This is a genomic window from Streptomyces sp. NPDC090499 (assembly GCF_044769305.1).
Classification (GTDB): domain Bacteria; phylum Actinomycetota; class Actinomycetes; order Streptomycetales; family Streptomycetaceae; genus Streptomyces.
The window spans coordinates 412,339-468,428 of sequence record NZ_JBIVXP010000006.1 but is presented as its reverse complement, the minus strand read 5'-3'; the positions used below and the strand labels follow the sequence as shown (position 1 = coordinate 468,428).

Sequence of the window (56,090 nt, the reverse complement as noted above, 5' to 3'; positions counted from 1 at the left end):
ACGCCGAAACCGACGGGGACACCGGTCTCGACGGCGACCTGGGTGAGGCCCTGGGTGACGCCCTGGCACACGTACTCGAAGTGCGGGGTACCGCCGCGGATGACGACGCCGAGGGCGACCACCGCGTCGTAGCCACGGCCGGCGAGCACCTTGGCGGCGACCGACAGCTCCCAGGTGCCGGGGACCCGGAGCAGGGTCGGCTCGTCGATCCCCAGGTCGCGCAGGGCGCGCAGGGCGCCGTCCACCAGTCCGTCCATCACCTTCTCGTGCCACTGGGACGCGATGACCGCGACCCGCAGGTCGCTGACATTGCGTACGGACAGTTCAGGTGCACCCTTGCCGCTCACGTCTCTCCTCAGTGCTGTTTCTCTGCTGGTGGCCGCTGGTGGCCACGGTCTACTGGTTGCCGCAGGTGGACAGCGCCGGGGGCGTGTCCAGCCAGGGCAGGTCGTGGCCCATCCGGTCCCGCTTGGTGCGCAGGTACCGGAGATTGTGCTCGCCCGCCTGTACGGGCATCGGCTCGCGTCCGCTGAGCTTGAGGCCGTGGCTCAGCAGCGCGTCGCTCTTGTCGGGGTTGTTGGTCATCAGGCGGACGCTGCGCACCCCGAGGTCGGCCAGGATCTGGGCACCGGCGCCGTAGTCGCGGGCGTCGGCGGGCAGGCCGAGTTCGAGGTTGGCGTCGAGGGTGTCGCGGCCGCGCTCCTGGAGCTCGTAGGCGCGCAGCTTGGACAGCAGGCCGATGCCGCGCCCCTCGTGGCCGCGGAGGTAGACGACGACGCCCCGGCCCTCCTCCTGGATGCGGTCCAGGGCGGCGTCGAGCTGGGGGCCGCAGTCGCAGCGGGCGGAGCCGAAGACGTCCCCGGTGAGGCACTCGGAGTGGACGCGGACCAGGACGTCCTCGCCGTCGCCGATCTCGCCGTGGACGAGGGCGACGTGCTCGACGCCGTCGGTGGTGGAGCGGTAGCCGTAGGCGGTGAAGGTGCCGTGCTTGGTGGGCAGGTTGACCTCGGCCTCGCGGCGCACGGTGGGTTCGGCGGCCCGGCGGTGGGCGACCAGGTCCGCGATGGAGATGATCGTCAGGCCGTGCTTGCGGGCGAACGGGATCAGCTCGGGCAGGCGGAGCATCCGGCCGTCCTCGCCGGCGATCTCCACGATGGCGCCGGCCGGGCGCAGGCCCGCGAGACGGGCGAGGTCGACGGCGGCCTCGGTGTGGCCGTTGCGGACCAGGACGCCGCCGGGGCGGGCACGCAGCGGGAAGATGTGGCCGGGGCGGACGAGGTCCGCCGGTTCGGCGGCGCCGCTCGCCAGCAGCCGGAGCGTGGTGGCGCGGTCGGCGGCCGAGATGCCGGTGGTGACGCCGTGTGCGGCGGAGGCGTCCACGGAGACGGTGAACGCGGTCTTCATGGACTCGGTGTTGTCGCCGACCATCTGCGGCAGTTCGAGCCGGTCCAGTTCCTCGCCCTCCATGGGGGCGCAGATCAGGCCGCGGCACTCGCTCATCATGAAGGCGACGATCTCGGGGGTGATCTTCTCGGCGGCGATGACGAGGTCGCCCTCGTTCTCGCGGTCCTCGTCGTCGACGACCACGATCGGGCGGCCGGCCGCGATGTCGGCGATGGCCTGCTCGACCGGGTCGAGCGTGAGGTCCTCGGCGCCTTCGGTGCTGTAGAGGATGGGTGCCGCAGTCATGCGGGTGCTCCTTCCAGAGCGGGCCGCGTGCCCTGGCGGGAGCGCAGCCACCAGTCGCGCAGGCCCCACAGGACGAGCGCGCCGTAGATGACGTAGACGAAGCCGGAGAAGGCGTAGCCGTTGGTGAAGTTGAGGGGGACGCCGACCGCGTCGACCAGGAGCCAGGCGATCCAGAACTCGACCATGCCGCGCGCCTGGGCGTACATGGCGACGACGGTGCCGACGAAGATGTAGGCGTCCGGCCAGGGGTCCCAGGACAGGGACGGGTAGGCCTTGAAGAGCAGGGCGACGGCGACGGTGCCGACGGCCGCGGCGGCGACCATGGCGCCGCGCTCCTGCCAGCTGGCGAAGCGCGGGACGATGTGGCCGTCACCGGACTCGCCCTTGTTGCGGTTCCACTGCCACCAGCCGTACAGGGCGACCACCATGACGACGACCTGCTTGCCCGCGCTGCCGGCCAGATGGCCGTAGAACGCGCTGAACAGGACCAGGCCGGAGAGGAACTGCACCGGCCAGGTGAGCAGCGAGCGGCGCCAGCCGAGGGCGAGGGTGATCAGGCCGAGGATGTTGCCGATCATGTCGGACCAGATGATGTGCTGGCCGAGGAGGGTGAAGGCCTCGGAGTTCAGCCAGTTCACCGGTCCGCTCCCTGCGTGTCGGCGGGCCGCGTGTTCGCGAGCAGGCGCTCCACGTACTTGGCGACGACGTCGACCTCCAGGTTGACCGGGTCGCCGGGCTGCTTGTGGCCGAGGGTGGTGAGGTCGAGGGTGGTCGGGATCAGGCTGACCGTGAAGTAGTCGGAGCCGGCCTCGACGACGGTGAGGCTGATGCCGTCGACCGTGATCGAGCCCTTCTCGACGACGTAGCGGGCGAGGTCGGCCGGGAGGGAGACCTTGACGATCTCCCAGTGCTCGGAGGGGGTGCGGGCCAGGACCTGGCCGGTGCCGTCGACGTGGCCCTGCACGATATGGCCGCCGAGGCGGGAGCCGACCGCGGTGGGGCGCTCCAGGTTGACGCGGGAGCCGACGTCCAGGGCGCCGAGGGAGGATCGCTTGAGGGTCTCCGCCATGACGTCGGCGGTGAACTCGTCGCCCTCGTGCTCCACGACGGTCAGACAGACGCCGTTCACGGCGATGGAGTCGCCGTGCTGCGCGCCCTCGGTCACTACGGGGCCACGGAGCCGGAAACGGGACGCGTCGCCGAGGTTCTCGACGGCGGTGATCTCACCCAGCTCTTCGACGATTCCGGTGAACACTTCCCGGGTCCTCCTGCCTCAACGGGGCACGGACTCCGGGGCCTGTCGACGGACGACAGAATGGACGGACGATCACACCGAGAGCGACGCCGAAAAGGCCCCGCCCACGAGGGGCGAGACCAGATACGGCGGCGCGCACACGTACATGCTCGCCCGCCGCGCACTGCCTCCCATCCGGACTTTAACCGTCGGTCCAGGAATTTCACCTGGTCAACCGGCCGCTGGAAGCGGACGGGTCGCGGACTGTAACCGCCGGTTCGGACTTTCACCGACCCCGGAGTGCGCTGCTTCTGGTACACGGCCAGTGTGCCACGCCCGATCGTGGTCCATACAGGGGAACCGTGTGGGGTGCCTCACAGCGCGTGCCGCTGGACTTCCCAGACGGACCGTCGTGTGCCCAACCGGCGCCCGGACCAGGACTCTTGACCGTTGTTCACATCTATTGACCCCACTGGTCTAGTCCTTTTAGGGTTCGAGCGGACCCGGTGGCGGTGACGACGGCCCTTGCCCGTCGCCGGGCCCGCCCAATCCGGGCTGCCCGTTCCGGCAGGCGGCGCGGGGTCAGCGGTCGGGTGCCGCAAAGAGTTCGTCCTGGGCGCGCTCGCGGGCGGTGAGCAGGGCGCCGCGCAGGACGGCCGCGCCGCCCAGCATGCCGGCGCGCACTTCGGTGGCCAGCGGGGACATGCGGCGGAGCCGCGCCTCGACGCGCGTGGCGAGCGTCGCGCCGCCGGCGGGGCCGATCTCGCCGCCGAGGACCACGCAGCCGGGGTCCAGGACGGCGACGACGGCGGCGACGCCGAGGGCGATGCGGTCGGCGAGGGCATCGAGGAAACGGGCGTGTGCCGGGTCCGGTCGAGGGGCGGGCGCGGCGCCGTCGTGGCTGGTCGCGCAGTTCCCCGCGCCCCTTTGGGGCGCGTCCGGGGCGCCGCCCGCCGAAAGGCCCACCGCCTCCTCGACCACACGGTCGGCGGACAGCTCCCCCGGCCCCACGCCGTACTCACGCGCCAGTTCCACGATCGCCGCCGCTCCCACCAGGGAGTGGTAACCCCCTGAGCAGTCCGTCGCCGTCGGCAGTCCGGTCGTGCCCGGTACCGGCAGGAAGCCGATCTCGCCCGTGCCGCCGGAGGCGCCCCGGCGCAGGCTGCCGTCCAGGACGACGGCGGCGCCGCAGCTGTTGCCCAGCCAGAGCAGGACGAAGGTGTCGCGGTCCCGGGCCGCGCCCTCCCGCTGTTCGGCGAGGGCCGCCAGGTTGGTCTCGTTCTCGACGCCGACCCGGGCCTGCGGGAACCGCTCCTGGAGGGCGGCGACGAGCCTGCGGTGCCAGGCGGGCAGGCCGGCCGAGTCGCGGAGTTCACCGGTGGCCGGGTCGACGAGGCCGGGCGCCCCGATGCCCACGGTGTGCAGTCGCCCCGCGTCCCCGGACGTCCCCGCCTCCTTGGCCGCGCGCTCCACCAGCTCCACCGCCTGCTCCACGGCCGCGGCCTCCCCCTCCTCCGGGGCGACCGGGACCGACCCTTCCGCCAGCACCCGCCCCACCAGGTCGGAGACCAGGACCGAGACGCTCTCGGTGCGTACGTCGAGGGCGGCCAGGTACGCCCGGTCGGCCACGATGCCGTACAGCCGGGCGTTCGGCCCCCGGCGCTGCTCGCCCGACTCGCCGACCACCGCGATCAGGCCGGACGCGGTGAGTCGTTCGACGAGGTCGGCGACGGTCGGCCGGGACAGTCCGGTCAGCTGCTTCAACTGCCCTGCCGTCAGCGGGCCTTCCTGCTGGAGCAGGCTCAGCGCGAGCCGGTCGTTGATGGCCCGGGCGGTGCTCGGTGATGCGGGCATGACGGGCATCCTCCCAGATCCCTGCGGCCCAGGACGGCCACATGACGCCCTATCTATCAGGCAGGGTCCCTGATAGTTTACGGCGGGCAGCGAGGCCAGCGGGGCGGCACCCACCCGGGGAGGGGCAGGACCATGAAAGACGTGGGTTACGAGCGGCACGGGGTGAAACGGGCGCGATACGCCGTCGCGGCCGTGTTCACCGTGCACGGTGCCGTCACCGGCTCGTTCGCGACCCGGGTGCCATGGGTCCAGGACCATGCCTCGCTCAGCGCCGGGCAGTTGGGCTTCGCGCTCGCGTTCACGGCGTTCGGCGCCTCGTGCTCGATGCCGCTGGCGGGGCGGATCAGCCACCGCTTCGGCAGCCGCAACGCACTGCGCGGGCTGATCGCGATGTGGACGCTGGCACTGATCCTGCCGTCGCTCGCCACCAACCTGTACCTGCTGTGCCTGGCGATGTTCGTGTACGGCGCGAGCGCCGGCATGGCGGACGTGGTGATGAACGCGCTCGGCGTGGAGATCGAGCGGGTGCTCGACAGGTCGATCATGTCGGGGCTGCACGGCATGTGGAGCGCGGGCACCCTGGTCGGCTCGGCGGCCGGCACCGTCGCCGCGCATCTGGGCACGGACGCGCGCGTGCACTTCGCCCTGGCCTCGGCCGTTCTCACCGTGCTGGGCGTGCTGGCGGCCGGCTTCGTCCTGGACGTCAGGCCCGGCGAGGACGAGGAGCCACCGCCGCGGTTCACACTGCCGCCCCGGTCGGCGCTGCTCATCGGCACGGTGGGCTTCTGCGCGGTGTTCGCGGAGGGGGCGAGCCTGGACTGGTCGGCGGTGTTCCTGCGGGACCGGATGGACAGCTCGGCCGGGCTGGCGGCGGCCACCACCACCGGGTTCATGCTGGCCATGGCGGTGGCCCGGATCAGCGGGGACGCGGTGGTCAACCGTTTCGGCGCGGTCCGTACCGTGCGCGCCGGGGGTGTGCTCTCCGCGATCGGCGGGCTGCTGGTGGTCCTCGCCGGGCAGCCGGCGGTGGCGATGACCGGGTTCGCGCTGATGGGCCTCGGCATCGCGGTCGTCGTACCGCTGTGCTTCGCGGCGGCCGGACACGCCGGGCCGAACCCGAGCCAGGCCATCGCGGGCGTGGCGACGATCACCTACACCTCGGGCCTGGTCGCGCCCAGTCTGATCGGCGGTATCGCCCAGGCGACCAGTCTGGTGGTCTCGTTCTGCGTGGTGACGGCGCTGACCCTGGGTCTTGTGGTGTTCGCGGGCGTGCTGCGGGCCGGGACGCGGGGCTCCCGTACGGAGGTCAGCCCCGAGGCCGCAGCAGTTCCCGGCCCACGGCCCTGAACGCCTCGCTCCAGGGCGCGGGGCGCAGGGTGGCCGCGTCCAGCCGGACGAGCACCCGGGTGCCCCGCGCGTAGGTGGTCGCGCCGTCCGGCGAGCAGAAGCGGAAGCCGTAGGTCAGGCCGGTGGTGCCGAGCCGTTCCAGCCAGAGGTGGACGGCGTAGGTGCCGGACCTGGTGACCGGCACCTCGTAGCTGATCAGCAGTTCCCTGACCACGTTGCAGGCGTCCCCGGCGGCGGCCCAGTCGCCGTCGAAGCGGATGCCGTGCTCCTGCCACAGCTCGGTCCAGGCGCGCTCGACCAGCAGCGGGTAGCGGGCGTTGTGCAGCATCCCGAGTGCGTCGAGGTCGTCGAAGTGGACGCTGACCGGCAGCAGCCGGCCGTGGGAGAGGGTGGGGGCGGGCAGGGCTTCGGCGGTCACGGGTGGGGCTCCTGGGCACTGGACGAAGCGGTGGGGACACTCCATCCTAAGCGGACGCTCAGGAGCCCCGGTCGGGAAGGTGCTGGTCAGCCCGCGATGGAGTCCAGCTGCTCGGCGGCCGGCCGCAGCGCCCAGAGGTCACCGCCGGGCGGTGTCTCCAGCCGCCGAACCGCCTGCCGGGCCGTCTTGTCGCCCGCGTCGGCCGCCGCGTGCACGACGTCGCTCGCCGCGTACCGGTGGAACTCCAGCTCGGGGTAGGGCCAGGCGGCCGCTCCGGTCGCGGCCGGCAGCAGGTAGTCCACGGCCTTGAACAGGCTCTGCCCGTCCGGCCCCCGGTAGCTCCAGAGGTTCACGCCGACGTGCCGGCCGATGGCCGCGAGCCGGGTGTAGGCGACCAGGTCGAAGGTGGAGTAGTGCCAGCTCCTGGTGCGGGCCAGTTCCTGCGGCTGGCTGCCGTCCCCGGCGACCTGCGGGTCTATCCGCTTCGCCCGCGCGTCCAGCACGGTCTTCCTGGCCAGCGCCTTGTCGCCGGTCGCGTAGGCGAGGGCGGCGAGCTGCATGTCGTAGAAGGTGCCGTGGTTGTTGGCGGCGGCCCCCTCCTCCTTGCCGAAGGCGCTGTTCTTCAGCCAGCCGAGGAAGTCGGTGTTCCAGCTCCGCATCCCCGCCTTGTCCCCCGCGCTCCAGCCGGGTGCCCCGGTGCCGAGGATCGCCAGCGCGTCGACCACGCTCGTGTACGACTGGGAGAAGTCGATGATGCCGATGGCCCGGCCGTCGTACCTGCACGGGATGAACTGGGCGTGGTTCAGGTTCGGGTTCATCCGGGTCGCCGGGTCGAGGAACCAGGTGCGCAGGACCTGTCCGGCCTTCTCGGCGTACTCCCGCCTGCCGGTGTAGTACCAGGCCAGGGAGAGGTCGTACGTCGAGTCGAAGACCTTCTCGACGTCCTGGCGGTCGGTGCCGCTGTCGACCTCGGGATTGCGCTGCCCGTCACGCTGGACGTAGGGGCAGCCCCAGGGGTTGTCGGCGGTGGGGGTGGTGGTGGGCCACCAGTAGGGGGCCTGGCTGAGGTAGTCGTGGACGTCGCCGCCCGGGGCGGGCCTGGGCTTGTCGACGACGGTCCAGGGGCCCTGGTCCAGCCAGGTGTCGGCGCGGGTGGTCAGGTCGTGCAGGGCGTGCCGCAGCCGCGGGTCGCCGTCGCGCAGTTCGGCCCTGGTGTGCTGGAGCCGGGCGCCGTCGAGGACGGCGGTGTCCGGGGCCTTGGCCGCGGCGTGCGCGGAGGGGACGAGGACCGCTCCGAACGCCACCAGGGTGGTCAGCAGTACGGCCGCGCGGGATCTTCCACTCATCGAGTACTCCGATCAACCTGAAATCAGATATATGAACTCAGTTCATGAGTAGGACCGTGCGAGCGTAGAACCGCGTGGTAGCCGTGACAATGGTGCGGACCGTATTCACGTACAAGGAAAGCGAAGCCCACCATGGATCTCGGCGTGCGCTGGAAACTGCACGGCGACGGGCGCACGCCCGCGCCCGGAGCGGTGGTACGCCCCGACGAACGGCTCTCCTGGCCGCGGACGGTCGGGCTCGGCGCCCAGCACGTGGTCGCCATGTTCGGCGCGTCCTTTGTCGCTCCGGTTCTGATGGGCCTGAACCCCAACCTCGCGATCATGATGTCCGGCGTCGCGACCGTGCTCTTCCTGCTGGCGACACGCGGCCGGGTGCCCAGCTACCTGGGCTGTTCGCTGTCCTTCGTCGGGGTCGCCGCCGTCATCCGCGCACAGGGCGGCACCAGCGCCACGGTGACCGGCGCGGTCTTCGTGGTCGGCGCCGTGCTGTTCCTGATCGGGCTGGCCGTCCAGCGCTTCGGTGCCCGGATCATCCACGCCGCGATGCCGCCGATCGTCACCGGCGCGGTCGTGATGCTGATCGGCTTCAACCTCGCGCCGGTCACCGCCTCCACCTACTGGCCGCAGGACCAGTGGACCGCCCTGCTGGTGATGGCGTTCACCGGTCTGGCCGTCGTCTGTCTGCGTGGTTTCTGGTCACGCATCGCGATCTTCCTCGGCCTGGTCTTCGGGTACGCCCTCTCCTGGGCCCTCGACCGGATCTTCGGCCGGATCCACTCCACGGGCCCGAGCGGCAAGGTCACCGACCACTGGCGCCTGGACCTCTCCGGTGTCGGCAAGGCCGACTGGATCGGGCTGCCGTCCTTCCACGGCCCGTCCTTCCAGTGGTCCGCGATCCTCGTCGCCCTGCCCGTCGTCATCGCCCTGGTCGCCGAGAACACCGGGCACGTCAAGGCGGTCGGCGAGATGACCGGCGACCCGCTCGACGACAGGCTCGGCACGGCGATCTCCGCCGACGGCGTCGCCTCGATGCTCTCCACCGCCGTGGGCGGCCCGCCCAACACCACCTACTCCGAGAACATCGGCGTGATGGCCGCGACCCGCGTCTACTCCACCGCCGCCTACTGGGCCGCCGCCGGCTTCGCGCTGCTCTTCGGCGTCTGCCCCAAGTTCGGCGCGATCGTGGCCGCGATCCCGGGCGGGGTCCTCGGCGGCATCACGGTCATCCTCTACGGCATGATCGGCCTGCTCGGCGCCCAGATCTGGCTGCACGCCAAGGTCGATCTGCGCAATCCGCTGAACCTGGTCCCGGCGGCGGCCGGCATCATCATCGGCGTCGGCAACGTCAGCATGAGGTTCACCGACACCTTCTCCCTCAGCGGCATCGCCCTCGGCACCCTGGTGGTCATCGTCGGCTACCACGTCCTGCGCGCCCTGGCCCCGGCCCACCTCAAGGGAGCCGAGCCGCTCCTCGACGAGGGCACCAGTTCCTACGACGACACCCGGCCGTAGGCGCCGCCCGGCGGGCCCGTTCCCCCGTTCCGGGGAAGCGCCGGGCCCGTCGGCACGCGCGCCGGGCCGGAACTGGGACCCTTCCCCCATGGCGCAGTTGCACCACCTCACCGCCCCGGTCGGCTCCGTCGTCGCCCGGATGCGCGCCCTGGACACGACCCTGCCCGAACGGGACGGGATCGCGGTCTTCAACCGTGTCTACCTCACCGTCACGGAGGAGGTCGAACGGCGCTTGGACGCGGGCCGGTTCGCGGACCCCCGGGCCGCGGCAACCCTGGACGTACGGTTCGCCGAGCGCTACCTGGCCGCCGTGGACGCGGAGGCGGCGGGCCGCCGACCCCCGGCCTGCTGGCGGCCGTTGTTCCAGTTCCGCCGCCATCCCGGGGTCCGCCCGCTGCAGTTCGCGCTGGCCGGCATCAACGCGCACATCGGGCACGACCTGGCGGTGGCCGTCGTCGACGCCTGCCACGCGCTGCGCTGTGAACCGGCCGACCTGGAGGACGAGTTCGACCGCGTCGGCGACCTGCTCGTCTCGCTGGAGGAGCGCGTCCGCGAGGACCTGATGCCGGGTCCCGACCTGCTCCAGATCGCCGACCCGCTGACCCATCTGCTCGGTTCCTGGAGCCTGGAGCGGGCCCGGGACGCGACCTGGGCGGCGGCACGGGCGCTGTGGGCGCTGCGCGGAGTCGAGGATCTGGCCGAGGAGTTCACCGAGCGGCTGGACGCGGCCGTGGGCCTGGCGGGCCGGATGCTGCTCACGCCGCTGTGCGACTGAGGTGGCCTGATCCGCCCGGCCGTGCGTCCGCCCCGGAATCCCCGGACCTCCCCCGTACGTTGACGGCAGGCACTCGACTGCAAAGGAGCACCGGCATGACCACCCGGCTCGGCTTCGGCCTTCCCCAGATGCGGCAGTACTCCCTCGGCACCGACATCCCCGACGTGGCACGCGCCGCCGAACAGATCGGCTACGACAGCCTGTGGGTCTTCGAGCGGGCCCTGTTCCCGGAGCCCGCCACCCAGGGCCTCTACAACGTCCCGGGCCTCCCCTGGCCCGACGAGTACCGGAGCGTGGCCGAGCCCCTGGTCACGCTGGCCCTGGCCGCCGGGGCCACCGAGCGGGTGCGGCTGGGCAGCAGCGTCCTGGTGGCGCCGCTGCACAACCCCTTCCAACTGGCGAGGTCCCTGGCGACGCTGGACGCGGCGAGCGGCGGCCGGGTGCTGGCGGGCTTCGGCACGGGCTGGTCCCTCGACGAGTACGCGGCCGCCGGAATCCGGCCGTTCGAGGAGCGTGGCAAGGTGCTCGACGAGCTCATCGACGTGTGCCGGGCGGTGTGGGGCCCGGACCCGGTGCGTCACGACGGTGAGCTCACGAAGATCGCCTCGGCGGTGGTCGGCCCCAAGCCCGCGCGGCCGATCCCGATCCTGCTGGCGGCGTCCAACAAGAAGGCCCTGACCCGGCTGGTCGACCGCGCCGAGGGCTGGCTGCCGGTCGGCATGGGTGCCGAGCAGCTCGCCGCGCAGTGGCAGGGCGTGCAGGACCTGGCCGCCGAACGCGGCCGGACGGAACCGCTCCAGACGGTCCTGCGGATCAACGCCACCTACACGCCGAAGGCGTACGACGGCTCCGACCGGCAGCCCTTCCAGGGCAGCGTCGACCAGATCGTCGAGGACCTCGTGGCGCACGCGGCGGTCGGCCTGGAGGAGATCCTGATCGACCTGGAGGCCACCCCGCGCGACGCCCAGGAGCTCAAGGACGTCGGCGCCGAGGTGTACGAGAAGGCGCGGGCCGCCGGGATCTGAGCGGCCCGCCCTGTCGTCGGTCGTCTGCGGCGCCGTCTTGGCCGGTCGCGCAGTTCCTCGCGCCCCCTTGGGGCGCGTGTCAGTCCTCGGGAAGCTCCACCGGCGCGATCTCGTCGTAGACGTCGCCGGGGCCGGGGTTGGTCGTGTCGGTTGCCCCGCCGAAGTGGTGCATGACGCCCCAGACCGCGTTCAGCGCGGTCTGGACGGCGCCCTCGGCCCAGCCCGCCGTCCAGGAGATGTCGTCGCCCGCGAGGAAGATGCCCCGCTTGTCGTCGGGCAGCGAGTCCTGCATGAAGTGCGTGAACAGGCGCCGCTGGTAGCGGTAGTGGCCGGGCAGGTTGGCCTTGAACGCGCCCATGAAGTAAGGCTCGTTCTCCCAGGACACGGTCACCGGGTTGCCGATGATGTGCTTCCTGATGTCGACCTTCGGGTAGATCTCGCCGAGCGACTTCAGCATGACCTCCATCCGCTCGTGCGCGGACAGCGGCAGCCACTTCAGGCTGTCGTCGCACCAGGTGTAGGACAGGCAGATCACGGCGGGCCGGTCCGGGCCCTCGTCCAGGAGGTAGGTCCCGCGGGTCATGCGGTCGGTGAGCGTCATCGACATGACGTCCCGGCCGGTGTCCTCGTCCTTGTCCAGCCAGAAGGGCCGGTCGACCGGCACGAACAGCTTCGAGGACTCCATGTAGTGGGTGCGCTCGATCGCGGTCCAGTGGTCGATCGGGAAGAGCGAGTCGTCGCAGGCGATCTTGGAGAGCAGCATCCAGGACTGGGCGGTGAAGACCGCCGCCTGGTAGGTGCGGATGTCGCCGTTGGCGTCCGTCACCGTGATCCGGTTGCCGGTGGTGCGGTGCAGCCGGGTCACGGCCGGGCGGGGCTCGCCGTTCTCGTGCAGCTTCGCGAGCGACGTCCCGTACGCCCAGTGCACGATCTTCTCGGGCTCGCGCTCCCAGAGCCGGAGCGGCAGCTGCTGGGAGCCGCCGACGATGCCGCGGTGGTGGTCGTCGGCCTCGGTGTAGACGACCCGCAGGATCTCCAGGATGGAGTTGGGGAAGTCGGTGTCCCAGCCGCCGGTGCCGAAGCCGACCTGGCCGAAGATCTCGCGGTGCCGGAAGGACTTGAAGGCCTCGGAGTCGCAGAGGAAGCCGTAGAAGGTCTGGTTGTCGAGCTTCTCGACGAGCTTCGCCCAGATCTCGCGGATGCGCGGCACGTCCCGTTCGCGCATCGCGCGGTTCATGTCGGAGAAGTCGGCGCCTTCGTCCAGGCACTTGTTCCAGGCGGCGGCGACGTCCCGGTAGACCTGCGGGAGGTCGTCGATCTTCTCGGCGTAGTGCGACTCGCCCTTGAGGTCGACGACGGTCGAGGGGGTCGCCTCCGCGAGGGGGTTGGGGAAGGGCCGGGTCTCCAGGTCCACCAGGTCGATGTAGTGCTGGAGGGCCGTGGAGGAGGGCGGGAAGCGCATCGCGCCCATCTCGGCGGTCAGCGAGGGGTCGCAGCCCTCGAAGCCGACGGTCCGCAGCCGGCCGCCGATCTTGTCGGCCTCGTAGACGACCGGCTTCAGGCCCATCTTCATCAGCTCGTAGGCGGCCACGATGCCGGACAGGCCGCCGCCGATGACGGCGACCTCGGTGCCGTGCTCGGTCGCGGGGATCTGGCCGAGGCCCGCCGGGTGGGCGAGGAAGTCGTCGTAGGCGTAGGGGAAGTCCGGGCCGAACATGGTGATCGGCGGCTGCTGCGCGTCGGCGTGCTCGACAGCGTTGGGCACCGTGGACGTCATGGGGTACGGACTCCTTGCGAAACGCGAAAAGGGTGAAGAGGAGCGGGGGAGGTCAGGCCAGGGACCCGTAGAGGCCGGGGCGGCGGTCCTTCAGGTACGGGTTCGCCTCGCGGGAGGCGGCGAGGAGGGCGGGGTCGAGGTCGGCGAGGACGAGTTCCTCGACGCGGCCGGCGCGGGCGCGGGCCACCCCGTCGGGTCCGGCCAGCGCGGAGAGCCCGAAGAACTCGAACTCGCCTTCCTGGCCGACGCGGTTGGCGTAGGCGACGTACATCTGGTTCTCCCAGGCCCGCACCGGGACCAGGGACTCGGCGACGATCTCGAAGGGGTGCATGTTCGCCGTCGGGACCAGCAGCAGGTCGGTGCCGGCCAGGGCGTGGGCGCGGACCAGCTCGGGGAACTCCACGTCGTAGCAGATCATGATCCCGACGGTGAGGCCGTTCAGCTGCGCCTGGACGACGGGCTGGTCGCCCGGCGTGAAGTGGTCCCGCTCGAAGCCGCCGAAGAGGTGGGACTTGCGGTAGTTCGCGAGCCGGGTGCCGTCGGCGGAGATCAGCTGGGCGGAGTTGTGGACCTGGTCGCCGTCCCGCTCCGGGTAGCCGTAGGTGATCGCGAGTCCGTGGCGGTGGGCCAGCTCTGCGACGGCGTCCGCGCTGTCGCCGTCGGCGGGCTCGGCGAGGCGGGCGATGTCGTCGCCGATGGCGTAGCCGGTGAGGAACATCTCCGGGGCGACGAGCAGCGCGGCGCCCGCGGCGGCGGCCCGGCCGGCGGCCTCGTCGAGCACCTTGAGGTTCTCGAAGGTCGAGCCGGGGCGGCCGGAGCTCTGGAGCAGGGCGGTGCGCATGCGGGTCCTCACCGGGTACGGAAGGAGGTCTGGGGGTCACTTAGACCGTACGGTCGGCGGGCCGGACCGGACAAGGCGGAGCCGTTGCGCGTGGCCGCGCGGTTCGTTGCGTGGGACGGGGCTCCGGTGGCGATTCGTTGCGCGGGGTCACAGCTCCCGCAGCCGCTCCACGATCACCTTCAGCAGCTCGGGGTCGGCGGCGGCACCGGCCGGTGCGACCCGGCGCGGCTCCTCGATGCGGACCAGGCCGGCCTCGGCGAGATCGGCGAGCAGCACGCGTACGACGGTGAGCGGCAGGTCGGCGTCCGCGGCGAGCTCGACGACGGGGCGGGCCCCGCGGCGCACCAGGGCGAGCAGGGCGGCGCGGGCATGGTCGACCGTCCCCTGGGACGCGTCCGCTTCCAGGGCCGTGACCTGGGACATCAGATCGATGGTGTGCTTGCCGGAGGGCTCGGTACGGCCCCGGGTCACGGTGTAGGGGCGGACCAGGGACCCGGTCTCGTCCTCGTACCAGTGCTCGTCGCTCACCGGAGGATCAGGGGGTCGCGCGTGCGGCCGCGTCGAGGTGCCGGCCGAGGCGGCGGACGAGCAGGGCCATCTCGTGGGCCAGCTGGCCGACGTCGGTGCGGACGTCGCTGAGGACGGCGAGCCGGCTGCCGTGCCCGGCCGGGGTGACGAAGAGGTAGGCGTCGTCGAGCATCACCATGGTCTGCCGCACCTCCCCGGCGCCGAACCGGTCCCCCGCGGAGCGGGCCAGGCTGTGGAAGCCGGAGCAGACGGCCGCGAGGTGTTCGATGTCCCGCCGCCGCATCCCCTCGGAGTGGCTGAGCGGCAGCCCGTCGGCGGTGAGCAGCACGGCCTGCCGGACGTGGTCGGTCCGGGCGACGAGGTCGTCGAGAAGCCAGCCGAGGTCGCTGCCGGGCCGGGCGGCGGGTCCGGAGCCGGGGGCGGCCGTGGTGCCGGGCGGCTGGGGCTGGTCGTCACTGGTCATCGTCGGCACGGGTCCCTTTCTCGGTGTGGTCCGGCTCCTCCGGGCCGGTCGGCAGTCCTCTGCGTCCCCGGTCCAGGCCGCGCTGGAAGGCTCCGAAGACCGCCCGCATCTCGTCGGCGTCCAGGTCACGCGCCGCGCCGGGCGCCTGCTCCGAGCGGAGCTCGGGGGCGAGGGAGGCCTGACGGGTGCGGGTGGGCAGGGCCGGGGGCGGCGGCAGGTCCGTGCCGGGTGCGGAGGTCCCGGACCGGCCCGGACCGGACGGCGACAGCACACCGACCGCCGACACGGGCCGGTGCCCGTGTTCCTCCGCCGACGCGGACCGGCCTCGGCCGCCCTCCGGCTCCGCCTCGGCCAGCACAGCCGCCGGCAGCAGGACCACCGCCGTCGTCCCCCCGTACGGCGACTCCCGCAGGCTCACCCCGATGCCGTGCCGGGCGGCCAGGCGGCCCACGACGTAGAGGCCGAGGCGGTCGTGGCGGGTCGGGTCGAAGGCGTCGGGGTCGGTCAGGGTGCGGCGGGCCTCGGCGAGCTGGTCCGCGTCGAGGCCGAGGCCCCGGTCGTCGATCTCCAGGGTGAAGCCGTGGCCGACCCGCCCGGTGCGCAGGGTCACCTGGGTGTGCGGCGGCGAGAACACCGTGGCGTTCTCCAGGAGCTCGGCGAGCAGGTGCACGACGTCGGCGACGGCGTCCGCGGCCACGCCCACCTCGGGCATCGGCGGCACCACGACCCGCGGGTAGTCCTCGATCTCGCCGACCGCCGAGGACACCACGTCGGCGACCGGTACGGGCCGCCGCCAGCGCCGTCCGGGGGTCGCGCCGGAGAGGATGATCAGGCTCTCCGCGTGCCGGCGCATCCGGGTGGTGAGGTGGTCGATGCGGAACAGCTCGCCGAGGACGGCCGGGTCGTCGGTGCGCCGTTCCAGTGTGTCGACGAGTTTCAGCTGGCGGTGGACGAGCGCCTGGTTGCGGCGGGCGATGTTGAGGAGGACCGCGAACAGCCCCCGCCGCAGCGTGGCCTGCTTGATCGCGGCCTCGACGGCGGCCAGCCGGGCCCGGTTGAAGGACCGGCCGACGTCCCCGATCTCGTCGTCCCCGGCCTCCCCGGCGGCCAGCGGCGGCGCCTCGGTGACCGCGTCCACGTCCTCACCGGCGCTCAGCCGCTCCATGAGGGCGGGCAGTTGGCGTGCGGTCAGCAGGTCGGCCGCGTCCCGCAGGAGCTCCAGGCGGCGCGAGATGCGGCGCGCCCCGCGCACCGCGAACCACAGCGACAGGCCCACCGCCGCGAGCCCGGCCGCGCCGACGACGGCCGCCTTGGCCAACTCCCGGTAGGCGAAGGCACGTCCGCGGGCACCGGAGTTCTCGGCGGAGTGCGTGCACAGCAGCATGTACTGCTTGACGGCCCGGTCGGTGGTCGACCGCCAGGTGCCCGCGGCGACGGCCGCACCGGCCCGGCCCGCGCCCGCCCGCAGCAGCGCGTCCTCGCCGCTCACCAGCGAGCGGTAGAGCGCGCCGCGCTGGAACGTCTCGAACAGAGCCCGCGAGTCCGACGGGAGGTCGGGGACGTAGGTCCGCTGGAAGACCCGCCGGTCCTCGATGGTCGCGGTGAGGGTGCCGTACTGCGCGCGGGTGAGCCGTCCGGCGGCCCGCGCCCCGGCGACCAGCGCGTCCTCGCGGGAGACGAACTCCCTCACCCGCACCAGCTCGACGACGACCTGGGACTCCCGGGCCAGCTGCCCGGCCTGGAGGGCGGTGAGGGCGGACTCGACGTCGAAGCCGGGCTCCACCAGGGCGCTGTAGCCGGCGACGGCGCGGTCCCAGGAGATCTTCCGGGACAGCACCTGGCCGCGCAGCCTCTCCAGCCTGCCGGTGGCGGTGACCATCGCGTCGAGCGCCTCGCGCTGCCGGTCGCTGAGGCGCCCGCGGTCGCCGTCCCGGACCGCGTCCCGCATGGCGGCCACGGCCCGGTCGGTGCGCCGCTGCTGGGCGAGCAGGCCGGCGGCGGAAGCCGTGTCCAGGCCGGTGCCCAGGTAGGCCGCCGACAGCCGCCGTTCGATCTGGATCTGCCCGACGGCGGTGTCGACGGGGGTGCCGAAGTCGTCGTACACCCCCTGGAGCCGGATCAGCGCGCGTAGTTCGCCGGTGACGGACACCATGGCGAAGCTCCACAGGGCCGTCAGCGCGACGACCGGGGCGAGCGCGAGCGCCACGATCCGGGTGCGGACGGTGGTGGGTCGGCCGGGCCAGCGCATGGGATACCTACCGGTGTTACCAGTGAGTAGGGGGGAGGCCCGCACAACCTACGGGATCGCCACACCGGCCGCAACGGTTGCCGCGGGTAACCCCCGGTTAAGGCTCGACGGCGAACGTGGTGACGACGGCCGCGTGGTCGGACGGCCAGTCGTTGCCCGCCACTTCGGGCCAGGGCGCCGGGGTGCCGGTGACCCGGGTCCGGGAGTCGAGCACGCGCAGCCCCCTGTGCAGCACGTAGTCGATCCGGTCCTGGGGTTCGGGCCGCCCGCTGCCGTCCTCGTGGACGGGGTGGATCGGCGACCAGGTGTGGCCGGGCGCGGCGGCCGGGTCCGGGTGCGCCTCGCGGTAGGAGTCGCGGAACCCGGCCTCCTCCGCGGCCTTCGTCACCGGCCACTCGACCGCCGGCCAGTCCAGGTGGGACGGGCAGTTGAAGTCACCGACGAGCACCACGGGCACGTCACCGTCCCCGATCCGGCGCAGCGCCTCCCGCATCTGCCCGAGCCGGACTTCCTCGTGGGCGATCAGCTCGTCCGCCCCGAGCCCGTCGAAGTGGAACTCGTAGGGCCCGTACGGCGTGTAGTGCAGGTGCGCGGTCCAGATCTCGACCTCGCGGCCGGGGCGGACGGCGATCCGCACCCCGGCGGCGCCGTAGAAGCCGACGTCCGGGTCGCCGAGGCGCGCGGTGATCGGGTACCGGCTGATGACACCGAGGTTCTCGCCCGCCGTGTGGTGGTGCCAGCCGAGGGCCTCGGCGAGTTCCCGCGCGCCGGTCCCGGCGGTCTCCTGGAGGCCGACGACGTCCGCGCCCGCGTCCATGACGGCCTTGACCTGCTTGGCCCGGTGGTCGTCGACCGGGCTGCCGCCGAGCCACAGGTTCCAGGACATCACCCGCAGTTCCGGTACGGCCATGTCGCTCAGCTCCTTCGGGGTGACCCCGACCAGCGTGTCACGGACGGTCCGGCCGGGCGCGCCGCCGATCGGGGCGAGCGAGGGCACGGCCAGCACGGCACAGCCGGCGGCCTCGGCGGAGGCGACCCCGGTCTCGGTGTCCTCCACGGCCACGCAGGCGGCCGGGTCGACACCGAGGGCGCTGCAGGCGGCCAGGTAGGGGTCGGGGGCGGGCTTGGTGCGGCCCGTGTCGTCGGCGGTGACGGACACCGCGAACCGGCCGGGGCCGAGGGCGTCGAGAACGAGGTCGGCGACCGCGCGTGGGGACGCGGTGACCAGGGCGGTGGGGACGCCGGCCGCGGCCAGCGCGTCCAGCAGGTCGAGGGCGCCGGGGCGGGGCACGATGCCGGTGCGGACGCGGTCCGCGAACTCCCGGTGCAGCCCGGCCGCGAGAGCCGCGGCCGGGCGGTCCGTCCCGGCGGCGAGCCAGTCGGCGGTGTGCTCCACCGGCCGGCCGAGCACCTCCGGCTCGTCGGCCTCGGTGAGCGGCCGCCCGGCGACCTGTTCCACCGCCTCCCACCACAGTCGCTCGGTGTCGACGAGCGTGCCGTCCATGTCGAACAGGACGGCCTGCAGCGGGAGTCGTGGGTGGGGGGTCACGTTGTTGTCATTCCTCACGTGGGGGGGACGGGACTTCGGGAGCGTTACTTCTGGACGCGTGGCGCCACGAGCACCGGCCGCTCGGGCAGCGACACGGTCACGGCGGATCCGGCGCCCAGCTCGGCGGCTTCGTGGGCGGGCAGGTCGGCCTTGGCCTCGGTGCCGTCGGCGAGCCGTACGGTGACCCGGACGACCGCGCCCAGGAAGGCGGTGGCGACGACGGTGGCCGTACCGGCGCCGTCCGCGCGCACCTGGACCGCCTCGGGCCGCACGAGCACGTCGGCCTCGCCCGCGTCCGGTGCCTGCCCGTCGACCGGCAGCCGCTGCCCGAGCACCTCGACGGTGCCGTCCGCGACCGTCCCGGGGATCCGGCTCATCGTGCCGACGAACTCGGCGACGAAGGCGGTGGCCGGACGGCCGTACAGCTCGGCGGGTTCGGCGCACTGTTCGAGCTGTCCGGCGCGCATCACGGCGACCCGGTCGGCGATGGACAGCGCCTCTTCCTGATCGTGCGTCACGAACAGGGTGGTGATGCCGAGTTCCTGCTGGAGGCGGCGGATCTCCTCGCGGAGCGACAGCCGGACCTTGGCGTCGAGGGCCGACAGCGGCTCGTCGAGGAGGAGCACCCGGGGGCGCAGGGCGAGGGCGCGGGCAAGGGCGATGCGCTGCTGCTGGCCGCCGGAGAGCTGGTGCGGGAACCGCTCCCCCTTGTCGCCGAGCCCGACGAGCTCCAGCAACTCGGCGGCCCGCGCCCGCCGTTCACTCGTACGCACCTTGCGCATCCGCAGCCCGAAGGCCACGTTGTCGACGGCGTTCAGGTGCGGGAAGAGGCTGTACGACTGGAAGACCATCCCGGCGTCGCGGCGGTGGGCCGGGACGTGGGTGACGTCCTCGCCGTCCACCAGGACGGCGCCGGAGTCGGGGTGCTCGAAGCCGGCGAGCATGCGCAGCGCGGTGGTCTTGCCGCAGCCGGACGGGCCGAGCAGGGCCAGGAACTCGCCCGGCTGGACGGTCAGGTCGAGTCCGTCGAGGGCGACGGTGGCGCCGAACTCGCGCCGCAGCGACCGGAATTCGACGGTCGCGGCCTTCTCAAGGGTGGCGGTGGTCATGGTGTGTCATCCCCGGGAGGAAGCGGTTCGGTCACGGCCGCCGGCACCGGCGAGCGCGAGGAGCAGGGCCCAGGTCACCAGGAGACTGAGCACGGAGACGGCGACGGACATCTGGGCCTGGGAGCCGCCGACGTTGTAGATCCACACGGCGAAGGGCTGGAAGCCCAGCAGCCGGGCGACCGTGAACTCGCCGAGCACCAGGGCCAGGGTGAGGAAGGACGCGTTGAGCAGCGCCCCGCGCAGGTTGGGCAGCACGGCGCGGACGAGGGCCTGCGGCCAGTTGGCACCGCAGCTGCGGGCGGCCTCGACGAGGGTGCGCACGTCGATGGCGCGCAGCCCGGCGTCCAGGGCCCGGTAGACGAAGGGCAGCGCCATCACGACGTACGCGAGGACCAGGACGACCGGGAAGGTCGGGTTCTGGACGGCCACGAACGTCTCGAACAGCGGGGTCTTGGACAGGTAGTCCGGTCCCCACTTGAGCACGGTCACGATGCCGGCGACGAACGCGATCGGCGGCACCACCAGCGGCAGCGAGCAGACGATCTCGACCACGGGCCGCAGCCTGGGCGCGCTGAGCCGCAGGGCGACCACGGCGGGCACCATCAGCAGCAGCACGACGGCGATGGTGGCGACCGCAAGCTCCAGCGAGAGGACCAGGCTGGAGAGGAAACCGTCGGCGGACAGGATCTGGGAGTAGGCGTCGAAGGTGACGCCCTGGCCCGGCACGTCCACCGTGAAGAGGACGGAGGCGCCCAGCGGGACCAGGAAGTAGAGGGCGGCCAGGCCGAGGACGGCCCAGCGCCAGGGGGTCAGGCGTCGAGCCATCGGGCGCTCCGTCGTTGCAGGGGCAGGTACACGGCCATCACCACGCCCGCCACCAGCACCATGTCCAGGCTCAGGGCGAGGGCCACGTTCTCCTGGCCGACCAGGACGTTGCCGGAGAGGGCGTCGGCGATCTGCAGGGTGACCAGCGGGACCGCGCTGCCGACCATCGCGGCGGCGGTGGCGTAGGCGGCGAAGGCGCTGCCGAAGAGCAGCACGAGCCCACCGAGCAGCGAGGGCGCGAGCACGGGCAGGGCCACGAACCGCCAGTACTGCACGCCGGTGGCGCCGTTGTTCAAGGCGGCCTCGCGCCACTGGGTGCGCAGTCCGTCGAGGGCCGGGGTGATGGTGAGGACCATCAGCGGGATCAGGAAGTACAGGTAGACCAGGACGAGCCCCCAGAAGCTGTACAGGTTCCAGCCGTGGTCCGTGAGGTGCAGGTGCACGGTGAGCACACCGGCGTTGCCGAGGGTCGCGACGAACGCGAACGCCAGCGGCACGCCGCCGAAGTTGGCGAGCACACCGGAGGCGGTGAGCACGGCCTCGCGGAGCGCCCGGGAGCGCGAGCTGACGACGGCCTGCGCGAGCGGCAGCCCGAGGACGGCGGCGATGACGGCGGAGAGCGCGGACAGCTTGACGCTGCCGACGAGGGCGGTGAGGTACGGCCCCTGGAGCGAGTCGCTGAGATTGCTCGCGGTGTACGAACTCACCCCGCTGGCCGGGTCCTTGACCGTGAAGGCGCCGTTCAGCATGGCGACGGCCGGCAGCCCGAAGGCGACGGCCGTGAAGGCGAGGAGCGGGACGACGGCGAGCCAGCCGGGGGCGCGGCGCCGCCGCTTCTGGGAAGCGGCGGACGCCACGTCGGCCCGCGTGAGCGTGGCCGTCATCCGGAGACGGCCTTCGACCAGCCGGTCGAGAGGACGGTCTTGGCCTTGTCCTGCTGGGCCTCGGTCGGGAAGGTGGGCGTGCCGGTGACCGCGGGCAGCTTGGCGGCGGCGGTCTTGTCCAGCGTGCCGGCCTTGTCCATGGAGCTCATCAGGACCGGGCGGGCGTAGCCCTTGAGCCACAGGTTCTGGCCCTCGGTGCTGTACAGGTACTCCTGCCACAGGCGGGCGGCCGCCGGGTGCGGGGCGTCCTTGTTGATGGCCTGGGAGTAGTACTGGGCGTACTGGCCGTCGGTCGGGATCGTCACCTTCCAGTCCACGCCCTTGGACTTGAACTCGTCGGCGTAACCGGCGTTCAGGTAGTCCCAGTCGATGGAGATGGGCGTCTCGCCCTTCTCGACGGTGGCCGGGGTGGACTCGACGGGCGTGTAGTTGCCGTTCTTCTTCAGCTTGGCGAAGAAGTCGAGGCCGGGCTGGATGTCGTCGAAGGAGCCCTTGTTGGCGAGCGCGGCCGCGTAGACGCCGCCGAACGCCGAACCGGACTTGGTCGGGTTGCCGTTGAGGGCGACCTGGCCCTTGTACTGCGGCTTGAGCAGGTCGGCGAAGGTGGTCGGGCAGGCCTTGACCCGCTTGGCGTCGCAGCCGATGGAGATGTAGCCGCCGTAGTCGTTGTACCAGCGGGCCTGCGGGTCCGCCTGGCCCGTGGGGATGTCGGAGAACGAGGTCACCTTGTACGGCGCGAGCAGCCCCTGCTGGGCGGCGCTGAGCGCGAACGACGAGCCGAGGTCGAGGACGTCCGGCGCCCGGTCCTGGCCCTTGCGCGAGGTCACGGCGTTGATCTCGTCCTGGCTCGAGCCGTCGGGGCTCTCGTCCTCGATCTTGATGCCGTACTTCTTCTGGAAGCCGTCGATGATGGCGCCGTAGTTCGCCCAGTCGCGGGGCACGGCGATGATGTGCAGCGCGCCCTCCTTCTTGGCGGCGGCGATCAGCTTGTCCATGCCGCCGAGGTCGGCGGCGGAGGTGGCGGTGGCGGCGTTCTTGCCGTCGGAGGTGGTGGACGACGCGTTGTCGGGGGCGGCGCCGCAGGCGCTGAGGGCGAGCGCGGCTACGGCGGCGAGGGAGCCGCCGAGGAGGGCGGTTCTCGGCAGGGACACGGTCACGGTCTCTCCAGGGAGTACGCACGAGGGTGGGTGGCGCTGTGGGCGGCGCCGGGCGAACTTGTCTGAACAAGTTGGCCCTAGTACGCCCGGCGCGCGTGACCTGTTCATGAACGGCGACAGAACACCAGCCCCTGTTTCCCTGCACAGTCATGGCTGACACGAATCACCTGGGAACGTCGATTAGGCTGGTCACGCTGTGCACAGCCGCCTACTCAGAGGGGAAGCATGACGGCGCGACACGAGGAGATCGCCGACGAGCTGCGGCACGCCATCGACCGCGAGGAGTACACCGTCGGCAGCCGGCTGCCCTCGGAGACGGAACTCGCCGCGGAGTACGGCGTCTCCCGCGGCACGGTCCGCCAGGCCGTCGCCGCGCTCACCGCCGAGGGGCTCATCGGCTCCCGCCAGGGCGCCCGCCGGGTGGTCCTCGCCAGCCGCCGCAGCCAGAGCTTCGCGGAGCTGCGCAGCTTCGCGCAGTGGGCGAAGGCGATGGGCCGCGCGGCGACGGGACACGTGGTGTCCCAGGAGTACCGGCCGGCCGGCCAGGAGGACGCCGTCCGCCTCCAACTGGCCCTCGGCACGCCCGTGTTGCACGTGCTGCGCGTACGCGGACTGGACGGCGAACCGGTGCTGCTCGAGCGCACGGTGTACGCGGACTGGATCTCCGGGGCGGTCGAGGCGATAGAGCCGGACTGCCCGTCGGTCACCCAACGCCTGTACGAGGACAAGGGGTTGGTCTTCGCGTACGGCGAGCACGTCATCGACGCGGTGGCGGCGGGGGCGCAGGACGCCGAACTGCTCGGCATCCGCCGGACGAGCCCGCTGCTGCGGGTGCGGCGCGTGACGACGACGCGGGAGGGGCGGCCGGTGGAGTGGTCCGACGACCGCTACCGCTCGGACGCGGTGAGCTTCAGTGTGCACAACTCCATCGGGAACAACGCGTTGGCGAGGAAGACCGCGGAGTAGGGGGTGGGGGGTGCGGTCGTACGCCGGGTGCGGGTGGTTCGTGGCTGGTCGCGCAGTTCCCCGCGCCCCTGGGTCGGCGGTGGAACCGCGCCCTGAAGGGGCGCGGGGAACTGCGCGAACAACCCCCACCGGCCCGCACCCGGCGCACGACCGCACCCCCCCGAGCCCTCCACCGCTCTCACCCCGGTGCCCCCGAGGAGAACCTCCTCAGCAGCGGCGACAGCACCAGCACCGACTTGGTGCGCTCCACGAACGGCTCCCCCGCGATCCGCTCCAGCACCCTCTCGAAGTGCCGCATGTCGGAGGCGAAGACCTGGACGACCGCGTCGGCCTCACCGGTGACCGTCGACGCGGCCACCACCTCCTGGTAGCGCTCCAGGCCCCGCTGAATGGTCTCCGGGGACGTGTTGCGCCGGCAGTAGATCTCGACGAACCCCTCGGTCTCCCAGCCGAGGGCCGCCGGATCGACCCGTACGGTGAATCCGGTGATCGCTCCGGTGGCGCGCAGCCGGTCCACCCGCCGTTTGACGGCAGGCGCGGACAGGCCGACCAGTTGCCCGATGTCCGCGTAGGAGCGGCGGGCGTCCTCGGCGAGGGCGTGCACGATGCGTTCGTCGAGATCGTTCAGCAAGGGGTCGTTCAGCTTTCAGGTGGTGCAGGAGGGGACCGGCGGTAGCCGCACACGAAGTAGAACACGGACCCGGACCCGGGTCCGGCGCCCGGCGGGACGCGCCTAGCTCCAGCTCGCGTGCAGCGGCTTGCCCTCCGCGTACCCGGCCGCGCTCTGGATGCCGACGATCGCCTTCGCGGCGAACTCCTCCAGGGACCCCGCACCGGCGTACGTGCAGGACGACCGCACGCCCGCGATGATCGAGTCGATCAGGTCCTCCACGCCCGGCCGGGCCGGGTCGAGGAACATCCGGGACGTGGAGATGCCCTCCTCGAAGAGCGCCTTGCGGGCCCGGTCGTAGGCTGACTCCTCCGACGTGCGGTTGCGCACCGCCCGCGCGGAGGCCATGCCGAACGACTCCTTGTAGAGCCGCCCTTCGGCGTCCTGCTGCAGGTCGCCCGGGGACTCGTAGGTGCCCGCGAACCAGGAGCCGATCATCACGTTGGACGCCCCGGCCGCCAGCGCCATGGCGACGTCACGGGGGTGCCGGACACCGCCGTCGGCCCACACGTGCTTGCCGTACTTCCGCGCCTCGGCGGCGCACTCCAGGACCGCCGAGAACTGCGGCCGGCCGACACCGGTCATCATGCGGGTGGTGCACATGGCGCCGGGGCCCACGCCCACCTTGATGATGTCCGCGCCCGCGTCGACGAGGTCCTTGACACCCTGCGCGGAGACGATGTTGCCGGCCGCGATCGGGACCTGCGGATCGAGGCCGCGGACCAGCCTGACCGCGCTGATCATCGACTCCTGGTGGCCGTGCGCGGTGTCGATGACGAGCGTGTCGACGCCCGCGTCGAGCAGTTGCTTGGCCTTGTCCGCGAAGTCCCCGTTGATGCCGACGGCGGCGGCGATGCGCAGCCGGCCGTGCGCGTCGGTCGCCGGGGTGTACAGGGTGGCGCGCAGGGCGCCCTTGCGGGTCAGGATGCCGGCGAGCTTGCCGTCCCGGTCGACGGCCGGGGCGTAGCGGCGGTTGGCGGCGTCCAGCTTGTTGAAGGCCTCGCGGGGGTCGATGTCCGCGTCGAGGAGCAGCAGGTCGCGGGACATGACCTCGGCGAGCTGGGTGAACCGGTCGACGCCGGTGAGGTCCCGGTCGGTGACGACGCCGACGGGGCGGCCGTCCTCGTCGACGACGACACCGGCGTTGTGCGCCCGCTTCGGCAGCAGGGCCAGCGCGTCGGCGACGGTCTGGTGCGGGGCCAGCACGATCGGGGTGTCGAGCACCAGGTGGCGGCTCTTGACCCAGGTGATGACATCGGTGACCACGTCGATCGGGATGTCCTGCGGGATCACGACGAGTCCGCCCCGCCGGGCCACGGTCTCGGCCATCCGCCGGCCCGCGATCGCGGTCATGTTGGCGACGACCAGCGGGACGGTGGTGCCCGTGCCGTCCGGCGAGCCGAGGTCCACGCCCTGACGCGAGCCGACCGCGGAACGGCTCGGCACCATGAAGACGTCGTCGTACGTCAGGTCGTACGCGGGCTGGATGTCATTGAGGAAACGCACGTGCCGCACATCCCAGTCGATCAGAGGTGACCCCCGGACCGGCCGGCCAGAGGGAAAAGCACGTACTTCATTCTCCCATGCCGACCGGCACGCCATGCCCGGGACGAACGTCCAGGCAGGTCAGAGCCCATCTGGAGGAACCCACAAGAGGCTGCGGTGGGGTCACCGAAGGGCCAGCGCGACGGTCAGCGCGGGTTCGTCGGCGGACGCGTCGGCGAACACCTGCCGGGCGGTCTCCCACTCGTCCGGTCTGCTCCGCGCGTATCCCTGCCAGCCGGTGACGACGATCAGGAGTCCGCGGCCGACGGCCTCCGGCGGCCACACCGAGGAGTCGCGGAGGCTGTCGGTGAGGGCATCCCAGTTGCGCCCGAACCACTCGGGCAGGTCCAGGGCGGAGGCGGTCCGGTCCATGAGGCCGGCCTTGTCGGTGACCCCGGCGAGGTCGAGGGTGACCAGATGCGGGCTCGTCGTCATCTCAGTGCCGTCCGAGTGGGGTTGCGGGGGCGGTCTGTTCGGCCAGCCAGGTCGCCGCCGAACGGGTCCAGGTCGAGGCCTCTCCGGCGCCGTGGGCGAGGCCCAGGCTGTGCGGGCCGTGCGGGTAGACGTGCACCGTGTGGGGCACGTCGTGGGCGGCCAGGGCGGTGGCCAGGCGGTAGGTGTGCTCGGGCCAGACGTACGGGTCCTCGGCCGTGTGCCAGAGGAAGAACGGGGGCGCCGACGGGGTCACCAGCGCGTCGAGCGAGACGGCCCGGCGCAGCTCCGGCGGGGCGTCCTCGCCCAGCAGGACGTCCCGGGAGGGCCGGTAGGTCTCGGTCTCCATCGAGGTGATGGCGTAGCCGAGCACGGCGAACTGCACCGCCGTCCGCGCGTCGCCGTCCGTGGCCAGGCAGGCCAGACCCGCGAGGTGCCCGCCCGCCGAGAACCCCACGAGCCCGATCCGGTCGGCCCCGGCGGCGCGCAGCCGGCGGATCTCGGTGCGCAGCGCTTCGAGGGGGACGGGATGCCGGACCCCGAGGGGGTACCGGAAGACGCTCGCCTCGATGCCGAGCCCCAGCCCGGTGAGCCACTCGGCCACCGGCTCGGCCTCGTGTTCGGCGTACTGCACGTAGCCGCCGCCCGGCAGCACGATCACATGTGCGGACATCGGTCTCACCGTTCCTCCTCGCGGGCTCCGGGGAGCGCGGGCAGGTCGTCCAGGAAGTCGTCGGACGGCACGAAGAAGAGTGTGCCGGTGACCGCGGTGGAGAAGTCGAGGATCCGGTCGTGGGTGGCGTCCTCGGTGCCGAGGAACATGTTGCGCAGCATCTGCTCGATGACGTCCGGCGTCCGGGCGTACCCGATGAAGTAGGTGCCGAACTCGCCGCCGCCGGGGCTGCCGAAGGGCATGTTGTCGCGCAGGATCTGCTGTTCCTCGCCGTCCGGTCCGGTGACCGTGTTCAGGTCCACGTGGGAGGCCGGCTCCTCCAGTTCGATGTTGGTGGCCTTCGTACGGCCGATGATCCGCTCCTGCGTCTCGACGGGCAGCGCGTTCCAGGCATCGAGGTCGTGGAGGTATTTCTGCACGACCACGTAGCTGCCGCCGGCATGGCCGGGGTCCTCGGCGCCGATCAGGACGGCCCTGCGGGCGGCGGCGCCGACCGGGTTCTCGGTGCCGTCGACGAAGCCCAGCAGGTCGCGTGCGTCCAGGTACTTGAAGCCCGGCACCTCGTCCTCGACGGTCACCGCGTCACGCAGCCGGTGCATGATCTCGGCGGCGAGCCCGAAGCACAGGTCGAACCGGGCGGCCCGGATGTGGAGGAGGAGGTCGCCCGGGGTGGCGACCGCGGTGTGCCGGGGGCCTGCCAGGGGCCGGAAGGGGTGCAGGCCCGCCGGGCGGGCGTGGTCGAGGAGCCGGTCCCAGGCCTCGGAGCCGATCCCCGCCACACAGCTCAGCGCGGCTTCCGGGGCGCCGAACCCGAAACTGCGCTGCAGCGCGCGGAGATCGCCCAGCACCTCCCGCGCCGTGCCCTCGGCGCCGGGGCGGACGGTGAGCACCAGGAAGATCGCGGCGGTGGTCAACGGACCGAGTACCGGCTGTGGTTCGGCTCTCGGCACGGACTGGGGTTCGGTGGTCAACGGGTCCTCCCGATGCGATCGGCACACGGTCTGTCGTACACATACTCGGGGTTGACGGCGTTCGGTCGGCGAAGACCCTCCAAGTGAGGGTGACCGGGTCCGCTGCCTCCGGCGGCGACAGGCGCCCCACGCCGTCCGGTTCGACGAGGGTCGCGGAGGGTCGCGGAGGGGGCGAGGAGTACGCAGGAGTACGTCCGCGGTCCGACCTCACGGTGCCCGGAATTTTTCGAGGAATCCATCGCCCAGCGGAATAGACAGATCTGTCTATGATGTTGACCAGGCACGGTAGACAGACCGGTCTACTCAACATGCCTCTCCGAACCGACGCTCCTCGGCCCCGTCCCCGCGAAGGATCTCCGATGAACCACCTCGCACCGCACGAGCGCACCGAGCGCGCCACGGCAGCACGCAGGCCGATCCGGCCGCGCGCGGCGTTCTACGTGCTCGCCTCCGTCGTCGTCTCCTTCCTGGCCGCCTCCAGCGCGCCCACCCCGCTCTACGCGTCCTACCAGGCCGCATGGGGATTCAGCCCGATCACCACCACGGTCGTCTTCGGCGTCTACGCGATCGCCGTCCTCTCCGGCCTGCTCGTCCTCGGCAAGCTGTCCGACCATGTCGGCCGCCGCCCGGTCCTCATCACCGCGATCGCCGCCCAGGCCGCCGCCATGCTGCTCTTCTCCACCGCCGGCGGCGTCGGCGAACTGCTCGTCGCCCGCGTCGTGCAGGGCCTGTCCACCGGCGCCGCGCTCGGCGCCGTCGGGGCCGCGATGATGGACATCAACCGCTCCCGCGGCACCCTCGCGAACGCCTTCGCCCCCGGACTCGGCACCGCGACCGGCTCGCTGGTCAGCGGCTTCGTCGTGCAGTACCTGCCCGCCCCCACCCACACCATCTACCTCGGCCTGCTTGCCGTGTTCGCCGCCCAGGCCGTCGCCATCGCCCTGATCGACGAGACCGTCACCAAGCGGTCGGGCGCCCTGGCCAGCCTGGTGCCCGAGATCAGTCTTCCGCGCGCGGTCCGTGGCGGGGTCCTCGCGGCGGCCCCCGTCGTCTTCGCCGTCTGGGCCCTCGCCGGGTTCTACGGCTCGCTCGGCCCGTCCCTGGTCCGCACCCTGGTCGGCTCCACCTCCGCGGTCTGGGGCGGCCTCGGCCTCTTCGTCCTCGCGTTCGTCGCGGCCGTCTCGGTCCTCGCGCTGCGCAAGGCGCAGTCCACGACCGTGATGTACACCGGCATCGGCGCGCTCGTCGCCGGGGTCGCCCTGACCCTGCTCGCCGTGGACCAGAGCGCTCCGGCGCTGTTCTTCGTCGGCACCGCCGTCGCCGGCCTCGGCTTCGGCAGCGGTTTCCAGGGCGGCATCCGCACCGTGCTGCCGCTGGCCAAGTCCCACGAGAGCTCGGGCGTGCTGTCCCTGCTCTTCGTCGTCGCCTACCTCGGCATGGGCGTCCCCTCGGTCGCCGCCGGCGCGCTGGTGGTGCACGGAGGCGGACTGGTCCCGACCTCCGAGGAGTACGGCGCGGTGGTCATCGCCCTGGCGCTGCTGGCCCTGGCCGCCCTGCTGCTGCGCGGCAGGCCGCAGATCGCGCCCGGCGTGAAGGTGGCGTCCGGCGGCACGCAGCCGGTGCCGGTCCGGACGGAGCAGCCCGAGCGCGTCACGCAGGCACGCTGACTGAGTAGACCGGTCTGGTCAGCCATAGACTGGAAGTACGGAAGGGTCGGGAAGGTGAGTGGCATGACGAAGACGTCGACCGATGCCAAGGCCGCCACCGCCCGGGAGCGCCTGCTCTCGGCGGCGAACGAGCTGTTCTACGCGGAGGGCGTGCAGTCGGTCGGGATCGACCGGATCATCGAGCGCGCCGGGGTCGCCAAGGCCTCGCTGTACAACACCTTCGGAGGCAAGGACCAGCTCATCCGCGCCTACCTCGACTCCCGGCACACCAGGCTGACCGAGCGGCTGCTGCGGGCCGTCGACGGCGCCGGCACCCCGCGGGACCGGCTGCTGGCCGTCTTCGACGCGCAGGCCGAGCTGTTCACCGAGCAGGACTACCGCGGGTGCGCGTTCATTGCGGCCAGCGCCGAGGCCAAGCACGGCAGCACCATCGAGGAGGTCTCCGACGTCTCCCGCGCCTGGGTCCGGGCCCTGTTCACCGAGCTCGCCCGGGACGCCGGCGCCCCGGATCCGGAGGCACTCGCCCGCCGCCTGCGCCTGCTGTACGACGGGGGTGTGGTGTCCGCACGGATGGACCGCGACCCGTCGGTGGGTGCGGTCGCCCGGGAGGCGGCGGCCGTCCTGATCGACGCGGCGCTGCCCGCCGGGTCCTGAAGGCCACCCGTCTCCGAGGCCCCGGCTCCGGGCCTGCTCGTCCGCCGCGGCAGCGTTGTCACACCGGCTGCCGCGGCACTGCCGTGTCCCTGGTCAGGGACCGTCCGGGTCCGCGCGGTTCAGGGCGGGCTTGGGCGTGGTGCCCGCCGCCATCAGGTAGTCGGCGGCCGAGGTGTCGGTGACGAGGCTGGTGACCAGCCCCGACCGCAGCACCGCGTCGATCGCGGCCGCCTTGCGCTGCCCGCCCGCGATCGCGACGACCTCCGGGATCCGGCGCAACTGGTCGGCCTTCACCGTGATGCAGCGTTCCCCCAGGTCGCGTCCGACCCGGCGGCCCTCGGCGTCGAAGAGGTGCGCGGCCATCTCGGCGGCGACGCCCAGCGTGGCGTAGTGCGCGCGCTCCTCGTCGCTGAGCATGTCGTGCACCGTGGAGATACCCGGCTCCCAGGAGCCGATGGAGACACAGGCGACGGTGACCTTGTCGAAGTACTCGAAGGCCCGGGCGATCCCGGTCTGGTTGCGCAGCGCCGCCGCGGTGGCCGCGTCCGGCAGCAGCATCGGGGCGTAGATGGGGTGCGCGTCGCCGCCCGACACCTGGGCGGCGCGCCGGACGGCCTCGACCGAGCCGCGCTCGGAGGTCCCGGCGTCGTACACGCCGGTCAGCTGCACCACCGTGCAGGGGGGCAGGCGGTCCAGCGCGGCCGCCATGTGGATGGTGGACCGGCCCCAGGCGAGGCCCAGCACGTCTCCCTCGTTGACGAGTTCGCCGAGCAGGTCCGCGGCGACCTCGCCGAGGTTCTCGGGGTCGGGGGTCTCCTCCGCCTCGGCCGGGGACTCGACCACGACGGCATGCCGCAGGCCGTACCTGGCACGGAGCGCGTCCGAGCGCTCGGCGTCCAGTTCGGCCGGTACGCGGATCTCGATGCGTACGAGATCCCTTTCGAGGGCAGTCTCCAGTACCCGGGCCACTTTGAAGCGGCTGACGCCGAACTCCTCCGCGATCTGGATCTTGGACTTGCCCTCGAGGTAGAAGCGGCGGGCCATGGCCGCCGCCTGCACCAGCTCTGCGGGTCCCATCCGCATGGCTGACCGGCCCGCCGACATACCCGACACGGCCATCTCCTCACTGCTGTTCACACTCTGGATACGCCGTTCATCCTTGCAGATCCGGCGCACTTGATCAGCCCTGATCGGAGCCGTTCACGTTCCCGTACCTCAGTGGTCGCACGCCCACGACGCCTGGGCGGTGGCCGTCGCCGCCTGGGTGCGTAGTGCACGTACCGCCTCTGCCGGGTCGTTTGCCCCGTACACCGCGGAACCTGCCACAAAAACGTCGGCTCCTGCGTCCGCACACCGTTCGATCGTCGACGCGGAAACTCCACCGTCGACCTGGAGCCACAGCTCCAGTCCGTGCTTGCTGATCAGCTCCCGGGTGCGGCGGATCTTCGGCAGCATGATGTCGAGGAACGCCTGACCGCCGAAACCCGGCTCCACCGTCATGATCAGCAGCATGTCCAGCTCGGGGAGCAGGTCCTCGTACGGCTCGATGGGCGTGGCGGGCTTGAGCGCCATGGACGCGCGGGCGCCCTTCGCCCGGATCTCCCGGGCGAGCCGCACGGGGGCGGCCGCCGCCTCCACGTGGAAGGTGACCGAGGAGGCCCCCGCTTCGACGTACTGGGGCGCCCATCGATCAGGGGCCTCGATCATCAGGTGGCAGTCCAGCGGGGTGTCCGTAGCACGGGCCAGGGACTCTACGACCGGCACACCGAGCGTCAGGTTCGGGACGAAGTGGTTGTCCATGACGTCGACGTGGAGCCAGTCGGCGCCTTCGACCGCCCTCGCCTCGTCCGCGAGGCGGGCGAAGTCGGCGGACAGGATGCTGGGGTTGATCTGCACGGCCATGCCCCAAGCGTGCCATGCCCCGACGGGGTGGGCCGAGCGGGGTTCGGGGCCGGGCGGGTTGCGGGTGCGGTGCGGGTGGGCGGGGCTGATCGCGCAGTTCCCCGCGCCCCTTCAGGGGCGCGGTCCCGGCCCCCTCAGCCGGTGCGACGGATCAGCGCGAGGTACATCGCATCCGTGCCGTGCAGGTGCGGCCACAGCTGCACATCCGGCCCGTCGCCCAGCTCCGGCACCCCCGGCAGCAGCGGACGCGCGTCCACCAGCTCCGTCTCGGGGCGCTGCTTGAGCACGTCCTGGACCACCGCCCGCGTCTCCGCCAGATGCGGGGAACAGGTGGCGTAGCCGACCACCCCGCCCACCCGCACCGAGTCGATCGCGGTACGCAACAACGCCCGCTGCAGCGGACCGAAGTTCTCGAGGTCCTCGGGACGGCGCCGCCAGCGTGCCTCCGGGCGGCGGCGCAGCGCGCCCAGGCCCGTGCAGGGGACGTCCATCAGGACCCGGTCGAAGGTGCCGGCGCGCCACGGCGGCCGGGTTCCGTCGGCGGCGATGACCTGGTACGGCCCCGGGTTGCCGTGCAGTGCCTTCTCGACCAGCCCGGCCCGGTGCGGCTGCTTCTCGGAGGCGAGCAGCACGGCCCCCCGCTCGGCCGCGAGCGCGGCGAGCAGCGCGGCCTTGCCGCCGGGTCCGGCGCAGCCGTCCAGCCACTTCGTGTCCGGGCCCTCGACCGGCACGGCCGCGAGCGCGAGGGCGACCAGCTGGCTGCCCTCGTCCTGCACACCGGCCCGGCCCTCCTGCACGGCCGTGATGGCGCCGGGCTCCCCGCCCTCGGCGAGCCGTACCGCGTACGGCGACCAGCGCCCCGGCACGGCGGCCTCCTCACCGAGGAGTTCCTCGGTGGTGGCCCGCCCCGGCCGGGCGACCAGCGTCACCTCGGGCCGCTCGTTGTCGGCGGCCAGCAGTTCCTCGATCCCCGCGCGTCCGCCGCCCAGGGAGTCCCAGAGGGCGGAGACGACCCACCGCGGATGCGAGTGCACCACGGCCAGATGGTCCTCGGGGTCCTCGTCGTAGGGCGGCGCGACCTTCGCGAGCCAGCCGTCCAGGTCGTCCTGCGCGACCTTGCGGAGCACGGCGTTGACGAACTTGGCCCGCCCGTCGCCCAGCACCACCCGGGCCAGCTCGACGGAGGCGGACACGGCGGCGTGGCTGGGAATCCGGGTCCCGAGCAACTGGTGCACACCGAGGCTCAGCACGTCGAGCACCGGCGGGTCCACCTCGCGCAGCGGCCGGTCGACGCACTCCGCGATGATCGCGTCGTACGTCCCCTGCCGGCGCAGCGTCCCGTACACCAGCTCGGTCGCGAGCGCGGCGTCGCGCCCGTCGAACTTCTCGGGGCCCTCCTTCTCGCGGGCCTTGCGCAGCAGCGGCGGCAGCACGAGGTTGGCGTACGCGTCCCGCTCGTCCACGGCGCGCAGCGCCTCGAAGGCGAGGACGCGGACGGGGTCCTTCTGGGGACGGCGGTAGGGCTTGGCGGGCCTGCGCGGCCGCCGGGACTGCTCGCTCACGAAAAAGGTGCTCCGGGTATGGGAATGAGGCGACTCCCAGCGTACGCCGCGGTCGCCCGAAAGCCGCTGGTGGGGAAAGGGGCTCAGGCGCCGAGGGTCTCCCCGGCGCCGATGCGTACGCCACGCGCCCAGTCGGCGGCCCGCATCGGCTTCTTGCCCTGGGCCTGTACCCAGAGCAGTTCCACGGCGTACGACCCCGTTCCCACGTGCACGCTGTTCTTCCCGACGGCGACCTCGGCGGGGGCGAGATCGGTCCGCTCGGGCACCGGCATGACCTGGATGAGCTTGAGCCGCTCACCGCGGAAGGTGGTCCAGGCACCGGGGGCCGGGGTGCAGCCCCGCACCACCCGGTCGACCCTCAGCGCCGGCGCCGACCACTCCACCTTCGCGTCCTCGACGGTGATCTTCGGCGCGAGGGTGATGCCCTCCCCCGGCTGCGGTACGGCCTTGAGCGTGCCGTCCTCGATACCGTCCATGGTCGCGGCGAGCAGGCCGGCCCCGGCGAAGGCGAGCCGGGTCAGCAGGTCACCGCTGGTGTCCGTGTGCCGGATCTCCTCGGTGACGGTCCCGTAGACGGGCCCGGAGTCCAGCCCCTCCTCGATGAGGAAGGTGGACGCGCCCGTGATCTCGTCGCCCGCCATGATGGAGTGCTGTACAGGAGCCGCCCCGCGCCAGGCGGGAAGCAGCGAGAAGTGCAGGTTGACCCACCCGTGGACGGGCACGTCGAGTGCGACGCGGGGCAGCAGCGCGCCGTAGGCCACCACCGGACAGCAGTCCGGCCCGATCTCCCTCAGCCGCTCCAGAAACTCCGGCTCGCGCGGCTTGAGCGGCCTCAGCACCTCGATCCCGGCCTCCGTCGCCCGCTCGGCCACAGGCGAAGCGACCAGCCTGCGCCCCCGCCCGGCCGGCGCATCGGGCCGCGTGACCACGGCGGCCACCTCGTGCCGTCCGGAGGAGATGAGAGCGTCCAGAGCAGGAACGGCGACTTCGGGGGTACCGGCGAAGACAAGCTTCATGGGCGACTGAGACCCTCTCGAACGGCATCAACACGGGCAACAAGCAAGTCTATGCCGCAACAATCGACCACCGCCCCCAGCCCACAGCCCCGAAGCCCACGGCCACACACCGCGAACCGCGAAGCGCCGGCACCACACCACGAACGGCCGACGGCCGACGAGGCCCCCGCCCACCGACGGCGAGCACCCCCGCAGGTCGCCCAACCCCTCCGCCGTCTCGAACGAGTGGCGCGCCGGTGGGAGGGCGCCCCGGTGGTGCATCCCGCCGCACGGCGTACGCATATGCCCATACGCCCCCACACCGTGACCAGCGGAGCGCCCACGCGTTGGTCAAGAGAGAGTTGACCACAACGGGCCGCGTACGCGGCCCATTCCTTTCAACGCCGGTTCGAGAGGCTTGTTCATGGCCGACCACGCAACCCACGACGCCCAGGCCCGGGCCAGCCTGCACTTGCTGGTGCGGGACATCGAGCGGGTCCGCCGCCAGGTGGACGCACTACGCACGCTCACCGCCCAGCTGGGCAACGTCTACCGTCCGCGCCGATCCGGCCCGTCCACGGGCTTCGTCGTCTACGGACGTGCCCCCGCCCCGACGGTCCGGCTCGCCCAGGAACTCCGGGACAGTGTCGAAACCCTGGTCACGGCCGCCGTGGACTTCGACCGTTCGCTCGGCTTCTCGTGGGACGCGGTGGGCTCCGCCCTCGGAGTCACCAAGCAGGCGGTGCACCGCCGTTACGGCGCCCGCCGCGCCGCGGCCCAGACGGCGACCGCGGCCGATCCCGACCGGTCCACGGAAACGTCGGGCTCCCGCACGATCAACGTGGGCGGCGGTCTGCCCACGGTGCCCACGGTCCCGGCCGCCCGCTCCATGCCGACCCAGCCGACCGCGGGCAGCCCCGCCCTCCGCGACGAGGCGAGGCCGACCGCCTTCCCCGGCCCGCGCAACGGCTGACACATGCAACGGCTGCCGTCGGCAAGGGTCGACGGCCCGCCCGCTCCTGCCCTCCCGGCAAGCATCCGGGAGGGCAGCCGTCTGCCGGTTCACCCGATGTCCGGCGGATCGATCCGCACCCGAACCGCCTCCCCGCCCCCGGTCCCGCGCGCCATCCGGGCGGCCTGAGCCGACTTCAGCGCGGCGGCGAGCGCCGCCCCGCTCCCCGGCGGTACCCGTACCAGCGCCCGCTCCCACTGCTCCCCGGGCGGCGGAGCACCCGCCCGCCGAGGCGCCCCGGCCCGCACCACGGGTACCGGGACCGGCCCCAACACCTCTGCGTCCGGCGGCAGTTCGGCCGTACCGAGGAACCCGGCGAGCGCCTCCGCGGTCCCCGACACCGCCGCCATCCGCGACACCGGCGGAAACCCCAGCTCGGCCCGCTCGGCGAGCTCCCGCACCGCGTGCCCGACGGGATCCCACCGCACCAGCGCCTGCACGGGCCGCAGCGTCGGCTCCGCGACGACGACCACGGTCCCCCCGTCCGCCTGCGGCCGCACCAGCGCCCCGGCCGCGATCCACCGGCGCAGCGCGTCCTCACCGGCCCGCAGGTCGGGCCGCCCGAGCATCGCCCAGCCGTCCAGCAGCAGGGCCGCCGCATAGCCGCCCTCTGCGACCGGCTCGGCGCCCGGTGTGCTCACGACCAGCGCGGGCGTCCCCGGCACGGTGTCCAGCACCTGCTCGCGTCCCGAGGTCCGTACCGGTACGGCGGGAAAGGCCCGCCCCAGCTCCTCGGCGGTCCGCCGGGCCCCGACCACCTGGGCGCGCAGCCGGAAGCCGCCGCACTCGGGGCAGTGCCAGTCGTTCTCCGCCCGCCCGCACCACTCGCACTGCAGCGCCCCGGCGTCCCGTGCCTCCAGCGGACCGGCACAGTGCCGGCAGCGGGCCGGCGCCCGGCACTGGGCGCAGGCCATCCGCGGCACATACCCCCGCCGGGGCACCTGCACCAGCACCGGCCCGTGCCGCAGCCCGTCCCGGACGGCCTGCCAGGCGAGCGTCGGCAACCGGGCGGCCCGCGCGGCCTCGTCCCGCGCGAGGTCCCCGTCCCCGACCGTCCGTACCAGCGGCGCGGCCTGCCGCACCTGCTCCCTGCCCGCCACCAGGGGCCGTGCCCAGCCGTTCTCCACGAGCTGCGCGGCCTCCACCGTGCAGCTCCAACCCCCGAGCAGGAACGCGCACTTGTCCAGTGCCGCCCGCAACAGCAGCACATCCCGCGCATGCGGCTGCGGCGCGTGCTGCTCGCTGTGGCTGTCGTCCCCGTCGTCCCAGATCGCGACGAGCCCGAGCGACCGCACGGGCGCGAACATGGCCGCCCGCGTCCCCACGACGGCCCGCACCGACCCGCGGCTGACGGCGAGCCACTGCGCGTACCGCTTCTCGGGCCCGGCATCGGCCGTGAGCAGCGCGTGCCGCCCCTCGCCCAGCACAGCGGTCAGCGCGGCATCCACCCGCGCGGCGGCCCGCCCGTCCGGTACGACGACCAGCGCGCCACGTCCCGAGGCGAGCGTGGCGGCGACGGCCCGGGCGATCTCCTCGCTCCAGCCGGGCCCCGGCAGGGCGTTCCAGACGGCGCGCGGCGCGCCGCCGGAGGCCAGCGACTCGACGAAGGCGGCCCCGTGCTCGTACCGCGACCAGCTTCCGGCGCCCGGCACGGGCGGGGGCGGCAGCGGCTCGGGCGAAGCACGCTTCTCGGCCCGCGCGCTGCGCGGCGGCACGGCGAGCTGGAGCACGTCCGCGAGGCTCCCCGCGTACCGGTCGGCGACCGCGCGGGCGAGCCGCAGCAGTTCCTCGCTCAGTACCGGCTCGGGCGACACCACCTGGGCCAGCGCGGCCAGCGGCCCCGCGTAGTCGGACTCGGCGAGCCGCTCGACCAGGAACCCGTCGATGAGCCCTCCGCCCTCGCGGCGCCCGTCCCGCACCCGGTGCCGCCCGGCCCCGAACCGGACCCGCACTCGAACCCCCGGCTGCGCGTCGGCGTCCAGTTCGGCGGGGACGGCGTAGTCGAAGTAGCGGTCGAGATGGAGCACGCCCTTGTCCACGAGCACCCGCGCGACCGGCAACCGCCCGGCCAGCGCGGCCCCCCGCCAGGTCCGTGGCTTGGCCCGGGGCGTCCTGGCGCCCCGCACGCTCTCCCGAATGAGCGCGAGCTGCTCCGGCGGCGCCCCTCCGGCGCCCTCGCCTCCCTGCTCGTTCTCGCTGCTCACCCTTGCATTCTTACCAAACGCCACTGACAGCCGACGCCGCCCGAGTCCGCTCCGGCCGTGCGGCACCGTGCGGCGATCCTCCGCCCTGGGCCGTCACTCGGCCGGGGCGGCACTGGTCTCCCGAGGTCAGTCCGGCAACGGTCGAAACACACCAGCTTCACAGCGCGCCATGGGCGCACTCCACGGAAGTAACCGCGGCCATCGCACCGGGAGAGCCCCACCGTACTGATCACCACCGTACTGATCACCCGTCCCGGCGACCAGCCGTTTTCCGCGGCCCCGGGAACGCGACGAGGCCCCGGTCTCCCCGGACACGCCGAGGCCCGGCTCCCCCAAGGGAAGCCGGGCCTCGCGGCGGATGCTGCGGGGGTTACAGGCCCACGGCCGCGCGCAGGGCGTCCACGCGGTCCGTGCGCTCCCAGGTGAAGTCGGGGAGCTCACGGCCGAAGTGGCCGTACGCGGCGGTCTGGGCGTAGATCGGGCGGAGCAGGTCCAGGTCGCGGATGATGGCGGCCGGGCGCAGGTCGAAGACCTCGTCGATGGCCTTCTCGATCTTCTCGTGGTCGACCTTGGCCGTGCCGAAGGTCTCGACGAAGAGACCGACGGGCTCGGCCTTGCCGATCGCGTAGGCGACCTGGACCTCGCAGCGGGCGGCCAGGCCGGCGGCGACGACGTTCTTGGCGACCCAGCGCATGGCGTAGGCGGCCGAGCGGTCGACCTTGGACGGGTCCTTGCCGGAGAAGGCACCGCCGCCGTGGCGGGCCATGCCGCCGTAGGTGTCGATGATGATCTTGCGGCCGGTCAGGCCGGCGTCACCCATCGGGCCGCCGATCTCGAAGCGGCCGGTGGGGTTGACCAGCAGACGGTAGTTCTCGGTGTCGAGCTTGATGCCGTCGTCCAGCAGCGCCTTCAGCTCCGGCTCCACGACGAACTCGCGGATGTCGGGGGCGAGCAGCGACTCCAGGTCGATGTCGGAGGCGTGCTGGCTGGAGACCACGACCGTGTCGAGGCGGACGGCCTTGTCGCCGTCGTACTCGATGGTGACCTGCGTCTTGCCGTCGGGGCGCAGGTAGGGGATGGTGCCGTTCTTGCGGACCTCGGAGAGGCGCTTGGAGAGGCGGTGCGCCAGGAAGATCGGGAGCGGCATCAGCGTCGGCGTCTCGTCCGTCGCGTAGCCGAACATCAGGCCCTGGTCGCCCGCGCCCTGCTTGTCGAGCTCGTCCTCGTCGCCCTCGACCCGGGTCTCGTAGGCCGTGTCCACGCCCTGGGCGATGTCCGGGGACTGCGCGCCGATCGAGACCGAGACGCCGCAGGAGGCGCCGTCGAAGCCCTTCTTCGAGGAGTCGTAGCCGATCTCCAGGATCTTGTTGCGGACCAGCGTCGCGATGTCCGCGTACGTCTTGGTCGTGACCTCGCCGGCCACGTGCACCAGGCCGGTGGTGATCAGCGTCTCGACGGCGACCCGGGAGGTCGGGTCCTCGCGCAGCAGCGCGTCGAGAATGGTGTCGCTGATCTGGTCAGCGATCTTGTCGGGGTGACCCTCGGTCACGGACTCCGAGGTGAACAGGCGACGGGACACAACGCTCCCTGGGGTTGCAGCGGCTGCTGTCTGATCATTGGCGGACGACACGGGGGCTGCACCCGGGCGTCGTCCGAGAACAGTTTATCGGTCGCACTCGGCCGCCGGCCCACCTGTCTCGACACTCGGAAGTGCTGTGACCTGCGGCACGGGCATTCTGCCCAATGGTCGGCGGCCTTGACCAGAGGCCCCGCACCGCAATGTCGCGTCCTGGAAAGTTGACATATGGCTGAAATAAGTTAACCCAAACGGGCCGCCACCAGGTCCCAGACGATGTCGGCGAGAGCCTCCTTCGGCCCGCGCGGCACCGGTGTCTCGCTACCGTCGGCGCCGAGCACCACGGCCTCGTTCTCCTCGGAGCCGAAGGTCTTGCGCTCCCCCACCTCGTTCACCACGAGCAGGTCGCAGCCCTTGCGGGCGAGCTTGGTCCGGCCGTTGGCGAGGACGTCGTCGGTCTCGGCGGCGAAGCCGACGATCACCTGTCCGGACCGCGCCCGGTCGGCCGAGATCTCCGCGAGGATGTCCGGATTCCGCACCAGGACGATCGGTTCGGGTTCCTGGCCGTCCTTCTTCTTGATCTTCCCGGCCGCGTAGACCGCGGGGCGGAAGTCTGCGACGGCGGCGGCCATCACCACGGCGTCGGCGTCGGCGGCCGCCTTCAGCACGGCCTCCCGCAGCTGTACGGCCGTGCCGACCGGGACGACGTCCACGCCGGCCGGGTCGGGCAGTCCGGTGGTGTTCGCGGCGACCAGGGTCACCCTGGCTCCCCGGGCGGCAGCCGTGCGGGCGAGGGCGTAGCCCTGCTTGCCGGAGGAGCGGTTGCCGAGGAAGCGGACCGGGTCGAGGGGCTCCCGGGTGCCGCCGGCGGAGACGACGACGTGGCGGCCGGTCAGGTCGGGCTCCGCCGCTCCTCTCGCGAGGACGCGGCGGCAGGCCTCGAAGATCTCCGCCGGGTCGGGGAAGCGGCCCTTGCCGGTGTCGACGCCGGTGAGGCGGCCGACCGCCGGCTCGATCACGACGGCACCGCGGCGGCGCAGTGTGGCCACGTTCTCCTGGGTGGCCGGGTGCTCCCACATCTCCGTGTGCATCGCGGGGGCGAAGACCACCGGGCAGCGGGCGGTGAGGAGGGTGTTGGTGAGCAGGTCGTCGGCGAGGCCGTGGGCCGCCTTGGCGAGCATGTCGGCGGTGGCGGGGGCGACGACGACGAGGTCGGCGTGCTGGCCGATGCGGACGTGCGGGACTTCCTCGACGTGGTCCCAGACCTCGGTGGAGACCGGGTTGCCGGAGAGGGCGGACCAGGTCGCGGCGCCGACGAAGTGCAGTGCGGAGGCGGTGGGCACGACCCGGACGTCGTGACCCGACTCCGTGAACCTCCGCAGCAGCTCACAGGCCTTGTACGCGGCGATGCCGCCACTGACCCCCAGCACGACCTTCGGCTTGCCCACCGGGCCTCCACTCGTCGAATCCATGACGCCATCACACACCACAGGCCCGGCAGTCGGTTGCCGGGCCTGTGGATAAATCAACTGCAATACGAAAGTACTACTGCGCCGGACCCTCAATGGCCTCGGACGTCAGCAGACCCGCGTTGATCTCGCGCAGGGCGATGGAGAGCGGCTTCTCGTGGACGTGGGTGTCGACGAGCGGACCGACGTACTCGAGGAGGCCCTCGCCGAGCTGCGAGTAGTACGCGTTGATCTGACGGGCGCGCTTGGCCGCGTAGATCACGAGGCTGTACTTCGAGTCGGTGGCCTCGAGGAGCTCGTCGATCGGAGGGTTGATGATGCCCTCGGGCGCGGTGATGGAAGAGGACACGCTCTGCCTTCCGATGGATGGGAAAGATTCAGTCTGAATGATCAGCAACGATCACACAACGTCCATCAAGGCTAGCAGCTCGCGCGCCACGTCCTTGACGGAGGTGTTGACCAGGGTTTCGTCGAACTCCGGCTCGGCCGCGAGCTCGACCTTGGCCGCGTCCAGTCGCCGTTCGATCACCTCGGGCGCCTCGGTGCCGCGCCCGGTGAGCCTGCGCACCAGCTCCTCCCAGGACGGAGGGGCCAGGAACACCAGCCGACCCTCCGGCATGGTCTCGCGGACCTGCCGGGCGCCCTGGAGGTCGATCTCCAGGAGGACCGGCACACCGGTCTCCAGGTGCTCGAGCACCGCGGCGCGCGGGGTGCCGTAGCGGTTGCCGGCGAATTCGGCCCACTCCAGGAGTTCGCCGTTGGCGATCAGTTTGTCCATCTCCTCGTCGGAGACGAAGAAGTAGTGGACGCCGTGCTTCTCGCCGGGGCGGGGCTTGCGCGTGGTCGCCGACACCGAGAGCCAGACCTCGGGGTGTTCCTTGCGCATATGGGCGACGACCGTGCTCTTGCCGACCCCGGAGGGGCCGGAGAGCACGGTCAGCCGCGGACCATCGTCCGGGGGCTCGGGGGTCGTCCCCCGGAATGTTGCAGCCATGCAGCGATTATTCCAGCAATCGCAGGCCGTCCGGGACGGCCCTCCCGGACGGCCCCGTGATCAGGAGCCGGTGCTGCCGAACTCGCGCTCCAGGGAGGCGATCTGGTTGGACCCGAGGCCACGCACGCGGCGGCTCTCGGAGATCCCGAGTCGCTCCATGATCTGCTTGGCGCGGACCTTGCCCACGCCCGGCAGGGACTCGAGCAGGGCGGAGACCTTCATCTTGCCGATGACGTCGTTTTCCTGGCCCTGCTTGATGACCTCGTGGAGAGAGGCGCCGGAGTGCTTGAGTCGATTCTTGACCTCGGCCCGCTCCCGGCGAGCCGCGGCGGCCTTTTCGAGCGCGGCTGCGCGCTGTTCAGGGGTAAGGGGCGGAAGAGCCACGCCTACGTCACCTCGGATGTCGAACTGTCGGATACGGACCGGTGAGGAACCTAGTCGCCCCACACCAGGGGAGCTACGAGCAACACGCTTGCCCGTTCTCCCCCACTACCTAAAGGGTGTGGGGGTACCCCCACTGCTCGGAGACTAGCGGGCAAGTCCGCCGGAGTCAGCGAGAACAGCGGAAAAGTCCTGGTCAGCCTCCGTCAGGCTAGACATTTCAGACATATTGCCCAGGATTTGAGGATGTATTCACGATCAGGCAGTCGCCGAAGTCCCCGGTGAAGCACTCCTCGGACTCTCGCCGGAGCCCTCACCGACCTGCGACGACATCCCGGATCTCGCCCGCGAACCGCTCCGCGGCCGCCCGCAGGGCCCCGGCATCGGGACCGTGACGCAAAACACCTCGGCTCACGTTTGGAACCACGTTGCGCACCGCAGGCCCGAAGACGGTGGGCAGGTCGGCCGCCGTCGCCCCCTGCGCGCCGACGCCCGGCGCGAGGAGCGGACCGTTGATGTCGAGGTCGTAGGACGACAGGTCGCCGACCGTGGCGCCGACGACGGCGCCGAAGGAACCCAGCGGCTCCTCCCCCGCGTTCTCGGCGGCGAGGTGGGCCAGCACGGTCGCGCCGACCGTACGCCCGTCGGCGCGCACCGCGTGCTGCACCTCGGGCCCCTCCGGGTTGGAGGTGAGCGCCAGCACGAACAGGCCGGCGCCGCTCTCCCGGGCCAGCGCGACGGCCGGGCTGAGCGAGCCGTAGCCGAGGTACGGGGAGACGGTCAGGGCGTCCGAGAACAGCGGGGCGTCCTTGCTCAGGAAGGCCTCCGCGTACCCGGCCATGGTCGAGCCGATGTCGCCGCGCTTGGCGTCCATCACGACCAGCGTCCCGGCCGCCCGCGCCTCTTCCACCACCCGCTCCAAGACGGCGATCCCGCGCGAGCCGAACCGTTCGAAGAACGCGCTCTGCGGCTTCATCACGGCGACCCGGTCGGCCACCGCCTCCACGACGGTACGGCTGAACCGCTCCAGGCCCGCCACGTCGTCGTTCAGACCCCACTCGGCGAGCAGCGAGGCGTGCGGGTCGATGCCGACGCACAGCGGACCGCGTTCGTCCATCGCACGGCGCAGCCGTGCGCCGAAGGGCTCCAGCGGGCTCATACGGTCTTCCTCACGTCGGCGCCGACCGCGTCGGCGAGGGTGGCGTACGGGCTGGTGCGCAGGCGCGCCGCGAGGCCCTTGTGGACGGCGCGGCCCCAGAAGGGGCCCTGGTAGATGAAGGCGCTGTAGCCCTGGACCAGCGTGGCACCGGCGAGGATGCGCTGCCAGGCGTCCTCGGCGTTCTCGACACCGCCGACGCCGACCAGCGTGATCCGGTCGCCCACGCGCGCGTACAGCCGTCGCAGCACCTCCAGGGAGCGCGCCTTGAGCGGCGCCCCGGAGAGCCCGCCGGTCTCCTTCACCAGGGCGGGATCCGAGCGCAGCCCGAGCCCCTCGCGCGCGATCGTCGTGTTGGTGGCGATGATCCCGTCGAGACCCAGCTCGACGGCCAGATCGGCGACGGCGTCGACGTCCTCGTCGGCGAGGTCCGGCGCGATCTTCACCAGGAGCGGCACCCGGCGGTTCGCCACCACACGGTCGGCGGCCTCGCGCACGGCCGTCAGCAGCGGGCGGAGGTGATCGACGGCCTGGAGGTCGCGCAGGCCGGGCGTGTTCGGCGACGACACGTTCACGACCAGGTAGTCGGCGTACGCCGCGAGCCGCTCGGCGGACTTCACGTAGTCGCCGACGGCCTCGGCCTCCGGGACGACCTTGGTCTTGCCGATGTTGACGCCCACGACGGTCCTGAACACGGCGTCACGGGTCGCCAGCCGCGCGGCCACGGTCAACGAGCCGTCGTTGTTGAACCCCATCCGGTTGATCAGCGCCCGGTCGCCGACGAGCCGGAACAGCCGCTTCCGCGGGTTGCCCGGCTGCGCCTCCCCGGTCACGGTCCCGATCTCGACATGGTCGAACCCGAGCATCGACATCCCGTCGATCGCCACGGCGTTCTTGTCGAACCCGGCGGCGAGCCCGAACGGCCCGTGCATCCGCAGCCCGAAGGCCTCGGTGCGCAGCTCCTTGTAGCGGGGCGCGAGCGCGGCGGCGACGAACGTGCGCAGCACGGGGATCCGGGCGGCGAGCCGGATCCACCGGAAGGCGAGATGGTGAGCGGCCTCGGGATCCATCCGCCGGAAGACGAGCTGAAAGAAGATCCTGTACATCGGTTGTCCTCATACGGAGGGGGGACGCCGTCTCCGGAGTCCCCCCTCAGTGGAGCGCCCCGAAGGGGCGCGGGGAACTGCGCGACCGGCCACAACCGGCCCGCAGCCTCACTACGACCTTTCAGTCCCGAGCCGCGGTCAATCGCTCCGCATGCTCCTGCAGCGACCGCACCCCGACGTCCCCGTGGTTCAGGGCGTCAATGCCCTGCACAGCCGCCGCCAGCGCCTGCACGGTCGTCAGGCACGGCACCGACCGGGCCACCGCGGCCGTCCGGATCTCGTACCCGTCCAGGCGACCCCCGGTGCCGTACGGCGTGTTGACGATGAGGTCCACCTCGCCGTCGTGGATCAGCTGGACGATCGTCTTCTCGCCGTTGGGGCCGACCCCGTCCGACTGCTTGCGGACGACGGTCGCGTTGATGCCGTTGCGCTTGAGCACCTCGGCCGTGCCGGAGGTGGCCAGCAGCTCGAAGCCGTGGGCGACCAGCTCGCGCGCCGGGAAGATCATGGAGCGCTTGTCGCGGTTGGCGACGGAGATGAACGCGCGCCCCTTGGTCGGCAGCGGCCCGTACGCCCCGGCCTGCGACTTGGCGTACGCCGTGCCGAAGACGGAGTCGATGCCCATGACCTCGCCCGTGGAGCGCATCTCCGGGCCGAGGACCGTGTCCACGCCCCGACCGTGGATGTCGCGGAACCGCGACCACGGCATGACCGCCTCCTTCACGGAGATCGGCGCGTCGAACGGCAGCTCACCGCCGTCGCCGCGGGCCGGGAGCAGGCCCTCGGCGCGCAGTTCGGCGACGGTCGCGCCCAGCGAGATCCGGGCGGCGGCCTTGGCCAGCGGCACCGCGGTCGCCTTCGAGGTGAAGGGCACGGTACGGGAGGCACGCGGGTTGGCTTCGAGGACGTAGAGGATGTCCCCGGCCATGGCGAACTGGATGTTGATCAGGCCGCGGACGCCGACGCCCTTGGCGATGGCCTCGGTCGAGGCCCGCAGCCGCTTGATGTCGAAGCCGCCGAGCGTGATCGGCGGCAGGGCGCACGCCGAGTCGCCGGAGTGGATGCCGGCCTCCTCGATGTGCTCCATGACGCCGCCGAGGTAGAGCTCCTGGCCGTCGTAGAGCGCGTCGACGTCGATCTCGATCGCGTCGTCGAGGAACCGGTCGACGAGGACCGGCCGGGAGGGGCTGATCTCGGTCGACTCGGCGATGTAGGAGGCGAGGCGGGTCTCGTCGTAGACGATCTCCATGCCGCGCCCGCCGAGGACGTACGACGGGCGGACGAGCACCGGGTAGCCGATCTCGTCGGCGATGGCCTTGGCCTCGGCGAAGGTGGTGGCCGTGCCGTGCTTGGGGGCCGGCAGGCCCGCCTCGGCGAGGACCCGCCCGAAGGCGCCCCGGTCCTCGGCCGCGTGGATCGCCTCGGGGGACGTACCGACGATCGGCACGCCGTTGTCCTTGAGCGCCTGGGACAGGCCCAGCGGGGTCTGGCCGCCGAGCTGCACGACCACGCCAGCGACCGGACCGGCCTGCTGCTCGGCGTGCACTATCTCCAGCACGTCCTCCAGGGTGAGCGGCTCGAAGTAGAGCCGGTCGGAGGTGTCGTAGTCGGTGGAGACGGTCTCCGGGTTGCAGTTGACCATGACCGTCTCGTAGCCGGCGTCGCTCAGCGCGAAGGAGGCGTGCACGCACGAGTAGTCGAACTCGATGCCCTGGCCGATGCGGTTGGGCCCTGAGCCCAGGATGATGACGGCCGGCTTCTCGCGCGGCGCGACCTCGGTCTCCTCGTCGTAGGAGGAGTAGAAGTACGGCGTCTTCGCGGCGAACTCGGCGGCGCAGGTGTCGACCGTCTTGTAGACCGGGCGCACGCCCAGCGCGTGCCGGACCTCGCGGACGACGTCCTCGCGCAGGCCGCGGATCTCGGCGATCTGCTGGTCGGAGAAGCCGTGCCGCTTGGCGTCGGCGATCAGCTCGGCGCTCAGCTCCGGCGCCTCGGCCAGTTCGTCGGCGATCTCCTTGATCAGGAAGAGCTGGTCGACGAACCACGGGTCGATCTTCGTGAACTCGAAGACCTCCTCGGGCGTGGCGCCCGCGCGGATGGCCTGCATGACGGTGTTGATCCGGCCGTCGGTGGGCCGTACCGCCTCGTGCAGCAGCGCTTCCTTGTCGCCGGGCTCGCCGACGAAGGTGAACTGGCTGCCCTTCTTCTCCAGCGAGCGCAGCGCCTTCTGGAAGGCCTCGGGGAAGTTGCGGCCGATGGCCATCGCCTCGCCGACCGACTTCATGGTGGTGGTCAGCGTGGAGTCGGCGGACGGGAACTTCTCGAACGCGAATCGCGGAGCCTTGACGACCACGTAGTCGAGCGTGGGCTCGAAGGAGGCCGGGGTCTCCTGCGTGATGTCGTTGGGGATTTCGTCGAGGGTGTAGCCGACGGCCAGCTTCGCCGCGATCTTCGCGATCGGGAAGCCGGTGGCCTTGGAGGCGAGCGCCGAGGACCGCGACACGCGCGGGTTCATCTCGATGACGATGACCCGGCCGTCCTCGGGGTTCACCGCGAACTGGATGTTGCAGCCGCCGGTGTCCACGCCGACCTCGCGGATCACGGCGATGCCGATGTCGCGGAGGATCTGGTACTCGCGGTCCGTGAGGGTCATCGACGGCGCGACGGTGATCGAGTCACCCGTGTGCACGCCCATCGGGTCGAAGTTCTCGATGGAGCAGACGACCACGACGTTGTCGTGCTTGTCGCGCATCAGCTCCAGCTCGTACTCCTTCCAGCCGAGGATGGACTCCTCCAGGAGCACCTCGGTGGTCGGGGAGAGGGTGAGGCCCTGGCCGGCGATCCGGCGCAGTTCCTCCTCGTCGTGGGCGAAGCCGGAACCGGCGCCGCCCATGGTGAAGGAGGGGCGGACGACGACCGGGTAGCCGCCGAGCTCGTCGACGCCCGCGAGGACGTCGTCCATGGAGTGGCAGATGACGGACCGGGCGGACTCGCCGTACCCGATCTTGCGGCGGACCTCCGCCACGACCTCCTTGAAGAGGTCGCGGTCCTCGCCCTTGTTGATGGCCTCGACGTTGGCGCCGATCAGCTCGACGCCGTACTTGGCCAGGACACCGTTCTCGTCGAGCGAGATCGCGGTGTTGAGCGCCGTCTGACCGCCCAGGGTGGGCAGCAGCGCGTCGGGGCGCTCCTTGGCGATGATCTTCTCGACGAACTCGGGGGTGATCGGCTCGACGTAGGTCGCGTCGGCGATCTCCGGGTCGGTCATGATCGTCGCCGGGTTGGAGTTGACCAGGATGACCCTCAGGCCCTCGGCGCGCAGCACGCGGCAGGCCTGGGTGCCGGAGTAGTCGAACTCGGCGGCCTGGCCGATGACGATCGGGCCGGAGCCGATGACCAGGACAGACTGGATATCGGTGCGCTTAGGCACGCTGGCCCTCCATCAGGGAAACGAAGCGGTCGAACAGGTAGGCGGCGTCGTGCGGGCCTGCTGCCGCTTCGGGGTGGTACTGGACGGAGAAGGCCGGCTGGTCGAGCAGCTGCAGCCCCTCCACGACGTCGTCGTTGAGGCAGACGTGCGAGACCTCGGCGCGGCCGAACTTCGTGTCGCTGACCTGGTCGAGCGGTGCGTCGACGGCGAAGCCGTGGTTGTGGGCGGTGACCTCGACCTTGCCGGTCGTACGGTCCTGGACCGGCTGGTTGATGCCCCGGTGGCCGTACTTCAGCTTGTAGGTGCCGAAGCCGAGGGCGCGGCCGAGGATCTGGTTGCCGAAGCAGATGCCGAAGAGCGGGGTCTTGCGCTCCAGGACGGCGCTCATCAGGGCCACCGGGCCGTCGGCCGTGGCCGGGTCGCCGGGGCCGTTGGAGAAGAACACGCCGTCCGGGGAGACCGCGTACACGTCGTCCTCGGTGGCGGTCGCGGGCAGCACGTGCACCTCGATGCCGCGCTCGGCCATCCGCTGCGGGGTCATGCCCTTGATGCCGAGGTCGACGGCGGCGACGGTGAACCGCTTCGCACCGACCGCGGGGACGACGTAGGCCTCCTTGGTGGCGACCTCCTCGTACAGCGAGGCGCCCTTCATGTGCGGCTGGGCCTGCACGCGCGCGAGGAGCTCGGCGTCGGTGGCGATCGCCTCGCCGGAGAAGACGCCGGCGCGCATGGAGCCGCGTTCGCGCAGGTGGCGGGTGAGGGCGCGGGTGTCGATCCCGGAGATGCCGACCACACCCTGCGCGACCAGTTCCGCGTCCAGCGAACGCTCGGCGCGCCAGTTGGAGGGCACGCGCGCGGGGTCGCGCACGACGTAGCCGGAGACCCAGATGCGGCTGGACTCGTCGTCCTCGTCGTTCCACCCCGTGTTGCCGATCTGGGGGGCGGTGGCGACCACGATCTGGCGGTCGTACGACGGGTCGGTCAGGGTCTCCTGGTAGCCGGTCATACCGGTGGAGAACACGGCCTCGCCGAAGGTCTCCCCCACGGCCCCGTAGGCGCGGCCGCGGAAGATCCGGCCGTCCTCCAGGACGAGTACGGCGGGAGTCCTGGCGGCTCCCCTGGTGGAGGTCGTCATCGTTCGGCGCCTTCCGTGCTGGGTGTCTTGATCATGGAGTTGATGGCGTCGACCCACTCGGTGTGCTCGGCCGCGTGGTCGGAGCGGAAACCGGAGTCGATCAGCTTGTCGCCGTGCGCCCAGGTCACCACGAGGAGTCCGCCCTCGGTGAGGACCTTGCCCGCGATGCCCTTGCCGAGCAGGGCCTCGCGGAGCGCGTCGGCGGGGACGAAGAAGTCGGTCGCGCCCGGGCGTACGACGTCCAGGCCCGCGTCGGTCAGGGTGAGCTCGACGCGGCTGCGGGCGCCGAGGCCGCGGGCCACGATGCGGTCCAGCCACTGCCCGGCGGTGGTGGAGCCGTGGTAGCGGCCGCTCATCGTCAGTCTCACGGCACCGGGGTCGTCCGGCGCGCTGGGCAGCTCGGGCAGGTCGCCCTGGAGGGTGCCGCGCCACTTCCAGCCCTCGCGCATCAGCCAGTAGACGAGCGCGACGAACAGGGCGAGGCCGACCAGCCAGCCGATGCGGGCGGACCAGTCGGTGACCGCGGCCGACTTCTTCTCGTCGGCCAGCAGGATCAGAGGTGTCACGTCAGCTTCCCGTCCACGAGCGTCGCCTTGCCCCGCAGCCACGTGTGGGTGACACGGCCCGGCAGCTCGCGTCCCTCGTACGGGGTGTTGCGGCTGCGCGAGGCGAAGCCCGCGGGGTCCACCAGGCCACGGTATTCGGTGTCGACGAGGGTGAGGTTGGCGGGCTCACCTGCCGAGACGGGACGGCCGTGACCGGCGGCCTGTCCGATCCGCGCGGGTTTGACGGACATCCGGTCGGCGACGCCGGCCCAGGTCAGCAGGCCCGTGTCCACCATGGTCTCCTGTACCACCGACAACGCGGTCTCCAGGCCGACCATCCCCATGGCGGCCGCGGCCCACTCGCAGTCCTTGTCCTCGTGCGGGTGCGGGGCGTGGTCGGTGGCGACGATGTCGATCGTGCCGTCGGCGAGGGCCTCGCGCAGGGCCATGACGTCGCGCTCGGTGCGCAGCGGCGGGTTGACCTTGTAGACCGGGTTGTACGACCGCACCAGCTCGTCGGTGAGGAGCAGGTGGTGCGGGGTGACCTCGGCGGTGACGTCGATGCCCCGGGACTTGGCCCAGCGCACGATCTCCACGGAGCCGGCGGTCGAGAGGTGGCAGATATGCACCCGCGACCCCACGTGCTCGGCGAGCAGCACGTCGCGCGCGATGACCGACTCCTCGGCGACGGCCGGCCAGCCGCCCAGTCCCAGCTCTGCGGAGACGACGCCCTCGTTCATCTGGGCGCCCTCGGTCAGCCGGGGCTCCTGGGCGTGCTGGGCGACGACTCCGCCGAAGGCCTTCACGTACTCCAGGGCGCGGCGCATGATCACGGCGTCGTCGACGCACTTGCCGTCGTCGGAGAAGACGGTGACCCCGGCGGCCGACTCGTGCATGGCGCCCAGCTCGGCGAGCTTCCTGCCCTCCAGGCCGACGGTGACGGCGCCGATCGGCTGGACGTCGCAGTAGCCGTGCTCCCGGCCGAGCCGGTAGACCTGCTCGACGACGCCGGCGGTGTCGGCGACCGGGAAGGTGTTGGCCATGGCGAACACGGCCGTGTAGCCGCCGCTCGCCGCGGCGCGGGTGCCGGTCAGGACCGTCTCGGAGTCCTCGCGGCCCGGTTCGCGCAGGTGGGTGTGCAGGTCCACGAGGCCGGGCAGCAGCACCTTGCCGGCCGCCTCGACGACCTGGTCGGCCTCGGCCTCCGGGACCACGCCCACCTCGGCGATCGTCTCGCCGTCGATCAGGACGTCCTGCGGTTCACCGCCGAGCAGCTTCGCACCACGGATCAGGATCTTGCTCATGGGTCTTACTTCTCCTCGGTGGTGCGGGCGTGGCTGACGGCGGGTTCGTTGCCGCCGAGCAGGAGGTACAGAACCGCCATCCGGATGGAGACTCCGTTTGCGACCTGCTCGACTACGGTGCAGCGCTCGGAGTCGGCGACCTCGGCGGTGATCTCCATGCCGCGGACCATCGGGCCGGGGTGCATCACGATGGCGTGCTCGGGCATCTTCGCCATGCGCTCGCCGTCGAGGCCGTAGCGCCGCGAGTACTCGCGCTCGGTCGGGAAGAACGCCGCGTTCATGCGCTCGCGCTGCACGCGCAGCATCATCACGGCGTCGGACTTGGGCAGTACGGCGTCGAGGTCGTAGGACACCTCGCACGGCCACCGCTCGACCCCGACCGGTACCAGGGTGGGCGGGGCGACCAGGGTGACCTCGGCGCCGAGGGTGTGCAGCAGGTCGACGTTGGAGCGGGCGACCCGGCTGTGCAGGACGTCGCCGACGATGGTGATGTGCCTGCCGGCCAGGTCCTGCCCCGTCCCGGCGTCCCGGCCGACCAGGCGGCGGCGCATGGTGAAGGCGTCCAGGAGGGCCTGGGTGGGGTGCTGGTGGGTGCCGTCGCCGGCGTTGATGACGGCGGCGTCGATCCAGCCGGAGTTGGCGAGCCGGTAGGGCGCTCCGGAGGCGCCGTGCCGGATGACGACGGCGTCGACGCCCATCGCCTCCAGGGTCTGGGCGGTGTCCTTCAGGGACTCGCCCTTGGAGACGCTGGACCCCTTGGCGGTGAAGTTGATGACGTCGGCGGAGAGGCGCTTCTCGGCGGCCTCGAAGGAGATCCGGGTCCGGGTCGAGTCCTCGAAGAAGAGGTTGACGACGGTGCGGCCGCGCAGGGTCGGCAGCTTCTTGATCGGCCGGTCGGCGACCCGGGCCATCTCCTCGGCGGTGTCGAGGATCAGGACGGCGTCGTCGCGGGTGAGGTCGGCGGCCGAGATGAGATGACGCTGCATCTGTCAGGCTCCGTAAGGAAGTTCACATATCGGGAGATTGCGGGCAGGCGTGGGCGCACCGGGGCGGTGCGGGTCCCGCGGCCTGCTACGGGGTCGGCTTCGCGCCGAGCAGCACGGTGTCGCGACCGTCCTCCTCGGCAAGCAGGACCTTGACCGTCTCCCGCAGCGACGTGGGGAGGTTCTTGCCGACGTAGTCGGCGCGGATGGGCAGTTCACGGTGGCCGCGGTCGACGAGGACCGCCAGCTGGACCGCGCGGGGGCGCCCGATGTCGTTCAGGGCGTCGAGGGCGGCCCGGATGGTCCGGCCGGAGAAGAGCACGTCGTCGACGAGGATCACGAGTCTGCCGTCGATGCCGTCACCGGGGATCTCGGTGCGGGCCAGCGCACGCGGCGGGTGCATGCGCAGGTCGTCGCGGTACATGGTGATGTCGAGCGAACCGACGGGCATCTTGCGGTCGGTGATCTGCTCCAGCTTGGCGGCGAGCCGCTGGGCGAGGAAGACGCCGCGGGTCGGGATGCCGAGGAGCACCACGTCGTCGGCGCCCTTGGCGCGCTCCACGATCTCGTGGGCGATGCGGGTCAGCACCCGTGCGATGTCCGGGCCTTCGAGAACGGGCCGCGCGTCGGAGGCCCGCACCGCGGTGTCGGGCTTTTCCTGCCGGTCCGGCTTTTCCTGATTTTCCTGCTTGTCCATACGAAACGGACCCCCTTCTCCGCCTCACGGGACGGACTTTAAAGGACGTCGGATTTGCGCCATCCACCGTAGCAGGTGACCGGGAGGCCTCCGATCACCCCCCTGGCGTAATCGGTCATCGCTACCACGGAAGAGTCGGTGCGGACCATTCGGCTTGACGCAACAGAGTAACGCTGCGTAACCTCACAGTGAGTTACCAGCCGCGCGGCGGGAACCAAGGCCGGCCGCGTCGACACAGTGTCCGGGGAGCTATATGTCCAGCGAATACGCCAAACAGCTCGGGGCCAAGCTCCGGGCCATCCGCACCCAGCAGGGCCTTTCCCTCCACGGTGTCGAGGAGAAGTCCCAGGGTCGCTGGAAGGCCGTGGTGGTCGGTTCGTACGAGCGCGGCGACCGTGCCGTGACCGTACAGCGCCTTGCAGAGTTGGCGGATTTCTACGGGGTCCCGGTGCAGGAGCTGCTGCCCGGTACGACGCCCGGCGGTGCCGCCGAGCCCCCGCCGAAGCTGGTCCTCGACCTGGAGCGGCTGGCCAACGTGCCGGCCGAGAAGGCGGGACCGCTGCAGCGCTACGCGGCGACGATCCAGTCCCAGCGCGGTGACTACAACGGCAAGGTGCTGTCGATCCGCCAGGACGACCTGCGCACACTGGCCGTCATCTACGACCAGTCCCCCTCGGTCCTCACCGAGCAGCTGATCAGCTGGGGCGTCCTGGACGCCGACGCCCGCCGTGCTGTGGCCGCCCACGAAGAGGCCTGACCCCCACAACGCCTCAGCAGAAACGTGCCGCCGGGGTGGCTGGAACTCGACGGTTCCGGCCACCCCGGCGGTTTCCTGTCATCGCCCTTCCCTTGGTGAGCGATGGTTGCCCACCCGGGCAAGGGGCGCGGGCCGTGTCGACATGCGGCTCCGCCACGTGGGCGCGACAGGCCCCACACGGCCCGCAGCCGCCCTGCCACCGCACCACCCACCCCATGGGGCACACGAACGCCGGAGGGCCTGCAGCAAGGCACGCTGCAGGCCCTCCGGCGTTTCGTCGGCTCACGCCTCGCGGCGCAGCGACGGCTTCAGCTCCTTCAGACGCCCCAGAAGCCCGTTCACGAACGAGGGCGACTCGTCCGTGGAGAACTCCTTCGCGAGCTGCACCATCTCGTCGAGGACGACGGCGTCCGGCGTCTCGTCGACCCAGATCAACTCGTACGCGCCCAGGCGCAGGATGTTGCGGTCGACGACCGGCATCCGGTCCAGCGTCCAGCCGACCGCGTACTGGGCGATCAGCTCGTCGATACGCGTGGTGTGCTCGGCGTAGCCCTCCACCAGCTGCATCGTGTACTCGCTCACCGGCGGCTGCCGGGTGTCGTCCCGGGAGAGCCGGATCCAGTCCGCGAGGACGGTCAGGACGTCGGCCCCGCGCTGGTCGCCCTCGAAGAGGATCTGGAAGGCACGCTTGCGGGCCGTGTTCCGGGCAGCCACGGTTAGCTGTTCACCCGGCCGAGGTAGTCGCTCGTGCGGGTGTCGACCTTGATCTTCTCACCGGTCGTGATGAAGAGCGGGACCTGGATCTGGTGGCCGGTCTCCAGGGTGGCCGGCTTGGTGCCGCCGGTGGAGCGGTCGCCCTGGACGCCCGGCTCGGTCTCGGCGATGACCAGCTCGACGGCCGCCGGCAGCTCGACGAAGAGCACCTCGCCCTCGTGCTGCGCGACGGTGGCGGTGAAGCCCTCGATCAGGAAGTTCGCGGCGTCGCCGACGGCCTTCCGGTCGATGTGCAGCTGGTCGTACGTCTCCATGTCCATGAAGACGAAGTACTCGCCGTCCATGTACGAGAACTGCATGTCGCGCTTGTCGACAGTGGCCGTCTCGACCTTGACGCCGGCGTTGAAGGTCTTGTCGACCACCTTGCCGGACAGCACGTTCTTGAGCTTGGTGCGCACGAAGGCGGGGCCCTTGCCGGGCTTGACGTGCTGGAACTCGACGACGGACCAGAGCTGGCCGCCTTCGAGCTTGAGCACCAGGCCGTTCTTGAGGTCGTTCGTGGAAGCCACGGTTGCGGAATCTCCTGGACTGACGTGGACGACCCCGGGGCGCGCACCTTGCCTAGAGTGCGAGCAGCTCCTTGGTCGTGATGGTGAGTAGCTCGGGTCCGCCGTCCGCCTCGGGGCGTACGACGAGCGTGTCATCGATCCGGACGCCGCCCCGGCCCGGGAGGTGGACCCCCGGTTCGACGGTGACCGGCACGCAAGCGTCCAGTTTACCCATGGCTGAAGGGGCGAGCTGCGGGTCCTCGTCGATTTCGAGTCCGACGCCGTGTCCGGTGAGGGGCTGGAGGCCCTCGGCGTAGCCCGCGGAGTCCAGTACCTGGCGGGCTGCGCGGTCGACGTCGCGGTGGGCGGCGCCGGGCACGAGGCTCTCCCGGCCGGCCCGCTGGGCGGCGAAGACCAGGTCGTAGAGGTCGATCTGCCAGTCGGCCGGCGAGGTGCCGATGACGAAGGTACGGCCGATCTCGCAGCGGTAGCCGCGGTAGGTGGCGCCGAGGCAGACGGAGAGGAAGTCGCCCTCCTCGACGCGCCGGTCGGTGGGGCGGTGGCCACGGCGGCCGGAGTTCGGGCCGGTCGCCACGGAGGTGGGGAAGGCCGGGCCGTCGGCACCGTGGTCGACCAGGCGGCGCTCCAGTTCCAGGGCGAGGTGCCGTTCGGTACGGCCGACGAGGATCGACTCCAGCAGCTCGCCGAGGGCCTGGTCGGCGATCTCGGCGCCGATGCGGAGGCAGGAGATCTCCTCCTCGTCCTTGACGACCCTGAGCTGCTCGACGGTGCTGCCGAGGTCGGTCAGGCGGAGGCCGGGGGCGACGGAGGCGAGGGCGCGGTGCCGGGCCACGGTGAGGTGGTGCTCCTCGACGGCGAGGGTGTCGGTGTCCTGGGCGGCGGCGAGGTCGGCGGCGGCCACGGCGGGGTCGCCGCCGGGCCCTGCCAGGAGGTGCGGCCGCAGGGACTGGTCGGGGCGGGCCTCACCGGGACGGTCGTCCAGCGGGCCAGGGCAGACGAGGAGGTCCTCGCGTCTGCCGAGGAGCAGGACGGAGCCCTTGGGTGCGGCGCCGGCGAGGTATCTCACGTTGGCCGGGTGCGAGATGACGGCGGACTGGCTGCCGGCTGCGTGGCAGCGTTCCCTCAGCCTGGTTCGGCGGGCCGCGTACACGTCTGACATGAGTCGAGCGTAGGAGGGGTGGGCGGTTTGTGCCGGTTGAGGGGGGCCGAGTGGGGTGGTGCGGCGCCGTTTCCGGGTGCGGGTCCGTGGGTTTGTCGCGCAGTTCCCCGCGCCCCTGGAAAGACCGGTAGCGGTTCGGCCGCGGGCCGGTGGGAGGATTCGCGCAGTTCCCCGCGCCCCCGGGGGCCACAGGCCGTTCGCCGGCCGCGGGCCGGTGGGGGGATTCGCGCAGTTCCCCGCGCCCCTCAGGCCACAGGCCGTTCGTCGGCCACAGGCCGGTG

At 71.9% G+C, this 56,090-nt stretch carries 52 protein-coding genes and 1 riboswitch (1 of these 53 running past the window's edge); of the genes, 9 read left to right on the top strand and 43 right to left on the bottom strand.

Going from position 1 to position 56,090, the window contains the following annotated elements:
- From ribH to ACIQVL_RS24900, 5 genes are all read right to left on the bottom strand, one after another.
- Window positions 1–347 carry the 5' portion of a 6,7-dimethyl-8-ribityllumazine synthase gene (gene ribH / locus ACIQVL_RS24920; protein ID WP_403429714.1) on the bottom strand. 139 nt of this gene lie to the left of the window's left edge, so 347 of the gene's 486 nt are visible here — the first part of the coding sequence; the start codon lies at window positions 345–347; its stop codon lies off the left edge, out of view.
- Between the two features lie 49 nt (window positions 348–396).
- On the bottom strand, window positions 397–1,689 hold the full coding sequence (locus ACIQVL_RS24915; RefSeq protein WP_403429712.1) for a bifunctional 3,4-dihydroxy-2-butanone-4-phosphate synthase/GTP cyclohydrolase II: 1,293 nt from the start codon (window positions 1,687–1,689) through the stop codon (window positions 397–399).
- Window positions 1,686–2,327: a nicotinamide riboside transporter PnuC gene (locus ACIQVL_RS24910; protein ID WP_403429710.1), complete on the bottom strand. Its 642-nt coding sequence runs from the start codon at window positions 2,325–2,327 to the stop codon at window positions 1,686–1,688. Before ACIQVL_RS24910 ends, ACIQVL_RS24915 begins: the two co-directional genes overlap by 4 nt.
- Entirely contained in the window at window positions 2,324–2,944 is a 621-nt protein-coding gene (locus ACIQVL_RS24905; protein ID WP_403429709.1) for a riboflavin synthase, read from the bottom strand. Before ACIQVL_RS24905 ends, ACIQVL_RS24910 begins: the two co-directional genes overlap by 4 nt.
- 156 nt (window positions 2,945–3,100) lie before the next feature.
- Window positions 3,101–3,231, bottom strand: a riboswitch (FMN riboswitch).
- A gap of 274 nt (window positions 3,232–3,505) precedes the next feature.
- Window positions 3,506–4,777, bottom strand: a complete 1,272-nt coding sequence (locus ACIQVL_RS24900; RefSeq protein ID WP_403429707.1) for an ROK family transcriptional regulator — start codon at window positions 4,775–4,777, stop codon at window positions 3,506–3,508.
- Between the two features lie 132 nt (window positions 4,778–4,909).
- Between ACIQVL_RS24900 and ACIQVL_RS24895 the strand changes: the two genes are divergently transcribed.
- On the top strand, window positions 4,910–6,124 hold the full coding sequence (locus tag ACIQVL_RS24895) for an MFS transporter (protein ID WP_403476378.1): 1,215 nt from the start codon (window positions 4,910–4,912) through the stop codon (window positions 6,122–6,124).
- Here the strand turns inward: ACIQVL_RS24895 and ACIQVL_RS24890 are convergent.
- Both ACIQVL_RS24890 and ACIQVL_RS24885 read right to left on the bottom strand, forming a co-directional pair.
- A complete protein-coding gene (locus ACIQVL_RS24890) occupies window positions 6,084–6,542 on the bottom strand; it encodes an acyl-CoA thioesterase (RefSeq protein WP_403476377.1) in 459 nt (152 codons plus the stop codon). The genes ACIQVL_RS24895 and ACIQVL_RS24890 overlap by 41 nt on opposite strands.
- A gap of 86 nt (window positions 6,543–6,628) precedes the next feature.
- Complete coding sequence (locus ACIQVL_RS24885; RefSeq protein ID WP_403476376.1) at window positions 6,629–7,888, bottom strand: alginate lyase family protein; 1,260 nt, start codon at window positions 7,886–7,888, stop codon at window positions 6,629–6,631.
- Between the two features lie 132 nt (window positions 7,889–8,020).
- Between ACIQVL_RS24885 and ACIQVL_RS24880 the strand changes: the two genes are divergently transcribed.
- The 3 genes from ACIQVL_RS24880 (at window position 8,021) to ACIQVL_RS24870 (ending at window position 11,200) form a co-directional block, all read left to right on the top strand.
- Window positions 8,021–9,400, top strand: coding sequence for a uracil-xanthine permease family protein (locus ACIQVL_RS24880; protein WP_403476375.1), 1,380 nt, complete (start codon window positions 8,021–8,023; stop codon window positions 9,398–9,400).
- A gap of 88 nt (window positions 9,401–9,488) precedes the next feature.
- Window positions 9,489–10,175 (top strand): DUF5995 family protein, encoded by a 687-nt coding sequence (locus ACIQVL_RS24875; protein ID WP_403429699.1) that lies wholly within the window; start codon window positions 9,489–9,491, stop codon window positions 10,173–10,175.
- Between the two features lie 95 nt (window positions 10,176–10,270).
- Window positions 10,271–11,200: an LLM class F420-dependent oxidoreductase gene (locus tag ACIQVL_RS24870; protein WP_403429698.1), complete on the top strand. Its 930-nt coding sequence runs from the start codon at window positions 10,271–10,273 to the stop codon at window positions 11,198–11,200.
- A 79-nt stretch (window positions 11,201–11,279) separates the two neighbouring features.
- On the opposite strand, the gene ACIQVL_RS24865 is transcribed toward ACIQVL_RS24870, so the two are convergent.
- The 10 genes from ACIQVL_RS24865 to ACIQVL_RS24820 form a co-directional block, all read right to left on the bottom strand.
- A complete protein-coding gene (locus ACIQVL_RS24865; protein WP_403429696.1) occupies window positions 11,280–12,977 on the bottom strand; it encodes a flavin monoamine oxidase family protein in 1,698 nt (565 codons plus the stop codon).
- 52 nt (window positions 12,978–13,029) lie between these two features.
- Window positions 13,030–13,818 carry a carbon-nitrogen hydrolase family protein gene (locus ACIQVL_RS24860; protein ID WP_403429695.1) on the bottom strand — a complete coding sequence of 263 codons (789 nt, stop codon included), beginning with the start codon at window positions 13,816–13,818 and terminating at the stop codon, window positions 13,030–13,032.
- A gap of 147 nt (window positions 13,819–13,965) precedes the next feature.
- A complete protein-coding gene (locus ACIQVL_RS24855; RefSeq protein ID WP_403429694.1) occupies window positions 13,966–14,346 on the bottom strand; it encodes a DUF742 domain-containing protein in 381 nt (126 codons plus the stop codon).
- A gap of 7 nt (window positions 14,347–14,353) precedes the next feature.
- A complete protein-coding gene (locus ACIQVL_RS24850; protein WP_403476374.1) occupies window positions 14,354–14,809 on the bottom strand; it encodes a roadblock/LC7 domain-containing protein in 456 nt (151 codons plus the stop codon).
- Entirely contained in the window at window positions 14,799–17,057 is a 2,259-nt protein-coding gene (locus ACIQVL_RS24845) for a nitrate- and nitrite sensing domain-containing protein (protein WP_403476373.1), read from the bottom strand. Before ACIQVL_RS24845 ends, ACIQVL_RS24850 begins: the two co-directional genes overlap by 11 nt.
- 97 nt (window positions 17,058–17,154) lie before the next feature.
- Window positions 17,155–18,606 carry an HAD-IA family hydrolase gene (locus ACIQVL_RS24840; protein WP_403476372.1) on the bottom strand — a complete coding sequence of 484 codons (1,452 nt, stop codon included), beginning with the start codon at window positions 18,604–18,606 and terminating at the stop codon, window positions 17,155–17,157.
- A 44-nt stretch (window positions 18,607–18,650) separates the two neighbouring features.
- Entirely contained in the window at window positions 18,651–19,715 is a 1,065-nt protein-coding gene (locus ACIQVL_RS24835; protein WP_403429687.1) for an ABC transporter ATP-binding protein, read from the bottom strand.
- A 6-nt stretch (window positions 19,716–19,721) separates the two neighbouring features.
- Complete coding sequence (locus ACIQVL_RS24830; RefSeq protein WP_403476371.1) at window positions 19,722–20,540, bottom strand: ABC transporter permease; 819 nt, start codon at window positions 20,538–20,540, stop codon at window positions 19,722–19,724.
- Entirely contained in the window at window positions 20,525–21,424 is a 900-nt protein-coding gene (locus ACIQVL_RS24825) for an ABC transporter permease (RefSeq protein ID WP_351960475.1), read from the bottom strand. Before ACIQVL_RS24825 ends, ACIQVL_RS24830 begins: the two co-directional genes overlap by 16 nt.
- Complete coding sequence (locus ACIQVL_RS24820) at window positions 21,421–22,581, bottom strand: ABC transporter substrate-binding protein (RefSeq protein ID WP_403429685.1); 1,161 nt, start codon at window positions 22,579–22,581, stop codon at window positions 21,421–21,423. Before ACIQVL_RS24820 ends, ACIQVL_RS24825 begins: the two co-directional genes overlap by 4 nt.
- A gap of 225 nt (window positions 22,582–22,806) precedes the next feature.
- Here ACIQVL_RS24820 and ACIQVL_RS24815 point away from each other — a divergent pair, with 225 nt between their 5' ends.
- Window positions 22,807–23,547: a GntR family transcriptional regulator gene (locus tag ACIQVL_RS24815; protein WP_403429683.1), complete on the top strand. Its 741-nt coding sequence runs from the start codon at window positions 22,807–22,809 to the stop codon at window positions 23,545–23,547.
- 178 nt (window positions 23,548–23,725) lie between these two features.
- Here ACIQVL_RS24815 and ACIQVL_RS24810 read toward each other — a convergent pair whose 3' ends face one another.
- The 5 genes from ACIQVL_RS24810 to ACIQVL_RS24790 form a co-directional block, all read right to left on the bottom strand.
- Window positions 23,726–24,178 carry an Lrp/AsnC family transcriptional regulator gene (locus tag ACIQVL_RS24810; RefSeq protein WP_046726552.1) on the bottom strand — a complete coding sequence of 151 codons (453 nt, stop codon included), beginning with the start codon at window positions 24,176–24,178 and terminating at the stop codon, window positions 23,726–23,728.
- A gap of 102 nt (window positions 24,179–24,280) precedes the next feature.
- Window positions 24,281–25,723, bottom strand: coding sequence for a GuaB1 family IMP dehydrogenase-related protein (locus ACIQVL_RS24805; protein ID WP_403429682.1), 1,443 nt, complete (start codon window positions 25,721–25,723; stop codon window positions 24,281–24,283).
- Window positions 25,724–25,885: 162 nt separating this feature from the next.
- Window positions 25,886–26,197, bottom strand: coding sequence for a barstar family protein (locus ACIQVL_RS24800; RefSeq protein WP_403429680.1), 312 nt, complete (start codon window positions 26,195–26,197; stop codon window positions 25,886–25,888).
- Window position 26,198: 1 nt separating this feature from the next.
- Window positions 26,199–26,867 (bottom strand): alpha/beta hydrolase, encoded by a 669-nt coding sequence (locus ACIQVL_RS24795; RefSeq protein WP_403476370.1) that lies wholly within the window; start codon window positions 26,865–26,867, stop codon window positions 26,199–26,201.
- A 5-nt stretch (window positions 26,868–26,872) separates the two neighbouring features.
- Window positions 26,873–27,838: a Dyp-type peroxidase gene (locus tag ACIQVL_RS24790; RefSeq protein ID WP_403476369.1), complete on the bottom strand. Its 966-nt coding sequence runs from the start codon at window positions 27,836–27,838 to the stop codon at window positions 26,873–26,875.
- 359 nt (window positions 27,839–28,197) lie between these two features.
- On the opposite strand from ACIQVL_RS24790, the gene ACIQVL_RS24785 reads away from it, so the two are divergent.
- Window positions 28,198–29,505, top strand: a complete 1,308-nt coding sequence (locus tag ACIQVL_RS24785) for an MFS transporter (protein WP_403476368.1) — start codon at window positions 28,198–28,200, stop codon at window positions 29,503–29,505.
- Between the two features lie 63 nt (window positions 29,506–29,568).
- Window positions 29,569–30,159 carry a TetR/AcrR family transcriptional regulator gene (locus ACIQVL_RS24780; RefSeq protein WP_403429673.1) on the top strand — a complete coding sequence of 197 codons (591 nt, stop codon included), beginning with the start codon at window positions 29,569–29,571 and terminating at the stop codon, window positions 30,157–30,159.
- A 93-nt stretch (window positions 30,160–30,252) separates the two neighbouring features.
- Here ACIQVL_RS24780 and ACIQVL_RS24775 read toward each other — a convergent pair whose 3' ends face one another.
- The 4 genes from ACIQVL_RS24775 to fmt form a co-directional block, all read right to left on the bottom strand.
- A complete protein-coding gene (locus ACIQVL_RS24775) occupies window positions 30,253–31,296 on the bottom strand; it encodes a sugar-binding transcriptional regulator (protein WP_403429672.1) in 1,044 nt (347 codons plus the stop codon).
- Between the two features lie 78 nt (window positions 31,297–31,374).
- Window positions 31,375–32,061 carry a ribulose-phosphate 3-epimerase gene (rpe, locus tag ACIQVL_RS24770; RefSeq protein ID WP_403429670.1) on the bottom strand — a complete coding sequence of 229 codons (687 nt, stop codon included), beginning with the start codon at window positions 32,059–32,061 and terminating at the stop codon, window positions 31,375–31,377.
- Between the two features lie 134 nt (window positions 32,062–32,195).
- Complete coding sequence (locus ACIQVL_RS24765) at window positions 32,196–33,623, bottom strand: RsmB/NOP family class I SAM-dependent RNA methyltransferase (protein WP_403429668.1); 1,428 nt, start codon at window positions 33,621–33,623, stop codon at window positions 32,196–32,198.
- Window positions 33,624–33,706: 83 nt separating this feature from the next.
- Window positions 33,707–34,639, bottom strand: a complete 933-nt coding sequence (gene fmt, locus ACIQVL_RS24760; RefSeq protein WP_403429667.1) for a methionyl-tRNA formyltransferase — start codon at window positions 34,637–34,639, stop codon at window positions 33,707–33,709.
- Between the two features lie 403 nt (window positions 34,640–35,042).
- Here fmt and ACIQVL_RS24755 point away from each other — a divergent pair, with 403 nt between their 5' ends.
- Complete coding sequence (locus tag ACIQVL_RS24755) at window positions 35,043–35,591, top strand: hypothetical protein (RefSeq protein WP_403429665.1); 549 nt, start codon at window positions 35,043–35,045, stop codon at window positions 35,589–35,591.
- Window positions 35,592–35,680: 89 nt separating this feature from the next.
- Here the strand turns inward: ACIQVL_RS24755 and ACIQVL_RS24750 are convergent, their stop codons facing one another.
- The 14 genes from ACIQVL_RS24750 to pyrR all read right to left on the bottom strand — a co-directional run bounded on the left by ACIQVL_RS24750 (window position 35,681) and on the right by pyrR (window position 52,610).
- The gene (locus ACIQVL_RS24750; RefSeq protein ID WP_403476367.1) at window positions 35,681–37,834 is read right to left on the bottom strand and encodes a primosomal protein N'; all 2,154 of its coding nucleotides are present in this window, start codon (window positions 37,832–37,834) and stop codon (window positions 35,681–35,683) included.
- A 370-nt stretch (window positions 37,835–38,204) separates the two neighbouring features.
- Window positions 38,205–39,413 (bottom strand): methionine adenosyltransferase, encoded by a 1,209-nt coding sequence (gene metK / locus ACIQVL_RS24745; RefSeq protein ID WP_403429661.1) that lies wholly within the window; start codon window positions 39,411–39,413, stop codon window positions 38,205–38,207.
- A gap of 239 nt (window positions 39,414–39,652) precedes the next feature.
- Window positions 39,653–40,858, bottom strand: coding sequence for a bifunctional phosphopantothenoylcysteine decarboxylase/phosphopantothenate--cysteine ligase CoaBC (coaBC, locus tag ACIQVL_RS24740; protein ID WP_403476366.1), 1,206 nt, complete (start codon window positions 40,856–40,858; stop codon window positions 39,653–39,655).
- A gap of 97 nt (window positions 40,859–40,955) precedes the next feature.
- The gene (gene rpoZ, locus ACIQVL_RS24735; protein WP_005319902.1) at window positions 40,956–41,228 is read right to left on the bottom strand and encodes a DNA-directed RNA polymerase subunit omega; all 273 of its coding nucleotides are present in this window, start codon (window positions 41,226–41,228) and stop codon (window positions 40,956–40,958) included.
- Between the two features lie 51 nt (window positions 41,229–41,279).
- Entirely contained in the window at window positions 41,280–41,873 is a 594-nt protein-coding gene (gene gmk, locus ACIQVL_RS24730; RefSeq protein ID WP_403429658.1) for a guanylate kinase, read from the bottom strand.
- 60 nt (window positions 41,874–41,933) lie between these two features.
- Entirely contained in the window at window positions 41,934–42,257 is a 324-nt protein-coding gene (locus ACIQVL_RS24725; RefSeq protein ID WP_003977346.1) for an integration host factor, read from the bottom strand.
- A gap of 310 nt (window positions 42,258–42,567) precedes the next feature.
- Window positions 42,568–43,413: an orotidine-5'-phosphate decarboxylase gene (pyrF, locus tag ACIQVL_RS24720; protein ID WP_403429656.1), complete on the bottom strand. Its 846-nt coding sequence runs from the start codon at window positions 43,411–43,413 to the stop codon at window positions 42,568–42,570.
- A complete protein-coding gene (locus ACIQVL_RS24715; protein WP_403429654.1) occupies window positions 43,410–44,516 on the bottom strand; it encodes a quinone-dependent dihydroorotate dehydrogenase in 1,107 nt (368 codons plus the stop codon). Before ACIQVL_RS24715 ends, pyrF begins: the two co-directional genes overlap by 4 nt.
- 121 nt (window positions 44,517–44,637) lie before the next feature.
- Window positions 44,638–47,946: a carbamoyl-phosphate synthase large subunit gene (carB, locus tag ACIQVL_RS24710; protein ID WP_403476365.1), complete on the bottom strand. Its 3,309-nt coding sequence runs from the start codon at window positions 47,944–47,946 to the stop codon at window positions 44,638–44,640.
- Window positions 47,939–49,081 (bottom strand): glutamine-hydrolyzing carbamoyl-phosphate synthase small subunit, encoded by a 1,143-nt coding sequence (gene carA / locus ACIQVL_RS24705; protein ID WP_403476364.1) that lies wholly within the window; start codon window positions 49,079–49,081, stop codon window positions 47,939–47,941. The genes carB and carA overlap by 8 nt, the downstream gene beginning before the upstream one ends.
- Complete coding sequence (locus tag ACIQVL_RS24700) at window positions 49,078–49,647, bottom strand: hypothetical protein (protein WP_403429649.1); 570 nt, start codon at window positions 49,645–49,647, stop codon at window positions 49,078–49,080. Before ACIQVL_RS24700 ends, carA begins: the two co-directional genes overlap by 4 nt.
- Complete coding sequence (locus tag ACIQVL_RS24695; protein WP_403476363.1) at window positions 49,644–50,930, bottom strand: dihydroorotase; 1,287 nt, start codon at window positions 50,928–50,930, stop codon at window positions 49,644–49,646. The genes ACIQVL_RS24700 and ACIQVL_RS24695 overlap by 4 nt, the downstream gene beginning before the upstream one ends.
- A gap of 5 nt (window positions 50,931–50,935) precedes the next feature.
- Complete coding sequence (locus ACIQVL_RS24690) at window positions 50,936–51,916, bottom strand: aspartate carbamoyltransferase catalytic subunit (RefSeq protein WP_403429645.1); 981 nt, start codon at window positions 51,914–51,916, stop codon at window positions 50,936–50,938.
- A gap of 85 nt (window positions 51,917–52,001) precedes the next feature.
- Window positions 52,002–52,610 (bottom strand): bifunctional pyr operon transcriptional regulator/uracil phosphoribosyltransferase PyrR, encoded by a 609-nt coding sequence (pyrR, locus tag ACIQVL_RS24685; protein WP_403476362.1) that lies wholly within the window; start codon window positions 52,608–52,610, stop codon window positions 52,002–52,004.
- Between the two features lie 253 nt (window positions 52,611–52,863).
- Here pyrR and bldD point away from each other — a divergent pair, with 253 nt between their 5' ends.
- Complete coding sequence (gene bldD, locus ACIQVL_RS24680) at window positions 52,864–53,367, top strand: transcriptional regulator BldD (protein ID WP_390048002.1); 504 nt, start codon at window positions 52,864–52,866, stop codon at window positions 53,365–53,367.
- A 282-nt stretch (window positions 53,368–53,649) separates the two neighbouring features.
- Here the strand turns inward: bldD and nusB are convergent, their stop codons facing one another.
- The 3 genes from nusB to ACIQVL_RS24665 are packed head-to-tail and all read right to left on the bottom strand — an operon-like array spanning window position 53,650 to window position 55,809.
- Window positions 53,650–54,081: a transcription antitermination factor NusB gene (gene nusB / locus ACIQVL_RS24675; RefSeq protein ID WP_093505380.1), complete on the bottom strand. Its 432-nt coding sequence runs from the start codon at window positions 54,079–54,081 to the stop codon at window positions 53,650–53,652.
- Between the two features lie 2 nt (window positions 54,082–54,083).
- Entirely contained in the window at window positions 54,084–54,650 is a 567-nt protein-coding gene (efp, locus tag ACIQVL_RS24670; protein ID WP_189264622.1) for an elongation factor P, read from the bottom strand.
- Window positions 54,651–54,702: 52 nt separating this feature from the next.
- Window positions 54,703–55,809 carry an aminopeptidase P family protein gene (locus ACIQVL_RS24665; protein WP_403429641.1) on the bottom strand — a complete coding sequence of 369 codons (1,107 nt, stop codon included), beginning with the start codon at window positions 55,807–55,809 and terminating at the stop codon, window positions 54,703–54,705.
- Window positions 55,810–56,090: the final 281 nt, after the last annotated feature.

Bases quoted from the DNA above. Each gene is read 5' to 3' on its own strand.
- ACIQVL_RS24665 (WP_403429641.1), bottom strand. From the start codon at position 55,809: ATGTCAGACGTGTACGCGGCCCGCCGAACCAGGCTGAGGGAACGCTGC.
- ACIQVL_RS24900 (WP_403429707.1), bottom strand. From the start codon at position 4,777: ATGCCCGCATCACCGAGCACCGCCCGGGCCATCAACGACCGGCTCGCG.
- bldD (WP_390048002.1), top strand. From the start codon at position 52,864: ATGTCCAGCGAATACGCCAAACAGCTCGGGGCCAAGCTCCGGGCCATC.
- ACIQVL_RS24755 (WP_403429665.1), top strand. From the start codon at position 35,043: ATGGCCGACCACGCAACCCACGACGCCCAGGCCCGGGCCAGCCTGCAC.
- ACIQVL_RS24885 (WP_403476376.1), bottom strand. From the start codon at position 7,888: ATGAGTGGAAGATCCCGCGCGGCCGTACTGCTGACCACCCTGGTGGCG.
- ACIQVL_RS24815 (WP_403429683.1), top strand. From the start codon at position 22,807: ATGACGGCGCGACACGAGGAGATCGCCGACGAGCTGCGGCACGCCATC.
- carA (WP_403476364.1), bottom strand. From the start codon at position 49,081: ATGACGACCTCCACCAGGGGAGCCGCCAGGACTCCCGCCGTACTCGTC.
- ACIQVL_RS24695 (WP_403476363.1), bottom strand. From the start codon at position 50,930: ATGAGCAAGATCCTGATCCGTGGTGCGAAGCTGCTCGGCGGTGAACCG.
- ACIQVL_RS24830 (WP_403476371.1), bottom strand. From the start codon at position 20,540: ATGGCTCGACGCCTGACCCCCTGGCGCTGGGCCGTCCTCGGCCTGGCC.
- ACIQVL_RS24800 (WP_403429680.1), bottom strand. From the start codon at position 26,197: ATGACGACGAGCCCGCATCTGGTCACCCTCGACCTCGCCGGGGTCACC.
- pyrR (WP_403476362.1), bottom strand. From the start codon at position 52,610: ATGGACAAGCAGGAAAATCAGGAAAAGCCGGACCGGCAGGAAAAGCCC.
- ACIQVL_RS24780 (WP_403429673.1), top strand. From the start codon at position 29,569: ATGACGAAGACGTCGACCGATGCCAAGGCCGCCACCGCCCGGGAGCGC.
- ACIQVL_RS24795 (WP_403476370.1), bottom strand. From the start codon at position 26,867: ATGTCCGCACATGTGATCGTGCTGCCGGGCGGCGGCTACGTGCAGTAC.
- ACIQVL_RS24895 (WP_403476378.1), top strand. From the start codon at position 4,910: ATGAAAGACGTGGGTTACGAGCGGCACGGGGTGAAACGGGCGCGATAC.
- ACIQVL_RS24875 (WP_403429699.1), top strand. From the start codon at position 9,489: ATGGCGCAGTTGCACCACCTCACCGCCCCGGTCGGCTCCGTCGTCGCC.
- fmt (WP_403429667.1), bottom strand. From the start codon at position 34,639: ATGAAGCTTGTCTTCGCCGGTACCCCCGAAGTCGCCGTTCCTGCTCTG.
- ACIQVL_RS24860 (WP_403429695.1), bottom strand. From the start codon at position 13,818: ATGCGCACCGCCCTGCTCCAGAGCTCCGGCCGCCCCGGCTCGACCTTC.
- ACIQVL_RS24785 (WP_403476368.1), top strand. From the start codon at position 28,198: ATGAACCACCTCGCACCGCACGAGCGCACCGAGCGCGCCACGGCAGCA.
- ACIQVL_RS24870 (WP_403429698.1), top strand. From the start codon at position 10,271: ATGACCACCCGGCTCGGCTTCGGCCTTCCCCAGATGCGGCAGTACTCC.
- ACIQVL_RS24865 (WP_403429696.1), bottom strand. From the start codon at position 12,977: ATGACGTCCACGGTGCCCAACGCTGTCGAGCACGCCGACGCGCAGCAG.
- rpe (WP_403429670.1), bottom strand. From the start codon at position 32,061: ATGGCCGTGCAGATCAACCCCAGCATCCTGTCCGCCGACTTCGCCCGC.
- ACIQVL_RS24850 (WP_403476374.1), bottom strand. From the start codon at position 14,809: ATGACCAGTGACGACCAGCCCCAGCCGCCCGGCACCACGGCCGCCCCC.
- ACIQVL_RS24845 (WP_403476373.1), bottom strand. From the start codon at position 17,057: ATGCGCTGGCCCGGCCGACCCACCACCGTCCGCACCCGGATCGTGGCG.
- ACIQVL_RS24835 (WP_403429687.1), bottom strand. From the start codon at position 19,715: ATGACCACCGCCACCCTTGAGAAGGCCGCGACCGTCGAATTCCGGTCG.
- ACIQVL_RS24915 (WP_403429712.1), bottom strand. From the start codon at position 1,689: ATGACTGCGGCACCCATCCTCTACAGCACCGAAGGCGCCGAGGACCTC.
- ACIQVL_RS24880 (WP_403476375.1), top strand. From the start codon at position 8,021: ATGGATCTCGGCGTGCGCTGGAAACTGCACGGCGACGGGCGCACGCCC.
- pyrF (WP_403429656.1), bottom strand. From the start codon at position 43,413: ATGAGCCCGCTGGAGCCCTTCGGCGCACGGCTGCGCCGTGCGATGGAC.
- ACIQVL_RS24825 (WP_351960475.1), bottom strand. From the start codon at position 21,424: ATGACGGCCACGCTCACGCGGGCCGACGTGGCGTCCGCCGCTTCCCAG.
- gmk (WP_403429658.1), bottom strand. From the start codon at position 41,873: ATGGCTGCAACATTCCGGGGGACGACCCCCGAGCCCCCGGACGATGGT.
- ACIQVL_RS24690 (WP_403429645.1), bottom strand. From the start codon at position 51,916: ATGCAGCGTCATCTCATCTCGGCCGCCGACCTCACCCGCGACGACGCC.
- ACIQVL_RS24715 (WP_403429654.1), bottom strand. From the start codon at position 44,516: ATGTACAGGATCTTCTTTCAGCTCGTCTTCCGGCGGATGGATCCCGAG.